Here is a 56,705-nt window from a genome sequence, read left to right as displayed (position 1 = left end):
CCCCAGGTTGAAACTTAATACGAGATCAAAGGGGTCAATTTTACTTTGCCATTTGTAAGGTAAAAGGGGTCAATTTTAGAATGCCGTTGACACTAGCATTGCTGAATTTAAAAGCTCTTCATTAGTGATGCTCTCATCTTGATCAACCAAATTACTATTAATCTTAGAAAATCCTTGTTGAATCATAGTTTTAAGAGGGTAGTCAATCCGATCCTCGTATTCTTGATAATATAATTCTGAGTTAAATGATTTAGGGCGTTCCAAGAAATCAAGCTCATACTCTTTATCAATATTAAATCCAGAAAAATTTTCCAAAAAAAGCAATTTAACCAAAAATTTTAAATGATAATAAAAACCATTTTTATCATTTTTCGATAAATAATTTAATAATGTTTTAAAGCTATTAAAATTGAATTTAAGTTTATTATTTTTAAAATATTTTAAAAAATATTTAAATGAGTTAAACTTATAATGAAGACCTGAAGGAGTATTCACCTGTATATAAAAAACCAAGAAAAATTTCAAAATTTTCTTCTCATATAAGTCAAAACAATCAAAATTTAAATGAATCTTATTTCCAGAATAAAAAAACTCCCAAATATCAGGTTTAGTACTAATAAATTTTGTATCAAATGTAGATGCAAGATCAAAATTTATTAGTGGGGGTATCCTTAATTTATCAATAGTATTTAAATCCTCAGATGAGAATAGCTTAAAAAGCTGTTCATCACCCAAAGAATTAAGTTCAATATCTATTTGTTTATTATGAACTTTTTCCAAATATCTCACTCGTTTCAATAATTCTCTGAAGATTTGAGATGTTGGCTCTTTCTACGATAAATCTCTTGCCGTAGTAGGAAGGCATTAAACTCGTAGGAGACCAACCTCCAAGCACACGTAAATCATCTTGTGCTTTATCCAAAGAATTTTGACCTATATTATTAATCGAATTCCCTAGTTTATCCATGTTTTCATATTTTTTATATGAATGATTTAACATTAAATACGCCCATGTATGCCTACAAACATGAGGTGTAATGCTATTTATTGAGTCAAATGCTTTATTATCAAAGTGATGCGGTATTCTATATTTAATATTTTTATCTATAATTTTAAAAATTTTATTAATACCAGAATAACTCAAAGAAGAGTAGGGTGGTTTTAATGAAGTAAACAAGATATCTGAATTAATATCACTGCGAATTTCTTTTATATAAATATTTATAAATCGATAATCTCTTTCTTGTAATGTTATTACTCGATATGAAAATTCATTTTTAATTTTAGGTTTTCTACGTCTGTCATCATGTTCATCATCAGTATTGGTAATAATTAAACTATAAGAGTCATTCAATACAGACTTTTTAATCGAATTTACGGTCAACAACATCAGCTCACCAACTCGAAGTCCATAATTGAGCATTAAGTGAATGATTAGGAAATTCCTAAATTGAGTTGGTCTATTTTTAAATGGATTAAAAGCATTAGTATTGTTAGAACTGCTAGGTGATATAGTTTCATAAAGAACTTTAACCATTTCATTTGTCATACTTTTAAACAGATACTTTTTTTCACCATGTATGGTTTTAGTGGATTTCTTAATAATCTTTTTCTTAATCTGGATATGTTTTTGAATATTTGATTTAATTTTTTCTATTTCTTTTCTATCTAGATGAGGGTGTTTCCTTACAGTCAGATAGTCATCCATAAGAAAAGTATAAAATTTCAAAAAAGAGCGGATTTTGTTGCTAATATTTATATAACTTACTTTACGATTTCCTCCTAAGTATGTGACATCGCTTAAGTCATTATTATTTTCGAGGTAAATGATAAAATTATCAATTTCTTCATAAGTAAGTTCAAAATTATAATTTGAAGAATAGAAAAATTCGCAGAAGGAAATAGAGTATTTTTTATACCAAAATATATACCAGTCTTTTAGTGCCATCAAATCAGAATATTGCGTAGATAAGCTTTGAAACCGTATCACTCTCAAGCTAAACAATAATGGGAATAAGCATGGGAATGTCGACTCAGTATTAAATAATAATTTGATTTCATTCTCATTAGATATCTTTTGTTCTAACTGGATACTTTTGACTTCAAACATAGTGAACTTCATGAACTAAAATTTAGGTCAACATATCATATTTTTGATTAGGAATTTTATTTCTATAAGTTATTGATATTAGGTAGAAGAAGTATAAATATGAAGTAAATGTTAGGTACTCATGATTTAACATAATATACATTATACGTAATATAAGTTATTTATAAAAAGCCACACTTGATTATGTGGCTTTTTATAAATAACTTAGATCACATCAAATTCAATTCGACGGTTTTTCTTACGGCCATCTGCAGTTGCATTATCAGCAACAGGTTTGTTCGAGCCCAAACCTTCGACACTTAAGCGTTCTGCTGCAATACTTTTATTGATCAAATAGTTTTTAACAGCTACAGCACGTTCTTTACTTAAAACAAGATTCTTTGCAGCATCACCTGAACTGTCTGTGTGTCCAATAATTTTGACCTTTTTCCCACCAACCTTATTTAGAGCCACCGCCATTTCATCTAAGATCTGAGTCCCACTCACAGCCAAAACTGCACTGCCAGATTCAAATTCTATAATTCTGTTTTTAAGCGCTTCATCTATGATTTGCTGTTCAGCCTGATTGACAGAAAGCTGCGCATTCAAGCGATATGGTGGCGTTACTAAACTTTGGAATAAACTTGTTGTTGGCTGAACTTCATTTGAACTCGATATTTTTCCATTAAGTTCCATTTGCGTACCACGTACAGAAAGTTTACCTTGGTGAACTTTTTTTAACTCTGGAACTACCATATTCGCAACAGATTCACTCCAACCATTTGGAGCATTAACCGCTTTAACCTTTATTTTATCGATCACTTGGTCAGCGCCATAAACACTATACATCTTGTTTAAAATGATTTGCTTACTGGCATCATTTGGAACAACACCTTCAACAATAATCGGTTCAGCCCAGACATTCCCACTCAGGGCTAGCGTTAAAGTCAGCAGCCATTTATTCGACTTAAATCTATGATTTATTTTCATATTTTACTAATCTATAAAAGTTTTTTTAAAAAGTTTCACAGCTTGTATTAAGCTCAATTGCCGCTCACACAAAGCTTGCTCCAGCGTTGCCAAACCGGCATTTTGCTCTAAATATGCATCAATCCAATTCGCTTGAACCAATGAAACCCAGTGATCTGAATCTAACTTTTGCGTGAAAATTTCACTTAAAGTCATAATATCTGCCCCTTGAAAGCCAAAAAGCAGTACCGGTTTTTCGCTATGCAAAATCCCTATCAGAAGCTCAGCATTTTGATTTTGAATAAAAAAACTAATTAGATTGACCCAAAAAGCTGCAATTTCATAGCAGTAGCTAGAGTTATTAATAGGTAAAATCAACACTTTAGTTAAGCGACTAGTACCATGTTGAATGACGGGCTGTAACAATAACCCGAGTCCAATCATGCTTTGTGCAAGCTCGTAACTGCTCATTCTTAGTAATTGAGCAAATGAATGTATCGTATGGTGTTCATAAAATGCCGAAACTTCGCTGTGATTAAAAACTTGTATCTCATTATTTAATTTAGATAATTTATCGAGCACGATATTAGGGTCACGTATCGAACGTACCACACGATTCTTTTGAAATAAGTCGATTAAAGTTTGCTTATAGCGATATGGCGCATAAATAATATTATCAAAACTATTTTCAACTTCTAATAAATGACTCAATACCATTGGAAATTGACGGCCAGAACTATCGTGACTGGCAATCAAATTTGCCACAAGAAAATTATTTTCTTGTGGATTGGCAATAAAAAAGTCTAATGAAGGTAGCTTTTCATACGCTTGACTAAATCCCTCTGATTGCATGGCATGTTTTAATGCTTCAGTAATCCACTGATCAATCAGTTGAATTAAGGCATACTGACCGCGTGTTTTTAAGAAATCACCACGTGCAGGACATTTTCCGTAATATAAAGCTAAAGTCCGCAGTTCATCCATCACAATACTCCTTACAACCTAGCCACTTTCGAGAAATCATAAACGAGACTCCTGTATCCCCGATGTTGGAGCTTTAGGACTTGCAACAGTTGCTGAAGGTGTGGTTTGCGCTGCCACCACACGTACGGATTTATTGGTGACAATTTGATCGACCAGTTGCATGCCATTGTAACTGCGCTGCCCGCCTACTCCACCATTTGCGTCTCCGCTGATTAAACGGAAATTGACTTTTACTGCAAGCTCTGGATTTTGCTGATTTCTCCAAATCATTTCATAGCTTCCGCCACGTTGCGTTCGCTCAGCACCGTCAATTAAACGATTAATGCCATATTCACCAGGCGCCTCAAAAATCGTATGCGTTTTCCCATCTAAATCAATGGCTGTAATACGCGCGCCTGGAATTGCTCCAGCATTGGGCCATACAAAATTCACCCATTGTTGAATGCCGTTTTCATAAAGCATTCTTTGTCCATCGATATCAATGGTATAAGATAAAAACTTAGGATTTTCAATTGGGTAAAATTGAAAATTGGATTGTGCTGTAGTGGCAGGTGCAGACGAAGCTTGATTTAACGCTCCTGTTGCCATGCCATTACTTGGCGCAACATAGCTTTGAAAACTCATTACAAATTGTGGATTTAAACTAATCCCTAAATCTTTCCATGTCTTAGAGGTCAAGGTATAACCACGACGAATAACCAGTGGATCAAGATACTCTTTGACATAACGCGCAATACTGCCATTTTCACCAAGAATCTGGCTAATTTCATTGCTGGTTGCTTGTAGTGTCGCTGAAGAGTTAAATGGATATTTTTTACTCAGATTCGTATTGAAAGGTTGATAGACTTGCATAACCCATAGCTTATTCATCTCATCTTGTGCGGGGAGAATTAAACTTTCAAATGATTGTGTCAGAGGCGACATCAACAGCTTTTGGAGCAGTTTCTGATCAACCTCAGACAAGCCCACAGACATTTTTTCATCGACCAGTTTCTGTGTTGTATTAAAGACAGAATTTTGCTCATTAATGGTCGACTTAACCAAACTCATCGCAGATGGTCCAATATCCCCTGAGCTTTTCAAGTCATTGAATTTACTTCGGACTTGAGCTAAAGATTGCATGTATTCATCAAGCAAAGACTTATTTTGTTGGTCGTCACGCTTACGCACCAACTGATAAAACATCTGGAATTCTTTAGAAATCGGGCCTTGCGCTTGATTCATGACTTTGGCATCAAGCTGAGTTTCATCTCGTCTTAATACTTTGCGTTTAAACCAAGCCACAAAACCTGTTTGTGGCGCTGCCAGCTCCACCATTACGGCTGGATTGTCCCAACTGGTTTCTTTCGCAACGCGATCAAAAACACTACGAATGGGTGAGTTTTCAGGCTCGCCTAAAACTTGGACAAAGCTCGCCTGTTGTCCGTAATCCTTAGCTTTTGCATAATGTATCGCACCTAAAAATTTTCGCCACTCTGCAATATATTCTTTTTTATAGAGTTCTGTGAGTTGTTTACGGATTTGATCGGGACTACCACTAAATGATAAGTCATCTGATTGTGTGCTGTTGAGTACCCAGTCTTTGGTATCCGTAGGACGTTTTGCAACTTCATCGATAGCTTGTTCAACATATTCTGACCATGCAGCATGTGTAAACATACCCGGTAAGGCATAACTGCCTAAGATTGCATTTTGATTGGCATCACCAAGCATTTGTTTTATGGTTAATGCTGGATAACGAACAGCCGCGCGCATTTTTAATTCATTATAAACACGGTCTCGTGCAGGCATCCCGCGAACAACAGACAGAAGAACTTGACGCGTTTGATCCACCACCAAGCTGTCTGAACTGAGTACTGGAAATTTAGGATCACCAGCTAAAGTCATGCTATACGACAAAATTTGCTCTGCCTTTTGGATCATTTCTCCGCGCGGCATTTGACCACGATTATTATCCAACCATGAACGCCAGAAACGTGTGACTTGATCACTTAAGTGGCTTGCATCCATATATTGAGTATTGCCCATCATTAAATAGGCTTTTAAAGCATTGTATGCATCTTGTGGATTTGCATCATTAGGCTCTAAATATTGCTGTGTTTTTGCAACAGGCGTCAGCTCTACATTTGCATGGTTTGTGCGCAATTTTTCTTCATTGCTTTTCACCCGCTGTAGATATTGGGCAATATTTTGTTGTGTTGGAGTCAATACAATTTGCTCAACACCCTTTAAATATTCAGTTTTTAGCTTCTCCCGCAACTCATCTCCCTGATAGAGACCAAAACCCAGTTTTAAAGGACGATCTTCTTCAAATTGGTCCAACTGCTGCATACGTTCCTGTAAAATCAAGAGTGCACTCAGTTGTGTAGACAACTCTTGACCCGATTGCTTTTCAAGTAAAACGACTTTGTCTAAATCGGCTTGTACGTCTGCAATCAATTGCTGATTATTCCGATAAGACCACACCCATAGACTTAGAATAATAGCTACACCAAATAAAGCAGCAACAAAGGCAATATAACGCTGACGCTTTCGGCTAGGGTTAATATGTTGTTTAACGAGGTTCTTGTCTTTCAGAATAATGTCAGAAAATAAACCTTTTAAAAAATAGCCATGGTTTTGCGAAACTGAGCGCGTTGGAATGCCATTTTCATTGTCTAAACCTTTTTGCAATAAAAAGTCTTGAGCAATTTGCTCGGTCATTGGACTTTCAATAATGCCTTCTTGCAGTGCACTGGTGAAATAAAATCCACGGAAAACAGGTTTAAATTGATAAGGGTTATCTTCAAACAGGGTGCCGATAAATGTCTTTAACGCAGGCTTTAAGCTCTTAAACTCTAAAGGAAATGTCATGACACTTGGAGAAATATTCTGCGAGTGTCGACGGCTGAGATGTGTCGTACTGACGCCTTTTAAACCGTCATATAAGATGGAATAATGTTTTTCAAACAATTCAACAGCATTATTGGCCCCATCGGTTGTATAAGGCAGTGTCGCCCCCCAAACCTGATCAAACTCACCGACTTCATAGCATTCAAAAAACTCAGTAAAGCCTGCTATCAGATCCATTTTAGAGAAGACCAAATAAACAGGTGAAAAAACCTCTAAGCGCTCAGTAAGATCTTGAATCCGTGCACGTAAATTCTTTGCCAATTTGATCGACTTTTCTGGGCTGTTACTGACCAACTCAGCAATACTAACAATCACGATCAAGCCATTGATTGGTGCTTTTGAGCGGTTTTTTTTCAAAATATTTAAAAAACCTAGCCACTCAAAATGATCTTCCGCATAAACGGAATAACGACCTGCAGTATCTAATAACACGCCTTCTGTTGAAAAAAACCAGTCGCAATGACGAGTTCCACTTAATCCAGCAGAAACTGATTTTTGATGGGTTTCTTCAAAAGGAAATTTTAAACCTGAGTTATAAATGGCCGAACTTTTACCCGCAGCAGGATTACCAATTACCATATACCATGGCAACTCGTAGAGTGCAGCATTGCCCTTTTTATCTCCCAGTTTTGATTTTCGAATCAACTGAATAGATTCTTTCATTTGTTGCTGAATCAAATGAAGTTCATCTTTGTTTTTTTGTTTGCCATATTCTGCATTGGTGTCATGTGCAATGGCATCGGCAAGAGCTTCACCTTGTGCTGCATGTCGACGACGTACAATGAGTAAATAAATCCCCCACAGCATCAACCCGAATACATAACAAATCATCAATGGCCAAAAGATTTTGGCTGGAATGACGTTATACATGGCCATTAGTGCGACAAAACCCGATATAGCCATAATGGCTTTAGGATTGCTCACATACTGCCAAACATAACCTAAGACGTTATAAAATAAAGAATTCACAGTACTCTCTTATTCTTTTTTAATTTAAATGGTTGGTTCTACAGGGATATTACTGTCTTCACACGCATGTAGAAAACAATGTGTAGACAATTGATCAGTGCTATAAATCATCGCCATCAACTCATCAGGCAAATGCATACTCAACATAAATCCAAATACTTTGGCCAAATGCTGCGTATGTCCAAAGCTTTGTTTGGTATGAATGAAGTGATGCGATTCAATCCCACTTCGATCGAAAATTTGGTTAAGTTTTTTCATGGTTTGAATGTCTGTAATATCATCGAGCATCAGTACAAAAGGTTGAATATCCTTAAATTGTTCTAATTGCTTCATCGCTGGGGATGCAAACTGATTGGCAAGATTGGCCTCGTTTAGCGCAATCTTGAGTTGTTTTAAGGGTTTGATATCAAGTAATGGTAAAGAAGATGATGCTAAGCACCAACTAGAGGCATATTCAGCAGGCAAGTAATGGTCGGTTAACCATGTTTTTTCATCGAGCAGTTCTTGGTCAATTTCAGAATCTACATTCAGGATGAACGTAATTTCCTCTGACTGCTGAGAAATTTGCTCCAATAACAGCATCCAATCTTTATAGGCTGTTTCTTGACTGAAATAATGGTGCTCAAGATGAATTTGCTGCGTAATCACGCCCAGTGAACTTAAATAATCCTGTACGACACCACTGCTTTGTTCTTCATTCCAAACATGTAACATCGATTCAGGCAGCAGCATATGTATATTGATACGGTTTAATTTAGCAACCTGCTGCACATCAGGTTGTTCCTCTGGTTCATTGCTATCATATTCACTCGTAGGATCAATCCATGCCGGATGCATACGATACTCATAGGCCAATTCACTGTCATAAAATAAGGCCGATTGCTTTAAATGCTGTGAGATTTGCCACAATGTTTCTGCATGTTGCTCTAGTTGATGCTCGATCAGGGCTTGAATTCGCAGATGGCGCGGATGATCAACGACTTCATCATCATCCTGATTTGTAATGACATGGTCTAGTGCATGTATGCGATAAGACAACATCGGTAAGCCATAGGCGTTTTGTAATTGCGTATCGAGCTCTGGGCTTTTAAATTTTTTAATTTCGTCAAGAATCTCGTCGTTTTCCCCAAAGGCACTATATGCAGAAGATGAATAAATATTCAGGTTCAACCACTGAATTTCAACAGGTTCAGCCTGTTGGTTGTCATCATCTAGATCTTGTTCTACTTGCGCTTGTTTTTGCTGCTCTTTGCGCTTTTGGTGAGCTTTAATGCCATGATAAATAAATACTGGAGACCATAAAATTACGCACAGAATCAGTGGAAATAGAAGTAAATAATTAAGCAGGTCTGCCCCAGTTGGGTCATACTGAATGTCACGCCAGTAAAAAATGACGATTCCTGCGACAAGCAACAATAAGCTGCTCAAAGTACCAATAAAGAGCTTAAGCATGCCCCATCCCCATCAATGTATAACAGGTTTCATGATTGTGTTCGGTCGGCATCGGCATTAAAAAAGCGCCTTGTGATAAACCAATGGTCATCGTTGAACTCAGCTGAATTGGTTGAATATCCTCTTTCCTCAGGATGATTCTTAAATCCACCCCAAGCGTTGGACTGAGCCAGCTTGCGAGTAATCGTTTGAGTTTTATACTCTCAGCTTGGTCGGGTAAAAATTTTAAATACTCGGTGTACGGTACGGGGCCAACTTCTATTTCAATTTTTCCATCTATTTGACGGATATTTTCTCCACAAAAGGTATTGATGCCCAATTGGTTGGTATTCCCCCCCAGTGTGCTTCTTTGTTCAGGAGATAAGTGAAAGATCTCTTCCACAAATTCTTTAATTTTAAACGGTTGCTTAAACACACAGCTCAGCATGGTTTTTAGCGCATGTGCTGTATTATTTTGCCCCTGCATTAATCCAGCGAATTCAGCAAAATAATCATCTAAGTCCTGTTGCTCATGTTGAGCACTCACATAGCCATTTAGTGCATGCAAAATATCAAGGTAATGGTTTTCTTGCTCAATCTCATAGCGAATCGGTAAATGGTAAGCTAAAGATGCATCCACATATTGCGCCGTGAGCTTGTGATTAAATAAACCTAAAAAATGAAGTGTTTCATTCCGTTGTATACGCGCACTTTGTTTAATCTTATTGGTATAGCTATACGGTAAGGTACCCTGAATCCCAGTTAAACCAATCATTAAGTTGGTTAAGTGAATTTTTTCTTCGTCAAGGGTCAAACTCTCAATTTCTGCATTCGGAAAATTGAGATTCAGTGAACTATGAAACTTAAACTGCTTTGCCCAATCCCCTTCTTTTTGAGTATGGGGAGCTTCAGCATGACGTAATAATCGCGTGGCCTGAATAAATTCAAAAGCGTTCGGTTGTTTAACCAGTACGTCAACTATAGAAGTGTTTTGCCACCAACGTTCTGCACGCATTGGTATAACTCCTGTTGAGATTGAGCATCTGAAATAACAACATCGACAAAACTGTTCATCTGGACTTTTAGATTAAAGACATGCGACAACAACTGACTAAAAATATATAAGCTATGTCCTCGAAACACTTTCGAATCAATACCTAGATTTACTTTCAGCCCTCGTATAAAGAGTGGAAATGGTCTTGCATACACCATCTTTTGCTTTAATTCAAAATTAACCGACTGAATCGCATTAATAATAAGGTGGTTTTCTTTGAGCTGAGGCAGGTTATACAGTTCAAGCAATTCCTGAATATGGCTTAAAGCATCTCCCTTGGTGAGAGATAAAGTATTTAATGATAAATGCGAAATGATCCGCCATTGCTCTTTTTTATTTTGTTCAAAGTAATAGGGTTTATTCGGTCTTTTTAAAACCACAGCTCGCCGTGCCAGACTACTATCATTCAAATTTAATATATTGTTGGCTTGGCTCAATGCCTCATGGGGTAAATCACGATTGGAGCATAATAATTGCGTACTGATAAAATCAGATTTGGTTGTTTCAGGCGATAAATGTTTTGAAATAATACTATAACCTGTTTCAACATATTTATTTTGTAGCTGAGCCGAATTCAAACTATAAAAAAACTGAGTCTCATCCTTTTGATAATGACTCATCGCAAAGAATGGATAAATGTCAAAAGTAGTTTGATCTTTATTCGACTTTTCACGAATCATTTGCATTTTAGTAATCGAATAAGTTTGATAAAACTCAGGATGATGAGCATCGGTAATTAAAGGATATTCGAGTTGTTGATGATTAATTTTTTGAGGTTCAGCCTGTTTTTTAAATAAATTGATAACTGGTACTACATATAATTTAAAGTTTGCGATATTCAACTCGGAATAATTTCGAATATTCACCTGATCATTTAAATTTAATTTAAGATGAATCAAAATTTCAAACTGATTTTGCTCTTTTTCTAAATATTTTAACAAACCTAAGTTCATATTGAGAAAGTTAAATTTTTCAGAAAAACAGAAATATTCCATCAACAGCCGATATGCATGATGTGTATGTTGATCCAAGGGCAACAAACTTTCATTTTCAGTAAAACCCATGATACTAAACGGATTTGAGATGTCGATGACGCGATGACCAACCTTTAATGAAAATCCTGTGCTGGACTGGAACACCGCATCCAAAACTTGTAGTGGAAAATTGGATATCGCATCCAAATAAATAGGCAAGTTTTCTTTTTCTAAAGTTCGATGTGTCTGATTAAAAATATTAAATCCTAAGCTAAGCGTTGCATTTTGATTTAAATGCATATGTGCACTAGGATTGGTTTTAAAATTGAGGTGACTAAGTTCAATGGGTAATAGCTTTAGTTCTTGTGTGGTGCTAAATTCACACTGTACACCTTTAAAACTTCTTGATTTTATTGCAGTATTTTTAGGAATGAGATGAGCTTCAGTTAATTGTTTACACTTATTTAAGTCTTCAAAACTGACCACAGTACATGCAGGAAAAGGTTTGAGATATTGAGGAAACATCACCTCAAACAAAGACCGAGTAAAAATGTCGTAACTGTCCGCCAGTTTCTTATCAATTCTTGCTGCAATTAAAGAAAAGGACTGAATTAAGCGTTCAATATGCGGATCATCTACTTGCTCTTGGTTTAAGGATAAACGCTGAGCGATTTTTGGGTATTTTTGCGAAAACTCACGGGACTGCTGCCCAAATTCTTGTAATTGTTTTTCGTAGTACGGTAATAATTCTTCAATCACAAATCAGCCCCATTAAGCTCTTGCAGAAATAACATATTGTTGTGTTGTCGGTTTGAGCAAAGCATCAAAAATGACGGGTTCATATAAAGGATGAATATTTAAATAGGCTTGAATACTTAAACACAACGCCCCCATATTCTGTCCATCGAGCAACATTTCGACTTTGATTTGTTTTAGTCTCGGCTCATGCGCTGTAATAGACGCTGCAATCGATTGGCAAATTTTATCGCGATCGGTCGGATTCGCAGTCGATAATCCAACAAAATCAATGATTCCAAACTGAACAATGGACTTTTTTACCAACGGAAAAGCATCAATTGAATCATTAAAATTGGCCATACGACTGTTCAACAAATCTTCTAAGTCGATCGCGACGGATTCACGTAGCTCCTGAAGAGACATCCCCAATCGGTCCTGTTCAGTGGTCGGTAGTAATCGGTCAAATAGCGTTTTTCTAAACCCATAGGGATAAAGCTGATCTAGATTCATGTTGATTAAAATCATCTCGCATAAATAAAGGCCAACGATGGTTAGCCTTTATTTTTTCAGTTATTTTTATGCAGCGTATGATGCAGTATTGTTTGATAGAGACCATTTCTTGGTCACAGCACCTTTTTGTGTGCCATTAATATCTTGCTGGTTATACGTCCATTCCACAGCAGCATATTTCAAACCAAATCCTTCAAGTGGAACACCTTCTTCACTTACTGTTGGCGTAACACTTGAAACCAAAACATGCTTCAATTTAATTTGTAGATACTTGATGCGCTTATCGCCATTTGCACGATAAAAATCAATTTGTACTTCATCAAAGGTATAACCCGCTGAACATGCTTCCCAAAGTTTTGGACTGGTTGCATCCAAATCTTTAACAAACAGCATATCAGAATGTTCAACACGTTCCGCCGTATGGCCACCAACACTTGATGATGTTGCAGACTTTGGCTGACGAATATTATGTGACCAAGAGTTCACCTCTAACCAACCTTGGTGCTCTGTATCACGTGACTCGCCATCGACCTTATATTTACCTCTGAACTGTACGTATATGTCTTTCATTTGTAATCTTTTCCTATTCTAAAGTTATTATGTGTTGGCACTCAAATTAGTTTGAGGACTGAGGTAACTCAGTAACAAGTCGCAGTGATACTGACAACTCATCCAACTGGAAATGTGGTCTTAAGAAAACCACAGATTTGTAGTGCCCCGGTTGTGCTGGGTTCTCTACAACTTTGACAGATGCTTCACGCAGCGGATATTGCGCTTTCGCCTCTTGTGAAGCCCCGTCATCAAGCAAAATATATTGAGCCAACCACTCATTTAAAAATGTTTCAATGTTTCCAGCCGAAGCAAAGCTTCCGACTTTATCGCGCATCATGGCTTTTAAATAATGTGCAATACGTGAAACGGCCATAATGTACTGAATTTGGCTAGATAAAGCCGAGTTTGCATTGGCAGAATCGCTATTATACTTTTTAGGTTTCTGCGTCGATTGCGCACCAAAAAATGCTGCATAATCCGTGTTTTTACAATGTACTAAAGGAATAAAGCCAAGATCACTGAGTTCTTTTTCACGACGGTCGGTGATCGCAATTTCAGTTGGACATTTGAAGACCACTTCACCATCACTGGTTTTAAAGGTATGAACGGGCAACCCCTCTACCAAACCACCACCTTCAACACCACGAATGGCAGCACACCAACCATGCATATCAAAAGCATTGGTCAAACGCGTACCAAAAGCATAGGCTGCATTCATCCATAAATATTCATCATGATTTTGCCCAGAGACTTCTTCCACAAAATTAAAGCCTTCAGTCGCCGTACCTTCCTTAGGATGATAAGGCAGACGACCCAATACACGTGGCATTGTTAATGCAACATAGCGTGCATCATCACTTTCTCGGAAAGAACGCCACTGGACATATTCAGCGGTTTCAAAAATTTTGGATACTTCACGTGGACGGTCAATATCCGTAAAAGATTCCAACCCAAGAATGTTGGCATCTGCGGCAGAAATAAAGGGTGCATGTGCAGCTGCGGCAACATGTGAAATTTGTTCAAGCAAATACATGTCTGAAGGTGTACGATCAAACTCGAAATCGCCAATTAATGTGGCATATGGTGCACCACCAAATGACCCATATTCTTCTTCATAGATCTTTTTAAACAATGTACTTTGATCAAAGTCCGTTGCGCCTTGAAAATCCTTGATTAATTCTTTCTTCGTTGTATTCAACATACGAATCTTAATCAATGGATTAGATGGCGTTTCTTGGCAAAAGTAATATAAACCGCGCCATGTCGATTCAATTTTTTGAAATTGTTCGTCATGGATAATTTTACTGAGCTGCGTTGAAATGAGCGCATCAATTTCAGCAATACGCTTATCAATCGATAATGTCATATTTTCTGAAACAGTAATCGTCCCCGCCATCACTTCTTTAGCAAGTTCGCCAATTAAACTTTTCGCTCTATCATGCTCTTCTTCATTTCGAGCAATTCGACTACGTTCAACAATTGAATCTAATAGCGTAAATTCTTCAGTAGTATCTTGAGCAACTGCAGCGGATTGGGCATTATTCATTTTCAGCCTCCACACTCATTTTGCGTATTTGATCTGTATTTTGCAGAACTTGATCAAGTAGATCTTCTAAGCGCTCATTATTCGAAATTTTGTTACGCAAATCAGTCAAACGTTCACGAGCTTCCACTAATTTTCTCAATGGATCTACTTGCTGAACCACATTTTCAGGACGAAAATCTTCCATTGACTTAAAGGTCAAATCAACAGACATACGTCCACCATCTTCAGTCAATGTATTTTCAACTTGATAGGCAGCACGTGGTGCTAAGGACTCCATGACTTCATCAATGTTTTCTAAATCAACATTAATAAATTTTTTGTCTTTGAGTTTGGTTTTTTCTATTTCAGATGCCGCGGAAAAATCACCTAAAACGCCAACAACAAATGGTAATTCTTTGATTTCTTTAGCATCACCAACTTCAACATCATAAGTCAGTTGTACCCGAGGTGGTCGAATACGCTGTAACTTTTTTTGGACGCTTTCACGTTTAGCCATATGAAAATCCTGTTTTTTATTATTTCAAAAATGAAAGTTTTTAAAGTGAATTGAAGGGATTTGTATTCGGTTTGCTCGACACTTCAGTTGATTGTGCTTTCTCAACTTTTTTGGGTTTTGCCACCTGTACCGTTGTTTTCTTTGTGGTTTGTTTGGTTGAACTTGCGATTTTACGCGTGGATTTCTTAGGGGCTTTAATCACCACGGCCTTTGCATCACTCGTATCTGGTGCAGGCAATGAGTTACGAATAATATCAGACAAATCTTTGGCAGGTGGATAGGTTAAGTCTGCAGATAAATAGCGCATTTCTTCTTGACGCATATGGTTTAACGCTGTATTTGCAATTGAAACACCAGCTAAAAACCGAGTATCTGTTAATGATGTATGATTAATATTTCGCGCATTTAATTCTTCAACCAGTTGAAGTGCTTTATAACTTTTCCCGAGTTCTTGATATCGACTTGCAGCTTGAACCAATAATTTATTTTTTAGCTCATCATTTTTTTTATTTTTACTATCGCAAATCTGTACATATAAACTTAGTAAATCGTGATCAAATTCACCATTTACCAATGGGTAATCTTTAATACACTTATTTTTTAAACTAATACCCTCTTCTGCCGCTGCAAAAGCAAATGGTGTCACCGTTAACAAAACGAATGCAGGTAAAATTAAATAATATTTTTTCAAAACTTGCCTCAAATCTTTATGAATAAAAAATTAAAATTATTATCAGTAACTTCGATTTAAAATATACACACCCTAGGTAAATATTTCTGGTTATATAATGCGCTTGGATTTAACAAAAATATGGCACCCAAAGTCAAGGAAAGAAATGTTAATAAAAAGTAACTGTGTTTGCTTTTTGTAATATATCTTCTCTTTTATCTAAATTTCATTTGTGTATTATGATGGCATATATATAAAATACCCGCCAAATAGCATTTATAATGACTTGTAAAATGCTAATTTATAAATAATTTTATATTTACACTAAAAACACAGATAGCCATTGGCATATTTGTCTTGTAAAAACTTTGCTATAAAGCATGACTGAGTTACATATGAATAACCTTAAAATATTAATTAAGAAGCTATCTAATCATGCGCGTGTTGCTCTAGAGAAGTCTGCAAATAGTTGTATTAATCAACAAAATTATGAAATCGAAATTGAGCATTTTTTTCTTGAATTATTAGAACAACAAGAGCCAAATGATCTCCACTTATTAGTTGAAAAATATAAAATTTCCCATGATTTCTTAGTTAAGGATTTACAACTCAGTCTTTCCCAGTTGCCTAAAGGAAATACTCGCACCCCGATATTTGCTCAATCCATTATTCGTTTATTGGAGCAAGCGTGGTTACTTGCTTCAGCCGAACAAAATCCTATCATTCGAACAGGTCATATTTTGGTAGCACTTTTAACAGCACCAGATTTGCATCAAATGGCATTACGCGCTTCGAGCCAATTTGAACTGTTCCCGATCGATACAATGAAGCATAAATTTTTAGACCTATGCTCAAACAGTATCGAACAAGACGTTTTACAGGAAACAGCGCCAAGCGAAAGCACTGAGCCTGCACAGCATTTGGCTAAAAACAAAACGCCAGCACTTGATCAATATACAATTAACCTGACCCAAAAGGCACAAAGTGGCCTTATCGACCCTGTTATTGGTCGTGAGTTTGAAATACGTTTAATGCTCGATATCCTGATGCGTCGACGCCAAAATAATCCCATCTTAACTGGTGAGCCTGGTGTAGGAAAAACGGCTGTCGTTGAAGGTTTGGCTTTAAAAATCGTGAACAACCAAGTGCCTGATGCTTTAAAAAATGTTCAGCTGCATACGCTTGATATGGGGCTATTACAAGCAGGTGCCAGTGTAAAAGGTGAATTTGAAAATCGCTTGAAACAAGTGATTCAAGAGGTTCAGTCTGCCACTCATCCTATAATTTTATTTATTGATGAAGCTCACACTTTGATTGGCGCAGGAGGTCAGGCAGGCCAAAATGATGCTGCCAATCTATTAAAACCTGCACTGGCTCGTGGTGAGTTACGTACCATTGCAGCAACCACATGGGCTGAATATAAACAATATTTTGAAAAAGATGCGGCTCTCAGTCGACGCTTTCAAGTCGTTAAAGTTGAAGAACCGACCGAAGAGGTCGCCATCGATATGTTACGTGCCATGCTGCCAGTCATGGCCAATCATTTTAATTTAAATATTGATGATGAAGCCATCATCACAGCCGTACACTCTTCGCATCGTTATATTAGTGGCCGTCAACTCCCAGACAAAGCAATTAGCGTACTCGATACAGCTGCAGCGCGTGTAGCACTCACTCAGAATGCACAACCTGTAAAGTTAGATCAGATACTTGCTCAACAACATAATCTCAAACTTGAATATGAAATTTTAGAAAATGAGCATAAAAACTTGCCGATTCATCATGAGCGATTGCACGATCTGAAGCAAAAACTAGCGCAGCTTGAGTGTGAAATTGAGCACACTCAAACGCAGTGGCAAAAAGAAAGAGCACTAGTTGAACAGATAAAACAACGCCAACAAGATACAACTGCTCACAACGCTCAAGAAGAGATTGCTGCGCTTCGTGAAGAATTAAGCAATGTACAAGGTCAAAATCCCTTAGTGTTTGAGCGCGTTAATGCACAAATCATTAATGAAATTATTTCAGACTGGACCGGTATTCCTGTTGGCAATATGGTGAACGATGAAATAAAACAGATTCTCAGCCTAGAAAGCAAACTGGCCGAGCGTGTTATGGGGCAAGACTCTGCCCTACATCAACTGGTTCAGGGAATTAAAACATCTAAAGCAAAATTGGATGATCCCAATAAACCGCAAGGCGTATTCATGTTGGTAGGGCCAAGTGGCGTCGGTAAAACCGAAACCGCACTTGCGCTGGCGAGTGAGCTTTATGGTGGAGAATCCCACCTGATCACCATTAATATGTCTGAATATCAAGAAGCACATACCGTTTCTTCTTTAAAAGGTGCTCCACCTGGATATGTGGGATATGGTCAAGGTGGTGTGCTGACTGAAGCAGTTCGTCGCAATCCTTATAGTGTGGTTTTATTAGATGAAATTGAAAAAGCACACAACGATGTTCAAGAACTCTTTTACCAAGTTTTTGACAAAGGTACGCTTGAGGATGGTGAAGGCCGAATCATCGACTTTAAGAATACCACCATTATTTTGACCTCGAATGTAGGTTCGAATGCCATTATGCAGGCGTGTTTGAATCAACCGATTGATACATGGCCAACCGCGGAAAGCTTAGCAGAGCAGTTCAAACCAAGTTTATATAAACAATTTAAACCTGCTTTTTTAGGGCGCATGCGTATCGTTCCCTATTTCCCACTGCATGATGATTTACTGATTCAAATTATCCATCATAAAATCAAGAAAATAACCTCTCGCCTTGAGAAGCAGTACCAAACCAAAGTTCAATATTCAGAGGAATTGGTAGAACTGTTATTAAGTCGCTGCACGGAAGTCGATAGCGGTGCACGAAATGTTGATCACATTTTAAATGCCAGTATATTGCCTGCTTTAGCCACAGAAATATTGATGGCCTTGGCAGCAGATCATTTGCCTAAAGTCATTCAGATTGATGTCAAAGATGATGAAATTACGTATGTTTTAGACCCTGTCGAAAAGACCACGGCTAAAAAGAAACGACATCCTGCTAAAAATAAAGCGAATCAAGTTTAATAGAATATAGAGTGTAAAATTATGAGCTTAGAAATCGAGCCTTTATTGTCTCCTATCTCAAGCGATCAACCATGTGGACAAGACTTGTCTTTTTCCAATGAATTCCACGCTATCAAAATTGCAAAAACTCAGGATGATCCACTACTCGATCAAGGCGACTGGGTCGCTGAACCTAAGCAAGCAGACTGGCATTTCGTTGAACAAAAATCTATCGAGCTTCTCACGGGAAAATCAAAAGATTTACGCTTAATGGGCTGGTTACTTGAAGCGTGGTCAAATTTATACGGATTCGAAGGCACCGCAAAAGCCTTAGAGCTTATGCATCGAACGCTAAATGAGTATTGGACACAACTTCATCCTGAAATTGAAGAAGAAGATTTAGATCAACGTCTAGGTTTATTGCAAGGTTCCATTAATCATTTGATTCCACTGATTAAACAAGTCGCTATCGTGAATGTTCCTGCATTTTCACTCAGCGATTATGAAGCCTTACTGAGACAAAAAAATCATTTGTTGAAACAAGTAGAAAGTTATACGGAGGATGCCAATAGCTCTCAAATTTTGGAACAGTTTGAGCTGAGCTTGTTCAACACATCAAAATCATTTCAATATCAGAACTATCAACATTTTTCGGCGATTCTGGCTGAATGGTCAATTTTGAAAAGTGTGTTAGATACCTTAATGGGCTTAGATGCACCAAGCTTTGCTGCTATTGATACTCAGCTTGAAAACATCCACACCAGTTTAAAAAAGCTCTATAAAACCGATGTTTTTACCCAACCTGTAATGGCGACACAAACGTCTGAGTCTTCTGCTGCCACAACGATAACAACACAGGCACTTTCATTTACCCAGCACAAAGAACAAGAGATTGACATGAACACCGTCCATCCATCCAAAGGCTTTCAGGTTCAACCGCAAAATCACTTAGCAAACCGTGAACAAGCCATGCGGGTATTACAAGAAATTTCTGACTATTTCCAAGCCAATGAACCGCATAGTCCCGTAAGCTATATGTTACAGAAAACCATCAAGTGGAGTCAGATGCCACTACATGAATGGTTAAATCAAGTCATTAAAAACGAAAATCCACTGCATAACGTCCAAGAACTACTTGGCGTACAACAAGCAAATGAATCAAGCGACTGGTAATCTAAATGTTTAAAGCTGAAAAAATACTTTGGGGTGAAGGTCTATTTTTACGTCCTCAACATTTTCAATTACAAGATGCGTATCATGAACAACGTCTGAATCATACCATTCGTTCCACGATTCCATTTGCCTATGGCATTCAAAATATTCAATTTGATGAAGCCCAGTTACACACACATATCTTGGCACTCGAAAGTATTAGTATGATTTGGCAAGATGGTGAAATCTATCAAGCGCCGACACGTGATTTACTGCCAGAGCCAGTGTTATTAGATGAACTGAATTTACGTGGCGAAATCTTGGTTTATTTGGCTTTACCTATTGTACAAGTCAATAAGAAAAATGTGAGCGCTGAAAATAGTGCGCAGTTCGGTCGCTACCACTCTTATCTAACTTCAACCCACGATTTATTTACAGATGCTACTGCGGCAGATATCACCTTATTGCGCCGCCGTGCAGAGTTTCGCTTGTTAGAGGTCAACGCAGAACCGAATCAAGAGCTTGATGGCTTTTTGTATTTAGCTTTAGCAAAAATTAAACGTCAAAGCTCAGGCCAATTTGAATTTGATCGTCATTTTATTCCGCCTATCTTGCATATCGAATCTTCTGAAAATCTTATCTCGAGTTTGAAACGCAGCTTAAATGTCATCAAAGCGAAAATTAAGACCATTCAAAGCAATAATCGAGAAAATGAGCAAAAACTTATTGAGTTTCGCTCTGGCGACATTGTGTCATTTTGGTTGGTCAATGCACTCAACACAGCACACGCGACGTTGAATCATTTAATGCAATATCCGCATATCCATCCAGAGCGACTGTTTTTTGAATTATTACGCTTAACAGGCTCATTACTGACCTTTTCAACGGCTCATGAGGTTGATCATTTACCTCGCTATCAACACCATAATTTACAAGAAAGTTTTAGTCAGCTCGATGTCATTCTACGTGAGTTATTAGACACGATTATTTCAAACCGATATATCAGTATTCAATTGAAAGAAACGCGACCATCTTATTGGTTAGGCAGTTTAGAGTCAGATAAAATTACCCGAGATTCAAGACTTTACTTGGCTGTTTCTAGCAGTATGATGCAAAGCCACGAACTAATTCAATTGGTTCCGTTACGATTTAAAGTCGGTAATACCGTAGATGTTGAACAACGCGTCATTGCAGCACTTCCTGCAGTTCCTTTGCATCATTTAATGCAGGTTCCAACCGCTATTCCAGTGCGATCTGGTGTGAGTTACTTTGAAATTGAACCAAATAATGACTTATACCAACGCATGTTGGATGCCGAGTCGATTTGTATTTATATTCCGGCAGGTTTCCAAGATATTGCTGTTGAATTGATTGCCGTGATGAATGGCTAAGGAAATGAATCATGAATAATGCCCCTTCACTTTTTGATGATGGACAAATTGGAACTGGTTCAATTTCTCAGCCCATGACCGCCAAAGCCACCAGTACAACCAATTTGGTCGACTTACTCCATGACGGGTTTTATATTGTATTTTTATTGAAAAACAAATATATACCGAGTAGTTCGACTGAATTTCGCGAAAAAATCATTGCCCTACTCAACCGTTTTGAAAACCAAGCCCGAAAATTACAATTTTCATCCGATGACATTCAAGATGCTAAATATGCTTACTGTGCATTATTAGATGAAACCATTGTGACTCAGCAAGATGCAAAATTTTTCGAGCTCCAAAATAGTTGGTTAATCAGTCCCTTACAGCTTAGTTTATTTGGCTCACAACTTGCGGGTTATCGTTTTTTCGAAATTTTAGAAGAGTTACGCCGTAAAGGAAATAGTCGATTAGCCGCACTTGAAGTTTATCATTACTGCATGCTTCTGGGTTTTCATGGTAGATATCGTATTGAATCTATAGAAAATTTAAACCATTTGGTGGCACGTGTGGGCGATGAAATTGATTATTTGAAAGGGAAAAAGGCGGCCTTTTCCCCTTTTGCATCGCTCCCAGATCAAATTAAACACATGATTCACCGTGAGCTTCCTTTTTACTGGATTTTACTTTTTCTAATCGTATTCGCGCTCTTATCCTTTGCAGGCTTGCGTTATATGTTATCAAAGCAAAGTACGAATTCTTTGGCCACATATGAAAATGTCATTTCTACGCCAACAGAACAGGCACATATTACTATTCATTTACCCTAAGAACTAACTCCATGGCTCATGAAAAACGGACTTCAGTCAAAATTTTGACGTCTACAAAAAAGAAAAATATTTCACCTATGCTCTATGCATTTGGTGGTTTTTTGAGTGGTGTCTTATTAATGGCTACTCTTGGTTTTACTTACTTTTTTACACAACAAAAAAATGATTTAATACAGGTTAGTCAAAGTTCTAGCGTCGATGTCACTGAACCCTCAGTCGATAATGAAGCCCCGACGCGGGAACCCGAAGCTATTTTTGAAACGACTAAAGTCATCCCTTCTAAAAGTGTTCAACCTTCAAATGTAACTGAGCCGCCTTCTGATTTTCCTCAACCCAAAGAAGATGAATTAAGCAAAGCATTTCTTCGTCCAGCTGAAACAGTTGCTGCACCATCGATGAAGGGTGCTAGTCCGCAGCCCTTACCAAAAGAAAATAAGAAACAAAACTCGTCAGCGCAAAGTTCGGCCGCACCGAAAGATAAAAATCACAACAAAGTAGCCAAAGCAGAACAGGCAGTGGAAAAATCCGAAGAATCTCCCACAGGTAGTGTACAAACCAAGATTACAACTCGTACCGTCGATGCCCCAATGCCAGCTACTATCAGACTATGATTTATGCTCTTTTTTCGCTTTTTCTAATTCTGGCACTAGGGCTAGGTTTAGCACTCTCCTATGAACTTAGAGCAAAATTAGCAGGCTTTTTAGTTGGGTTAATTCCTCAAGGAAAACAAAGATTTCAATCCGCTCGTCATTTTGCACAGCATATAAATCATGCTGCTGCGCCCGAGCAATTGCAATCGCATTGGCATATTCAACAGTGGTGGATATTGGCTGCGGGTCTATTTCTATTTGCAAGCATCTTAATGTTTGCTTTTACCAGTCCAATCACACCCACTAAAATCGAAGCGGATTATTTAAGACAATCGGATCCACAAATTTATGCCTTACTTGATGGGCAAATTTTGTCCCCGCCACCAGAAATCGAAGAATCCTTAGTTGCTGAGGCCATAGTTGAAGCAAGTATGCTTGAACAAGCGGATCTTAATAATAATTCTATTCAAGCCAGTGCTTTGAATTACGACCCAAGTATTCAGGATGTACATTCAACTCATTCACATGACAATTTAGCAACGGCTGATCGTAAGTGGCACAAAATGAACCCACGCTATAAACAACGTTTACTGATGGTATTTAAAATAATGCGTGAGCAGCATGGATATGAACTCGTTTTACTGGAAGGCTATCGTAGCCCGCAGCGTCAGAATTCTTTAGCCAGCAATAAAAATACGACTTTGGCACGGGGTTATCAGAGTTATCACCAATTTGGATTGGCGGCGGATGTCGCATTTAAGCGGGATGGAAAAGTCATTATTTCTGAACGAGATCCATGGGCGATGCGTGGCTATCAGCTCTATGGTGAAGTTGCAGAATCTGTAGGTTTAACTTGGGGCGGGCGTTGGAAGTCGATCCAAGACTATGGCCATACTGAATATCGAATGCCGAATTTAAAGAAAACTGCGGAAATGGCTGAAAAGCTGACCTCTGAAGGACAACTTTCAGCTGCAAATTTGAGTTAATCAGGTTGAAGGCTGACTCAAATATTGAGTAATGATTTGCAGAACTTGCGCAGTTTTCTCTGCATGTAACCAGTGTCCAGCATCTGCAACCGTCTGAATCTGGGCTTGAGAAAACTGCGATTGGATAGCTTCTAGATATTCTGGCTTTTTTACATATGGTGAGTTTCCACCACGTATAAATAATGCAGGCTTATGCCATGTTTCTATATTTTCCCATGACAGAATTTGGGCATAGTTCTGATACAGTGCATCTACATTAAACAACCACTTCCCTTTGCTAAAAGATTTCAAGAGAAACTGAATCACCATTTCTTCTTTGATATATTCACGCATGATTTCTATGGCTTGTTGACGTGTTTCAATATCTGCTTTTTGTACTGCAATGAGCGCTTTAAAAATTTGCTCATGATGATTTTCTTTATAAGCAATAGGCGTAATATCCAATACCACCAGTTGATCTAGTCGATCTCCTGCGAGTTCGGTCACTTTCATCACCAGCTTCCCCCCCATCGAATGCCCGATCAAAGAAAAGTGCTCGATATTGAGTTCATTTAAAGTTTCAATTAGATCAGCTGCCGTGACTTTATAATTCATCACATTGGAATGTGCAGATAGTCCATGATTACGTACATCTACCTGTAATACATGGTGGCTTGAATAAAACTCCCGAGCCAACATCCCTAAATTACTTAAACTGCCAAATAAACCGTGAACAAAGACCAGTGTTTTTGCAGCTGACTGCTCATTTTGATGAAATTGATGATTTAGGATCATATGAAACTTACTTTATTTGATTTCTATAGATATTGAATTTTTAATGGGAATAAATCAAATGACTTTTTAGATTAAGTTCAATTATGCTTAGGCTATTTTGAGTGAAATACTTACTTAGGCTAAATTTAAAGGCATGATGTACATGCCTGTTTAAGATCAGATTTTAAGCAAGTGAAAAGATGCCGAATGCTTTAAGTCTTGCTACTTTTCTGTTTTAAAAATAATTCAGCGGAATTTTTAAGTAAGAAATACCATTGTCTTCTGGTTGAGGGAACTTGCCTGCAAACATATTGATTTGAATTGCGGGTAATATCAATTTTGGCATGCTTAACGTTGCATCACGGCGGTTTCGCATCTCGACAAAATCAACTTTTTCCGTTGTAGTATTGATATGAATGTTTTCATGCTTTTGCGAATAAACCGACGTTTCATATTGGTATTGATCACGACTTTCGGGTAAGTAGTCATGGCATAAAAACATCCTCGTTTGATCTGGCAATGTATACAAAGTCTTCACCGAGTCAAATAAAACCGCCGCACTCCCCTTTGGAAAATCACAACGTGCCGTCCCATAGTCAGGCATAAACAACGTGTCCCCCACGAAAACAGTATCACCAATGACATAACTGAGACACGCTGGTGTATGCCCTGGTGTCGGAATATTATAAGCTTCTATGTTGCCTATCAAAAATATCTCATGATCTGCAAAAAGATAATCAAATGACTGGGTGGCATTTAAACTCTTAATATCTAAATGATAAATCTCACCAAAAGTTTGTTGTACGATCTCAATTTTATGACTAATCGCAATTTTTCCACCTAGCTTTTGCTTTAAGTACTGTGCAGCACTTAAATGATCTGCATGAACATGTGTTTCTAAAATCCAGTCTATGCTTAGGCTATTTTCCTGAATATAAGCAATGATTAAATCAGCTTGCTCTGTTTTGGTCGTTGCCGATGCTGCATCATAATCCAACACACTATCAATCACGGCGCAGCGCTGAGTTTCTGGATCGCTCACTACATAACTAAACGTATTGGTCTGTGTATCAAAAAATGCTTTTACTTGCGCGGTTTGCTTCATGGCATTTTCTCCATTACTTTACGATGTAGCAGTACACCGACAAACATCGCAATTATAAAATAGATCGCTTGATAATAACCCAACCCAATCAAAGTAAAACTCGGCGCAGGACAAATTCCCGCAATTCCCCAGCCTATACCAAATAGCAGACTCCCCAAGATCAGTTTTCTGTCAATTTTCGTATTTTTAGGAAGTTGCATGGTTTCACCATAAAAGGTTTGTGGATGTGGCTGACGTACAGCTTTTTGAAAAGGAATAAATGCAACTGCAATCGCACCCATCATCACAAAAGCTAAACTGGCATCCCACTGCCCAAAAATATCTAAAAAGCCAATCACTTTCGCAGGATTCGACATTCCTGAAAGCATGAGACCGATTGAAAATAATCCACCCCAAATGAACGCCCAAACATTTCTCATTTTAGATTGCTCCAAGCATATGACGGACGACATACACAGTGATAAAGCCTGCGAAAATAAAACTAATCGTAGCGATGATTGAACGTTTGGATAAGCGACTGATACCACAAATACCATGCCCACTGGTACAACCAGATCCTAAGCGAGTTCCAAAGCCGACCAATACGCCCGCAATAATTAACATGAAAGGTGTAGCTTCAATATAGATCTCTGGCTGAACAAAAGCGGCATATATAAACGGAACAATGAACAGGCCCAATAAAAACCACAGTGCAGGCGTATTTATAATCCCTTTTAAGTTTAAAACTTGTGAGACCAGACCACTAATTCCCGCAATCCGCCCATTGGTATATAAATATCCAACGACGGAGATGCCGAGTAATATTCCACCTATAAAAGACCACGCAAAATCATGCATTGGTAAGCACCTTAAGACAATATACGTTTTTATAATATATTTAATTAAAAAATAATCAAGCCCCCTTTGTATCTATCGATGCTATGCACGTCTATGACCACTGTCTACGGGGTCTTTCATCTAGCTTTAGATATTTGAATGGCACTACCCGTCCGTTCTCGAAGCTTTTAGTCTTTTAGATAACACCTTAAAGCATTTCTTTTACATAGTTATTCTTCACAATAACGTAAAAAGCTTGAGTATATCCCCGAGAGATTTTGTATTCAGCTCTTTTTTAGATTAGAAATACTTAACTTATCTCGTTTTATTTCATAATAGTTTTCATTTAAAGAAACTGAATAGAGTTAGAGGTACATCTCTACATCATGATCATTATTCTCAGTTTATGAAACACATTTACGACTTTTGAATATTTTTTTATGCGGGCAGACACATGAAAAAGGATAAAATAATCTGCTCTTTTTCTGAGCAGTTTATTGGAATTCTGATAATACGCGCTCTGCAAACCATATTGGGAGCTTAGACACGGCGGCATTCATTTTTAAGGTTTCAGCTGCTTCTATTTCTGCAAGAAAAGACGCTTGTATACCGTCAGAAGAGTTATCAAACAAGTAGGCTCGATCACAGCACTCTATGGCTTGCATGAGCAGATCCATACTACGGTAGTAACGTTCAATAATTTTCTGCTCAGGAACAGGATGACCACCCACACTGACACGATACTTGACTCGGGCAATATTGATTTGTGGGTCTACTGTTGAAACATAATATAGATAGGTTTTATAGCCCTGACGTTTCGCTTCTCGGAGAAACTCAACTTTAGAGATATGTGACATGACCGTCTCAAAAGTAAAACTGACTTTTAAGCGCAGAAACTCAAGCCGGATATAGTCAATAATGCGTGCACATAGATAAGAATCAATTTCTTCGGTTTTAAACTCGATCTTCCATTCATCTAGCACAATTGGTTCATGCGCAAGTAAGGCCACGAACTGTCCCGCTTGAGGACGCTTCTTACTTTTTAGAAAAGTGACCAACTCTGAAGCTTTTAAGGAAGGATGATAATGCAATAAATCAATGCGTTGACTCTGTCTTAAGTTTTGTTCCAGTTCATCTGCATTTAAATATGCCCCAATATGTTGGGGCAAGAGGTAATCTTTAACAGTGCTTTTACCAGAACCATTCGGCCCTGCAAACATTCTTATTCTAGGTTGTCGAGGTGGCATATCAATCTATACGGTTGCGTGTTTCTTTTTACGTGTCAGTGTCGGTAAAACGCCTACATCGACATAAGCATGACTTAAGTCTTGTAAAACAGTTTCATTGCCATGAATATCGCGTTCAACCAACTGCTCTGCTTTTGCATAAACTACAGATGAACGAGTGGTTGCTTTTTGAAAAGCATCATGAAAAGCATGAATGGCAAGTTTAGGAATCATATCATCCTCATATTTGCCTACTTTAATGTCGGTATAAGCTGCCATACACCAACTCCTACTCAAACGATGGTTGATTTTTATTTATCTTAACACAATCGAGGACATTGTCTATTTATACAGCATCCTGAAACAATAAATTAGATCTTAATATCTACACTAATTTCATACTGTTTTATTGGGTTACTTTACTTTTTAATCGTTTCGTATCTTCAACTTTTAAAGTTTTAGCCGTTGGGCAGAAGGCACTTTCATTCATCCCTGCATCGGTCAGGCTTTTTTCTTGCTGATCAAGATAACGGTTGGCTACCATCAGCATCACTGAAGCGGTACTTAACTCAATATTGGCTTTAGATAGCGCAGCAATTTGATGATATGCATCCATACGCTGACAAAATGCGGTTTTCATCTCTGTTGCTGTCGCTGGATTATCTTTTGCATCTAAAACAGTTTTAGTTGAATTCACAGTTGCTGTATATTCAGCCATCTTCTGATCATACTGCGCCTGAGTTAGCTTCGTTGTTTCTGCATAACTAAGGGTTGATAGAAATGATGATAAAAATAACGAAAGGCTAAGCAACGTCCATGTTTGTTTTTTCATGTATTAAGACTCATCGCCTTCTTTCCATACGTCTTCATAGTCATCGCCATCAATCATAAAACGATAACCTTCACTTAAAGCCAAATATGGAAGTACATCAGGCAAGATATCTTGTAATTCACGTACAGTCATGGTTGTAAAAAAGTCTTGGCCCTCACCCAATTCACCACCATAAATAAACCAAGCGACATTCTCTTCAGTTTCTGGCTTTTTACGTAAACCAACAATGGGCTCTTGATTTAAAGTCTGCACAGCAACAGCAACGACATCATCACCTTTTACTTCAACATAAGCCGAGTCAAATTCTTCACACAGTAGTTTTTGTTCTGCAATCAATTCATTCAATGCAGATTGTTGTGACTTTTGTGCCATGCGATGCTGCCCCTTTTGAGCGTCAATCTATCGATAGCGCATTTTAAAACATATTTAGGTCAAAGGCTGTTTTTATTTAAACAAATAGCACACAGGTGAACACTCAATATCACTACAAATTTGGCATTTATTTTGCTTAACAGTATTACGTTTTATAAAAAAAGTAATATCGGGGCTAAGCAACTATGGGTTATGTCGCACGAGAACTCAGTCCTCAAAGCAAAGTATTGCTGGGCTTTGGATCATTTCTAATACCAATCCTCATTTGGTGTGCTGTGAGTTATTTGCCCTTTATTTGGCACCCTCAGGTACAAATCACCAACTCTGGCAGTGTCTCTTTTTTACAAATCGGTAGCCGTGTAGACAAAAGTGTGTTCTATACCGAAGCGCAAAATGCCGTCAATACAGGCACTGAACCGCCACAAGGTAATTTGGTCAATCCCATTTATTTACCAGCACCTCATCAAGTTGCGACAGCCTTAGTGACGGCATTTACCACACCACCAGCTCAAGCCGATGCACCATGGTTTCATCAAAGTCTTTGGCACAGTATCAAAATTGTATTCAGTGCTTTCTTTATTGCATCACTCGTTGGTATTCCATTGGGGATTTTATGTGGTTTTTCCAACAAAATTTCCCAGCTCACGGAACCTTTTGTTGAATTCTTTCGCTACCTACCTGCGCCTGCCTTTGGTGCACTGGCTGTTGCCATATTAGGCATTAATGATGCACCAAAGATTGCCATCATCGTAATTGGGACGCTGTTTCAGCAAATTCTGATTATTGCCAATACTACGCGTATGGTGGACCGCGGGCTGATTGAAGCGGGTTATACCCTAGGGACGAATACAGCAAAAAGTCTGTTTCACGTGGTCATTCCAGCGGCGTTACCCGATATTTACCGTGATTTACGTGTTTTGCTGGGCTGGGCTTGGACCTACTTGATTGTCTCTGAATTGATTGGCACCACCACAGGGATCACTTGGTTTATTACCCAACAAGCACGCTACCAGAACTTTGACAATGTCTATGCTGCGATTTTGATTATTGGCGTGATCGGCTTGGTCTGTGATGTGATTTTAATGAAACTCGGACAACATCTGTTTAAATGGAAAGCGGGAGCAAAATAATGATAACTACAGATATAAAAGCAACGGAGTTCAATTCTCGTCAATATTTTGATCACATTTATCAACGTCCTGTCATTTTAGAGGCCAAACAACTTAGTCAAGTTTTTCAGCATGGTAAAAACTCACGCACGATTTTAAATCAGCTCGATTTGAAAATTCATAAGCGGGAGTTTATTTGTGTGATTGGCCCATCTGGTTGTGGAAAATCGACCTTTAGTCGTGTTGTTGCGGGTCTAGACCCTTATAGCAGTGGTGAGTTGCTAGTAGATGGACAACCCATTTTAGGCCCTAGTCCAGAGCGAGGCATGGTGTTTCAAGGCTATACCTTATTTCCTTGGAAATCGGTTAAAGAAAATGTGATGTTTGGTCCACTGATGAAAGGTGCAAGTCATGCCTCAGCCGAAGCGGCTGCACGAGAGTGGATCAATATTATTGGCTTAGAGAAGTATGAAAACCAATATCCACATCAACTGTCTGGCGGGATGAAGCAACGTGTTGCGATTGCTCGTGCTTTAGTCAATGAACCGAAAATTTTACTGATGGATGAACCTTTCGGTGCGCTTGACCCGCATACCCGTCAGAAAATGCAAAAACACCTAATGGACCTATGGCAAAACATTGATATCACCATCATCTTTGTAACCCATGATATGGATGAGGCTATTTTACTGGCTGATCGTATCGTCGCGCTTAAAGCCAATCCTGGGGAAATTAAAGAAATCATTGAAGTGAATTTACCCCGTCCACGAAACACTGAACTGATGTCCAGCCCTGCCTTTAAGCAACTTCGAGAGCGAGTCGATTTCTTAGTACATACACAAGAAGAAGAACTTGATCCAGCACTGGAAGATTTACCCAAAATTCCACGTATGACCCAAGTTAGTACGCATAAATAATTCATTGATCTAGCCTGAGGGACGACCCTTAGGCTTTATGCACTGTTGGACGGCCAACACGAGGATTTTACCATGCAAGATAAATATGTCCTTCCACTGGTGGATATCAGCCTTTTAAATAGCCCAAATCTAGATGATCGTATGCAAGTTGCTCAAGCGCTTGATCAGGCTTGTAAAGAAGTTGGTTTTCTCTACCTCAAAGGTGATCAATTTCAACCTGCATTATTTGCACAGTTATGTGACATCGCAGAACACTATTTTGCCCAAGATGACGCACTCAAAATGCAAAACTATATTGGCAAATCGGTCAACCATAGTGGCTATGTACCGATAGGTGAAGAAAGGCTTTCAAGTAACAGCTACGATTTAAAAGAATCTTATGATGTAAATTATGACTATCAAGGTTCTACATTAAATTATCCCTTACTAGGCCCGACGCAATGGCCAGATGATCCTGCATTTAAACGCCATATCTCACAGTACTATCAGCACTTAAAAGCAATTGGTCATCAACTGTTTCGTTGTTTTGCGCTGGCTTTAGAGCAAAAAGAAGACTTTTTTGATGTGCATATTCAACATGCACCTAGCCAGTTACGCCTCATTCACTATCCATATAACCCTCAAGCGACAGATGCAGAAGGCATCGGGGCGCATACCGACTATGAGTGCTTTACTTTATTACTGCCGACAGCACCCGGTTTACAAGTCCTCACTAAGCAAGGTGAGTGGATTGATATTCCCTTACTTGAAAATACCTTGGTGATGAATATTGGTGACATGATGGAAATATTGTCCAATGGCAAATATTTAGCCACCAAACATCGGGTCAAAAAAGTCCAACAAGAACGCTACTCCTTCCCTTTATTTTTTTCTTGTGACTATGACTATGTCATCCAACCGATTAATACAAATGAACCACCTAAATATGCGCCACTGGCAGGTGGAGAACATTTGTTTAATCAAACGGCTCAAACCTTTCATTATTTAAAACAACGTGTAGCCAGTGGTGAGTTGGTCTTAAAGAATGCCGTTCCGCTTTATTCTTTTGGTCTGACTGAGTCAAACATGGAGTACACCCCATGAATTTATTTGAAACTTTAAGTCAATTAAAACCTATCACAGCTGCTTCAGGCAATGTACCAACCTATTTAATGGGCGCATTTCGGCGTAAGAGTATTAGCTTTTACAATGGTCTGACAGATGAAAATACGATTGTGTATTGGTTTCAGTCCAAGAGTTTCACCATTGACCTACGTCTTAAATCAGTAACAGATACACCTATCGTAGAGCGTCAAGCATGGGTCGGTTATACGCATTGGGATGCACAAAATGCATCACTGTCATGGGAGCTAAGTAGTAATTATCAGAACCATACCCAATGGCCTGAGCCTGCAACCCTGCATACCATTGGTAATTGTATTTTGGAGTTTTCACCAAGTAATGCGTATGTTGAAGACTGGCGTCAACAAGCCAGTATGGGTTTATTTTTAGGACTACGCTTAGTCAAAGCCGTACATGTTGCCACGCAGCAAGAAATTTCGCTCGATGGCGCTCTCATCATCTGCGGTGAGCATATGGCATATGCACAGTCACGTTTACCCCATATTCAACAGAATGTAGATTCATTAGGGGTTCTTTCTTATGTGGAGCAAAGTCCTTCTGACTTAAATCAAATTGAAAGCTATGAAGTATCGGTTTCAACTCAGGATCAGCTCATTCAATATTCAAGCTGCACTCAAGCGACTCAACGACAACTCATTCTAGATGGTTTTGAAGTCGTTGATGCTGAAACCCTTATACAGCGTAAATTGATCGGTGGAGAAGCGTATCAGTTGGTGTTTGTCGTGGATGTGTATGAACCTGAATACACTTTTCAAAATGTAACACCTACTACGGCGGACAGTCAGTATTGGCTGAAACAAGAACAACATCACCTCATGCATCATGCAACTGTGGTTGCGTAAGGGAGCTTTAATAAGCTATGGATTTTCTCTATTTATTGATCGCCGTGATTGCAGAAGTCCTCGCGACTTCTGCATTAAAAGCGACCAATGGTTTCACTGCACCTTTACCTGTCGTTTTAACTATTATTGGTTATGCAATTGCGCTGTTTTTCTTAGGTCTAACGTTTAGATCCATCCCTATGGGGCTAGCTTACGCACTGTGGTCAGGTGCAGGCATTATTCTTATTTCTACAGTCGGTTGGATTTACTTTAAACAGCAGCTCGACTTTGCGGCGGTTGTTGGTTTAAGTTTTATGATTATCGGCATCGTGATTATTCATATGTTTTCTAAAAGTACGCATTTATAAATACACACCTTAAAACATGCTCTTTATTTAACATTAGACCTTTCTTTGTTTTTAAACACACTCATACAAAAAAGCCCAAGTTAACTTGGGCTTTTAGTTTCTACGAAGTCCTATTTTAACTCTTCAACCAAAGCTGGATAAATTGCACCATCAACATCCATTTCTGTTTTATAAATGCCATTTTCAACGTTGAATTTGTTTACGTGGTAGCTTGAGCCATAAATCGAGTCAAAACCTGAACCTTTCTTAAAGACGGTTTTATTGGCTGCCAAATCGAGTAAGTGCGTCCCGCCAATAAATTGTTCATATTGTTTCGGATCGACGCCAACACGGTTAGACATAATTTTCACGGCGTCTTCATGTGTTGCAGGGTCATTAATATATTTGACTGTTTTATCCCACACTTGGATCATCTTTTTCCAATCTTCTTTATTGGCAGAAAGATGGCTCATATTCACGGTCAGCGTGTCATAAATTAAACCAGGCTTATCTTTAGAACTATAAATAATTTTAGACCCTGCAACAGACTTCAACGCTTGATTGGCTACAGGTTGCCAGACCGCAATTGCAGCAATATCTGGACTGGCAAAAACTTGTGGAAGCTCATTGGTCATAGAATTGACCAATTTAATGTCACTGGTCTTAATTTTTGCATCTGTCAGTGCTGTACTTAGCAATAGATGGTCAACCAAGCCTTTTTCAGTAGCAATACTTTTGCCTTTTAAATCAGCAATGCTGTTAATTCCATCTTTTGCGATAATCACGTCATTACCTGCGGAATAGTCTGTCGCCATAATCATGACACCTTGAGTGCCCCCAGAGGCTGTGACTAGATTATCTCCATTGGTCACCAGTACTGCATCTAGCTGATTGGCTGCAAAAGCAGAAAGTGATGATGAATAATCAAACCATTTAAATTCAACATTCAACCCTGCTTCTTTGAGCCAACCTTTTTCAATTGCCACTTGCCATGCAACAAAACCCGGCCAATCACTATAGCCAATCGTGATGGTTTTGGTGTCTGTGCTCTCAGATGCACTGTCTTTTGTTTCAGGAATTTTGGCAGTGTTATCACAACCTGCCAATAAAATAGTCGAAACAATAGATGCTGATAAGAACGCTTTTTTAATCATGATGCAATTTTCCCGATGCTGTAAATGTTTAAACTTGCTATGTATGGAGTGAGTCATTGAGGGCGGTGAACATGGTCACGATTTCAACGCTCTCTGTTTTTCATTTTGTGGAATCGGCGGCATCACCGCATCCATCAGCTCCAAATGCCCTTTGATCACACCTTTCAAAGCAATGAATTGCTGGCTCAGCGCTTTTAACTCTGTAGTTAAGCCTTGCAAAATCATCACTTCTAGAATTTTTTGCTCATCTAACTGAATATGCAGTGAACTGACCACTTGCTCTAAAAATTGTTGCTGTAAGTCCAGCAATTGGACCCTAAGTGGCGTGACACTGGCATCATAGAGCAAGGTAAATGTCCCCACCATCACGGCGTTACGTTGCTCCTGATCCGCAATCAAATGTTTATTGATCATGTCGACAATCGCTTGAGAACGGCTTTCATAGTGCTGATCAACAATTTTCTGATCCAATGCATCGACAGTTAATTCAGGCACAGTGATGCTGATCCGTGCCAATTTATGTTTCGGCACGTGCTTATCCTTTTTCGGATGGATCTTGCTTGATATAAATGCCCGCTCTAGCACTTAAGATGGCAACCACAAACTGTTTAAATACGGTGAAGAATGCATTTAAGTCATCTTTGAATTGTTTAGACATTTGCTGCTCCTTTCGGTATTACCAAAAAAGGTTTTTGTAATACCTAGAACTAAGCAGAATACATGCCAATTTTTTTGATTAGACTGACAGCAATAGCGCATTAAAAAGTTTATTTTTTGTGCAAAAAATATTTATATTTTTAAAATTGATACATCAAAGTGCATTTCGGGCCTATTCAGCTGGACTTTTCATCCGCCAAAAGCCGAACGTTCACATCCCTATAGGTAAAACACCTTATGGACATGAGCTCTTATGTCCTCGCAATTTTTAGTTTTCTCTGACTTATACGCAAAAAAAATCGCCAGATGGCGATTTTTTCTTTTATTGATAAACTTTTTGGAACTCACCCAAAATTGGAGCTGAGGCGCCATCTTTATACACATATCGAGAGATAATACCTTGATCTGTATAAATATTCATTTTGATCGAATTTGTACCTTTTAAGCTACTCATCAAATTTACAGGCGCTAAAATATAATTGGTCGAACGGTTAGTGCCTAAAACATGATCATGCTCGGTTGGCCCAGTGACAGCAAAAGTTTGGCTTTTTTGTCCATTGGTAAACACGACCTTTTGAATATCGTATTTATTGTAAGTACTGCTCAAATGCATTTTTAACTTAAGCAGCTCTTTGTTGGATTCATTCCAGCTCACAGTGACCACTGGACAAAGCTCATTCTGCGCACAAATGAGTAAACCTGTGGTCCCCACATTTTGACGACTCGGGTCTGTAGAGGTTGTTGCACAACCTGAAAGCAACATCGCCCCCAAACTCATGAGTAGCCATTTTTTTGGCGATACGTTCGTTATCATTATATTTACTCCCAGAAACTTAAAAGGCTTTGAAATTCTAAAATGAAGCTTTGATTTTTCCCAGTCCCTATTTTGACGAATCTGCACCTAAATCAAGCTTTTTCGTTCATTCAGGATATAAATTTTGAAATTTGTATCTCTTTATACAAATATGAAAGAAAAGAACCTGCTGAAAAGCTCGCTACTAACCAAGCACATGTATTCTTTCTAATATGCTCTCAATGAATACTCAACTTTGCAAGCCTATCAAAACAGATGACAGAACATGACGAAGGGAACCGACATCCTTTATACTGGTTCTAAAAGCTCACCAAAGACACAGCCGCCGATGAAATTCTTTAGTTGCGCATCCTGTCAAAACCAAGTCTTTTTTGCCAACTCACAATGTGTGAGCTGCCAAACTACACTCGGTTATATTGCATCGGAAAAAGATATGGGGAGCTTTGAACAGCATAGCCCTGTTCTTTGGTTAGCGCTAAATGAAAAATACCAGACGAAGCGCTATAAGCCTTGTTATAACTATCAGCATCATCAAGTCTGTAATTGGGTTATTCCCGCAGAGAGCAACGACATCTACTGTGAGTCTTGTGTACTCACATATACCATTCCTACTCTCGACAACCCTGATCATATCGTCTATTGGTCACGGCTCGAACATGCTAAACGGCGTTTTCTGTATTTAATGCAACGCCTGAATATTATGCCAAGGCCCAAATATAACGATGATGATCGCTACGGACTCCGTTTTAATTTTCTCATGCCTGAACCAGAGCACCCTGTGCTGACAGGACATGCTAATGGTGTCATTACACTCAATGCTAGTGAAGCAGATGTCATCTATAGAGAAACGACCCGTATTAAAATGGGTGAAAACTACCGTACGCTTTTGGGGCATTTCCGTCATGAAAGTGGTCATTATTATTTTGACCTCATTAAATCGCTACATCCTGAGCTGGTCGACGAGTTTCGTCAGTATTTTGGAGATGAGCGTCAAGATTATAACGCAGCACTACAACGCCACTATGAAGATGGCGCACCGCAAAACTGGGACAAGTTTTATGTCAGCCCTTATGCCAGCACACACCCTTGGGAAGACTGGGCAGAAACGTGGGCACACTATTTACACATGATGGACACATTGGAAACCGCTTACTATGCAGGTTTAATCGTGCGCAATAATCGAAAAGATACGCATGACTTAAGCTTTTATGAAAATCCAATCGGCGCTCAAAATTTTGATTTACTCCTCAAACAATGGATGACACTGACTTTTAACTTAAATGCGTTAAATCGCAGTATGGGTTTAGAAGATGCTTATCCATTTACGCTATCAGGGCCAGTTCTCGATAAATTACGATTTATACATAAACATGTTTTGGGCAAAGCCTTTGCTCGCCAAATTGCTTGAGCTGAATATAAGCGTTGTTAAGTTATGTCTAGGGACACAAAAGATCGGACCGAATTTGGATGTAACTCGTTAGAAATTATCTTAAAATGAAAGACATCTTTAGCCTATATAGATAACGTCCGTGCTAAAAACTATGCTTTTAACGAGACATCATACTTTCACGCGACCAATCATTTTAGGGCTAACGATTGTTTTACTGCCGGCCTGCCAGTTGGTCAAAGTTAAAGAAAAAAATATCCATCAGGCTATTCGTAGCAAGTCCGAAAATATCTTAACCCACGACCAATTGAGTGCGGAAACCACCAGCTTACTCAAATTACTCAGCCTGACGCCACAGCAATGCACCGCTGAATTTGAAACATGTTTGCAACGCTTAAACACACAAACGGATATTGCAGTAGATGAGCGTTATGCCGCTTTAAGTGAACTGTATTTGGCTCAAGCTTTAGAGCTCTCAAAACAACGCAACTGTACCCACGCACAGCCACATAGTGAAAATAATCACTGCTTAGAACAGAGCCTTAATGCCTTCGACCAAAGTTTACGCTATAGCTATGTGTATTTATTTAAAATGCAAGAAAGCCCAAGTACCCGTGTTTTTGATCAAAGACAAATGCATGTCCGCACTTTTTACAATGTCGCTTTGTCGCGTTTAATTACCACGGCGTACCATATACAGCCTTTTCATCAAGTTCCCGCGCAACTCAACGTCCAACAACGTCAATATATTGTAAATTTAGAACACTATCCTGAACTGAAAAGTAAAACCATTGACCGAATTCAATCCAGTTATAATTTAAACTTCTCGGGTTTTTATCAAGTCAACCGTCAAGATGGTCTGGGCGCAGAGTTCGTGGTTGTGGCTGAAGCGGATCCTATTCATAAAAATGATTTTATCCTTGACCCGATATCGTTTTATCAAAATCAAACCAATCCCAATATCCATCCTGCACGCTATTTGTCCGTAACCGCAGCGGCACAGCCATTAAACCCTGAAAGCAGCATTGAAGATGTGCTTAATGGCAAAGCCATTTTTGAGATTGAGCTATTTAATCCTTATACGCAAAAGTATGTAGACATACATCAACAAAAATACATTCTCACGGCGAATTATTCTGTGCCTTTTGCCTACTGGCTGGCAGAAAATAAACTGGGCTCTACAGGCTACTTAACCTTGCTCGATAAAACTGAGCGATTGCGTATGCCACATGTCTATATGCTTGAACCCTACCAACCGAATAAAAAAGTGATTGTACTTATTCATGGTCTCGCCAGCAGCCCTGAAACTTGGGTCAATCTGACCAATAACATTTTGGGGGATAAAGTTTTACGAGAAAACTTTCAGGTATGGCAAGTGTTTTATTCAACCAATATGCCGATTGTTGAAAGCCGCTATCAGATTCATGCACTACTTAAACAAGCCTTTGCACAAGTTCAACCTAACTCTCGCTCAGCCAGTAACGCCGTGCTGATTGGACATAGTATGGGCGGCGTTATTAGTCGCTTACTGATTAGTGAGCACGATATTTCTGAGCAAGTGATTCCACTGTTAAACTATGAGCAATACAACCGATTACAACAATACCCCGTAATCAAAGAACGTTTTCAATTTCACTCTGATTTACCCATTGGACATGCAATTTTTATTGCCGCGCCTCACCGTGGCAGTGAACTGGCTGATCGCTGGTACATGGAATTGGTGAAGAAAATGGTGAAGTTGCCGATCACTTTCTTTAACCAAGTGGATATACAGCTCAATGGTAGCTCTAGCACCAAAGGCATGGTGCAATCAGGCCCAGATGACTTAAGTCCAAAGTCGCGCTTTATGGCTTTGACCAGTAACATCATGCCGGTATCCACAGTTCCTTATCATTCTATTATTGGCAATCACCGCCAGACCCATGACATACATGATATGAGCGATGGTATTGTGCCCTATTCCAGTTCACATTTAGAACAAGCAGTCTCTGAAAAAATTATTAAAGGCAACCATTCGGTGCATGAGGAAGCAGAAACATTATTAGAGTTGCGCCGTATTTTGAGGCTACATCTTGAGCAAACTCAGGCTCAATGATCAACAGTACTAAAAATGTTTACTACTTGGAGATTTTTATCCGAATACTCTAACCCAGCTAAATGAGCATCGAAAACTTGAAAAGCAGCAGTTTTAAGACCTAGTGCATGGAAAGGTTTTGATATACTTGCTTTATCTAAAAAATACATGCATTTATCTGCTCGGAAACATCATGCACATTAAAAATCAAGTTGTACTGGTCACAGGTGGCGCACGTGGTTTAGGTCTTGCGATTACACACGCCTTAATCAATGAGGGTGCTCGTGTAGTCGTGAACTATTTGAACAGCCAAGTAGCAGCGCAAACCTTAGTTCAGCAGTATCCAAAGCAGGTTTTTATCTACCAAGCTGATGTTACAGACAGTGCACAAGTCAAAAGTATGTTTGATGCAAGCTTTCAGCATTTTGGACAGCATATCAACGCCGTAGTTAATAATGCGCTGATTCAGTTCGAGTTTAATGGTGAGGCCCGCCCAAAAGTTCATGAGCTACGCTGGGAAACCATGCAACAACAATTTGAAGGTGCAGTTAAAGCTGCTTTGAATACTACCCAAGCGGCACTTGAAGGTATGAAACAAGGTCAGTTTGGGCGCATTGTAAACATCGGAACCAATCTGGTACAGAACCCTGTGGTGCCTTATCATGACTACACCACGGCGAAGGCAGCACTGTTGGCATTTACGCGTACCTCTGCACATGAACTTGGCCAATATGGCATTAATATCAATATGCTTTCTGGCGGTTTACTGCAAACCACTGATGCTAGCAAAAGTACACCCAATGAAGTTTTTGATTACATCGCGAGTGCAACACCACTGCGTCGTGTAGTTACACCTGAGGAATTTGCTTCAGCCATTTTAATGTTCTTATCGCCATATTCTTGTGCTGTGACAGGTCAAAACTTGATTGTGGATGGTGGTTTAGTCAAAGGCTAATGAGCTTTAATCCCTGAACTCTGAATAAGCATGATTTAAACAATCTATGTTTAAAATTCTCGAAGCTTCATCGACTTGAAGCTTTGTTTTAGGTTCAAGTCTTTTTAAGAATCTGCCCACCCAACCAAGGAACACAGTACGATGCTTTCTTTCCCCATTCGGCACCGACTGGCTGGTTTTTACTTTTTCTATTATTCCATTGTGGGCACCTTCATGCCGTTTTGGAGCCTGTATCTCGAAGATCAAGGCTTTAACTACAGTGAAATCGGTATCCTGTCATCAATTGCGATCATTACCCGTTTTTTTGCTCCTTTTATTTGGGGCTGGATTGCAGATAAATCAGGGAAACGGATGCTCTTGGTCAGAGTCGCAACGTGGATGGAAGCCTGTATTTGGTTCATGATTTTTATCATTCCAAACTCCTTTCAGGCGATCGCCCTGCTCATGCTGATCTTTAGCTTCTTCCAAAACGCCATTCTGGCTCAGTTTGAAGGCGTTACGCTATTTTGGCTCGCGGAACAACGCAGTGCGTTGTATGGAAAGGTTCGAAAATGGGGCTCTGTCGGTTTTATTGTCGGGGTTTTTGGTATCGGAGCCTTATTAGAAATTTTACCCATCTCTATGCTGCCAGTTTTATTGCTGTGTATTTCTTTTTTGGCCTTTATTTGGTCATTTAGCATCAAAGAACCGACCACTGCCCCCAATTCACAAGGGCAGCTCGAGCCATTGTTACCTATTTTAAAAAAACCCGTTGTAGCCGCATTTTTCAGTATCGAGTTTATTCTGCTTTTTTCACATGCGCCCTTTTATAGTTTTTATAGCAACTTCTTAAAACAAGCCGGTTACTCAACCACAGAAATTGGTTTTTTGTGGGCTGTCGGTGTCATGTCAGAAATCATTATGTTTGCCATTGCTCACATTTTTTTCAAACGTTTTTCATGGCGACTCATGGTGTCTATTTGTCTGATCCTCACGGCGCTACGCTGGTTTATGGTGGGTTCTTTTCCACAAATTTTCGCGATCCAGTTCTTCTCACAAACCATCCATGCCTTTAGCTTTGGCCTATTTCATCTCATCGCCATGCGTATCATTTTCCAAAACTTTAGTTTAGGACAACAAGGACGTGGTCAAGCCTTATATAGCACTATGTGGGGACTGGGTGTAGCGTCTGGAAGTATTCTTGCAGGACATTATTGGCACAGCCTGTCAGGCGAACATATTTTTATTCTGGCAGGTTGTGCTGTGCTACTGGGCTTAGGTTTTGTTAGGTACTTACCCAAAGAGGTTCAAGCTTAAAAAGCCCTCTTCTGATCTGTACGCATAAACTACAACAATTTAATTAATCAGCTTTCTAAACCTTGATTTCACTATATTTATGACACCATGGCTGGGCTTGTTCAAGCTGACTAGCCAACTGTAATAACAGATCTTCACGGGCAAAAGGTGCAATAAACTGTGAACCAAGCGGAAGATTATCAGCATTCCAATACAAAGGTACAGACATCGCGGGTAAGCCTGTGATATTGGCTAACTGGGTAAAAGGCACCCAACGCAAATTATCTTTCACAATTTTATCGACCAGTTTTCCTTGTGCCAGCAAATGTGCTTTGCCGACTTTTAGTAAGCTTTTTAAAATTGGTTTTTGCCATGATGGGGTAGAAATTTGCCCATTTTTGGGCGCGACTGAAGCTGTAGCAGGAGTCAGATAAAGATCATAATGATAAAAGAATTGGTTCATTTTGGTGACATACACTCCCCAATTATTCAGATTATGAATATATTCTAACGCAGTCGTTTTGGCACCAAAGGCAGCCAAAGCTAAAGAATCCAGCTCAAAGTCTCCTGCTTTGGTCGGAACGTGTTGCTTGATCTGCTCTAGCATATAAGAAAACTGACTAAACCACGTCGTGATAAAGTCTCTGGCCAAAGACATACCATCTATCTCAGGTTGTGCTTCGACCACTGTATGCCCTAAAGACTCCAACAAACGTGCGGTATGGTGTACAGCATCAATTGCATCTTTAGACACTGGGGTTCCAATAGGCGATTGAGTACTAAATGCAATTTTAAGTTTTTTTACAGGCTGCTGTAGACAGGCCAAATAGCTTTGGCTGGGTAGTTCAATTTTAAACAATGAGCTATGCTCTGCACCCTGCGTTGCATCTAACATGGCTGCACTGTCTCTTACACTTTTACTCAATACATGCTGTATCGCGGCGCCGTGCATTGCTTCACTCATGTCTGGGCCCCACGGCGTACGTCCACGACTTGGTTTTAAACCAAATAAACCGCAATACGATGCAGGAATTCGAATCGACCCGCCGCCATCGCCCGCACCCGCAATCGGAACAATTCCTGCGGCCACCGCAGAAGCGGAACCACCCGATGAACCACCACTGTTATGTTTTAAATTCCAAGGATTATGACAGGCTCCCCAAGCATCTGATTCTGTAATGCCCTTGATTCCAAACTCAGGAGTATTGGTACGGCCAAAAGTTAAAATGCCTGTGTTTTCCCAACGGTTTACAATTTCTGCATTATGTTCTGCAATATGGCTCGTACGTTTAAATGCTTGGCATCCATAAGAGGTTGGATAACCTGCATATTCTTGAAATAAATCTTTTACTAAAAATGGCACTCCAGCAAATGGGCCAGACAATGCATTTTGCGCTCTGTTCTTGGCATAATCATGCATCGGAATAATAATCGCATTTAAAGCAGGATTGGTTTGCTGACTACGCTCAATTGCAATTTGTAATAATTCAGCAGGATGGATTTGTTTTTGTGCAACCAACTCAGCCAAACCCAGCCCATCATAACGAAGGTATTCAGAAAAATTCATTTTTATCCAAGTATCTATAGTTTTTATTGTTTTATACTTTTACTAAATTTTAACCTATGAGGCAAGTTGTACTTGGTTGCGTCCTAAAGTTTTGGCTTGATATAACGCCCGATCAGCACGATTTAACAAGCTCTGTAGACTATTGTGAGTTGGTAAAACTTGATGCACCATACCAAGACTCACCGTCATACTCAAAACCGCATGCGCCACTTGGGTTTTTGAAGTAGCGACAGCACGACAGATACGTTCTGCGATGATTTGCGATTCAATTTCAGTGGTATTATTTAATACCACCACAAATTCTTCACCGCCCATACGCGCAAATAGATCCTGTTCACGCAAATTACTTTTAACCGTCGTGGCAAAGCTTTGTAGTAATACATCACCAATATAATGACCATATTGATCGTTCATTTTCTTGAAATGATCAATATCTAGCACAATGATACTCATCGATTTAACCAAATTTTCCTTCAATAAATTTTCAGTTTGAGTGAAGAAAAAACGGCGATTTCCCACATGAGTTAAGGGATCGTGGTTGGCCAGATAAAGTACTTCTTTATATAGATCATGACGATTACGACTCACAATACATAAAAGCAAAGGTGCAATCATCAACATGCACAGCCCTATACGCACCGAAATAGAAGTGGCCAAGAAGTTATCTGCTGTACGTGAAATATAATAAGTCGTTAAACTATGATACGTCACAAAACAAACCAAACTGTTAATGATACTCACATAAAATAAGTTGTAACTTAAAGCCGCCCAAATGAGCCCTGCTAGAGGGAAAAGTAAGGCACCAGGACCAAAGAACAGATGAGTACATGCCACAGAAATTAAAACTGAGAGTAAGGGTAAAACATCGACAAACTGGGTTTCACACTGTCTACGGTTATTCCAAAGATACTTTAATTTCTTCGCTGCAGGAAAGGTCAACATGAGGGGTAAAAGTGAAATACAATTGAGAACTTCCCCCGTCCACCAAATATAAAACTCAGCCCAAAGGTCTTGCGTGCTCATAAAGGTGTGTGGCATATACGGAACGACCGCAACGGCAAATATCGCGCTGGAAAAGCACCCAAGAAAAACACAAACCAAGAAAAGATAAAGAAAATTTAAGCCTTTGTTATATGCACGATAGTCAATTTGTAAATAATGGATAAAGAATAAAGACACGCCTACCGTCATAAAATTGGCGATTGTTAAAGCCAAAGTCAGCTCAAGATGATTCCCAGTGACTAAGTCTGCCGACATATAACCAATAAATGCGCCCAACCAGCCACCAACATTTCTGAGTCGCTTAAACCTTAAAAATAAGCCGATCAGTACGGCATTAGCTGGCCAAAAATAAGCGAAATATGCAATCGGTCGAGTGAATATCCCAAGCAAACAGCAGACAAAAATCACCGTAGCAACAATCAAAAATGCTCGGCCATGCTGTTTAAAATTCAACGAGACTTTTGTGAGCTTAACTGCGTACAAAATATTTCCTTATTTTTACATGAGTTATGATTAAACATCATGTTTTCTACTGTCTATTTGCTTGCGAAGGATGCATTAATGAAAAGTATTACAGATTGACAATATTTACTAAATAAACTCTATCGATTGTTCGTTATGGTTTCAATATAATTTTTTGATTTATATCCTGAATCTAGATATTTACGATTAAATGCTGATATCACTCTCACCCATTAAAAAAAGCCTCCACATCGGAAGGCTTTTTTTATCTCTGGACTTATTTTGCTTCAGACGCTGCCGCTGGTGCTGATGCATCTGCTTCTTCAGACTCTAAAGGTGCAGCATCAATCATCTCTGGACTAACTTCAATATTGGTCACTGGTGTCTCAGTTGCTGAACTTTCCACTGGTGTTTGTTCAGTCTCTTGTTTTTTGTCACTACACGCAGCAAGCGACAGCATTGTTGCAGAAGCTAAAACCACCAAAGCCATTTTCATGTTAATCATTATGCACCTTCACATTAGTCATCAATTGCTTGAAACAATACTACTTATTTTTGCTCAAGTTTAAAGTATTCGTTTGTGAGCAATCTTTTGAAATTAAGGCAGAATTATAACATCATTGCACAAAAATGATAAAAACAAGCTCAAAGCAAGCTTGTTTTTATCTATCCAAGAATGCACTCGAATTAAACAGGATACGCTGTCGCGACTTCCTGACTAATCATTGCTGCGGTTGCCGCAGATAGCGTCCAACCTAAGTGCCCATGTCCTGTATTAAAGAACACACGCTCTAACTTTCCACGGCGTACTACAGGCATCATATTCGGCATCATAGGACGAAGACCTGCCCAAGGGACCGCATGCTCTGTCGAAACTTTAAAGTTACGATTGGTCCAGTCAACCAGAGGTTGAATGCGGTCAGCACGGATATCACGGTTATAGCCATTAAACTCAGCAGTTCCAGCGACACGGAAACGATCTTTACCTAAACGTGAAGTTACAATTTTCGCACTTTCATCCAGCAAACTCACCCACGGCGCATTTTGCTGGCTTTCTTCGTCATTTAACATCACCGTAATCGAATATCCCTTTACAGGATAAACATTGACGCGTTCTTGGACCAATTCAGCCAATTGATAGCTACCCACCCCTGCACACACCACAACAGCATCGGCAGCCAACATTTCCACTTCATTTGGAAGCAGTTCAACATTCTCTGAACTTGGCTGTAACTTTACTTCAACACCTGAAGTTAAATGTTCGATATCTGTCACATCCATACCAAAACGATACTTCACACCTAACTTTTTGGTGACTTCCGCCAAACCTGTGGTGTACTTATGAATATCACCCGTCGCATCACCTTCACAATAGAATCCAGCATAATAGTCGCCGGTCAATGTCGGCTCAATTTGCTTAATTTCTTCGTTGGACACGCCAGAACGTTCAAGGCCACCTTTATTGAGTAAATCATTGACTCGAATGGCAACGTCATAATCTTGTTTATTATGATAAAAATGCAAAATACCACGTTTTTCTAAATTGAAATCGATTAACTCTTTATCCGCAATTTCGAACAAGCGTTGACGAGCCAATAAAGCCAAACGTACTGTTTCGTGGGTATTGGCCTCATAATGTTTAATATTGCCCAGAAATTCCATTAGCCATGCATATTTATGCACACTAAATGCAGGATTGAGCAATAAAGGGGCAGATTTTTGAGACATCCATTTCATGCCTTTCAGCACTGTCGATTTTTGGTTCCAAACTTCCGCATTACATGCAGACAGTTGTCCACCATTTGCAAAAGAAGTTTCCATCGCAGGAAATAAATGACGATCAACAACGGTCACTTGATAACCAAGTAAGCTTAATTCATATGCAGTTGTGACGCCTGTAATTCCAGCACCAATGACAACGACATGACACATAGACACCTCCTTTTTATTGTTTGATGTCAACCCCATCTGTCATGTGTACCTGAGAGCTTCGATCTAAAACATCCAATGACGTTTTAAACCATCCCCTTCGGTGAGTGATTGAACACTTCTCTCCAGAGTTTTTTCATTATTACAGTCCTTTTGCCTGAGAGTTTCCGGGGTCGTTGCTCCTTCGGCGAATGCAGAACATTTCTCTCCTGCAATAATGCTTATTATTCTATGAGCAATTTATATACCATGTAATCATCCGGTTGGAAACTGCTCTTAAAGTATTATCTTTCGTTTATTTTTATAACGCACAACCTCAGCTTAAGACAAACTTTGCACTATACTGGCTTACATGACTATCTTTTTGCTTCAAAAGAGGACACGTGCTGTCGGACATTAGCGCTATCCTAAGGTCATCTAAACATCTTTGAGCATGGGTACGGTCTATACTCTTCGGATGTCTCATTTTATTTTTTCTCAACCTTAAAAGAATGAATGAGTTGTTCTGCATTTTGATAAATTTCTTGCCAATGCGGTAGTAACTCACTGTGAAAGCTTATAGTGATATAACTCGTATTAAACCCATAATTGGGTTGATGTGTATTAAATTCACAACTTGTTGCACCAGTCTTAAAATAAAGACACTTAATGGTTAGGCTTACCCCTTTACCTTTACGCTCCTGCCAATACACCTTTTTTCCAACACCATCATCACTTTTTACCTCTATTTCGTAGAGTCCCAAATCTGAATTAAATGTTTTTGTTTCATCTATCCATACTTCACTCACCTCTTCTCCACCAGAAGACATTCCTTTCCTTAAGTATTGTTTTAAAATCAAAAACTCATTAAAAAAGTCTTTACTTCCCCACTCCTCTTTCCAAACTGAGCGTTGGCTTAATGCTATTTTGATATCATTTTTATACTCAGAACCTAGTCTAAATCCTTCACTCGACGTTGTCATTTCAGGCCATTTCACTTTCAAAGCAATACTTTGAATTTGATCATCACAGCCTTTAGCCTCGTGTTCTTTTTTAATATTTTTCCCCCAATAATTGACGCCTTGATAAGTCACTCTTCCATAATGTAAATACTGCTTATCAATGAGCATGTGCTGATCACCAAATTTTCCACAAGCATATAAGCGAGCTTTGACTTTTTCAGGGTCATGCATACTGTCGTAGCCATATATCAACAATGAAATAACCAAAACGGTGAGTAGTGATAAAAATATAATGGTGCCTCGTCTGACTGTGCTAATTTTTTTATTCATATGCCCCTTCTTTTTTCTTTTAAAAATTAACTCTCTAAATTTTCTTACTCAGTAAGACCAAATGAAGATTCATCAACGTTTGGCCTACTTTGGCACTTAATAGGTAAGATGCCGTTTTCTGAGTATCGTGATAACCATAACGTGCATAATATGCCAACAGCTCTTTTCTTACATTTAAGATTAGCTTTCATACGCAAATAAAAAAGTCAGACCGAAGTCTGACTTTAATGTGTACTCTCTTAAATATAAAGAGAATTTTCTAGTATTCAATCGGTGCAAATGGTGCAACGACGTCTGCATTTTGAGCACGATGACGCATAAAGTGATCCATTAAAACAATCGCAAGCATTGCTTCTGCAATCGGAGCCGCACGCACACCCACACAAGGGTCATGACGACCTTTGGTTAATACGTCAGTATCTTTACGATTAATATTGATCGTTTTACCTGGTGTGGTAATAGATGCTGTTGGTTTCAACGCAATTGCAACACGAATAGTTTGACCACTCGAAATACCGCCTAAGATACCCCCTGCATGGTTCGCAAGGAAGCCATCAGTGGTTAACTCATCACGGCTTTCATGTCCAAACTGACCCGCAACGGCAAAACCATCCCCAATCTCAATCCCTTTGACCGCGTTAATAGACATCATGGCATGGGCAATGTCAGCATCTAGACGGTCAAAAACAGGCTCACCCCAACCTACAGGCACTTTTTCAGCCAAAATTTCAAGCTTTGCACCGCAACTGGTACCTTGTTCACGCAATGAAGTCACAAGTGCTTCAAAACGCGGTACGGCATCGACATCGCCACAGAAAAATGGATTATTAGGTACTTCATTCCAATCCAATTTTTCCGCAACTTCAGTTCCAATTTGGGTCACATGACCACGAATTAAAATACCAAACTTTTCAGCCAAGTATTTTTTCGCAATTGCACCCGCAGCCACACGCATAGCCGTTTCACGCGCACTTGAACGACCACCGCCACGATAATCGCGAAAACCGTACTTTTGTGTATAAGTATAGTCTGCATGCCCTGGGCGAAAAGTCTGTGCAATATTGCCGTAGTCTTTCGATTTTTGGTCGGTATTACGAATGAGTAAACCAATTGAAGTTCCAGTCGTTTTACCTTCAAACACACCTGAAATGATTTCAACTTCATCAGGTTCTTTGCGCTGTGTCGCAAATTTAGATGTGCCTGGCTTACGACGGTCTAAATCTTTTTGTAAATCGTCTGCTGTAAGCTCGAGGCCCGGTGGAACACCATCCACAATCGCCATTAAGCCTACACCATGAGATTCACCACAAGTCGTTACACGGAAGAGTTGCCCTATACTATTACCTGCCATGTCTAACGACTCCTTTTATGCTTGAACAGATTGAATGAATAAATCACGGAATTGACGGCATTGAGCCGCAGTCAATGCAAAGATTCCTGTACCGCCTTTTTGGAACTGTAACCAGTAAAAATCAACAGTATTAAAGTTTTGGCGCATTGCCCATTCAGAATTACCCACTTCAATCACGATGAGACCATCTTCAGTTAAGTAATCCGGCGCTTGAGCTAACATTTTACGAACCAAATCTAAGCCATCTTGACCTGCCGCCAGTGCCAATTCTGGCTCATGGTGGAATTCTTCAGGTAAATCTGCCATATCTTCAGCATCCACATAAGGTGGATTTGACACAATGAGATCGTATTGGTTTTCAGCAGGAATTTTGGAAAACAAGTCAGACTCAAGTAAAGCCACTTGATACTGTTTGTCGTGGTGTTCTGAGTTAATTTGGGCCACTTCTAAAGCTTCTTTAGAAATATCCGTTGCATCTACTTCGGCATCTGGGTACGCATAAGCCAAAGCAATCGCGATACAACCTGAACCCGTGCACATATCTAAAATACGTTGTGGCGTTTTCGGATTTGAGTTTTCTGGCAAGTTATTGACTGCCTCACCCATTTGGCCATTTTCACCTAAGCAATAAGGTGCAAAACGGTTTTGAATCAATTCTGCAATCGGTGAACGTGGAATCAGTACACGTTCGTCGACATAATATGGTTTGCCATCAAAATATGCCAAATTAAGCAAATATGAAGTCGGTACTTTTTCATTAATACGACGTTCTAATAAGCTTAAAACTTCTGCTTTTTCACTTGGTAGTAGCTTCGACTCTAAGATTTCAGCATCCGCATTCCAATCTAAAGATAAAGTTTGTAAAACCAAAGCTGAGCTTTCAGCAAAATAGTCTTCTGTACCTTGACCTAAATGTGCATCGTATTGACGTAATGCTGTCACTCCAAAACGGATAAAATCACGAATTGTGCTTAAGTTTTCAGCGGCTTCCTGTATATGTTCAGGGCTAATAGTCGGGCGATCCACTAAAGGCGTCTCCAAGGTCATAATAAAAACGCCTTATGATACCCTGTTTTTCTATGATTTATAATGTTTTGATGCACAGCAAACACATTTTCATACGCTTTGCTCTTATTTGCTTATACGGCCTGTACGTGCTTCGTACATATCTGCACGCGTTTGCGTCATTTGCATCAGACAAGAAATACGCTGTAATTCAGTCTTTTCATTTTTCACGATAGGTTTGTTATTACAAATCTGATCACGCTGCGCCAGCCATTGCTGATGAGACTGTTTAACCAGTCCTTGCTCTTCTGCAGGAGCCTTGGCTAAATACGGCTTAAATACTTTCTTTAAGCGTTTCTTTTGTGCTTTATATTCTTTACTCATGCATGCATCAATTTCACTCAACACATTGCCAGTTTGCTTCATGCATGCTTCATATTTTTTAGTTGGGCCCATTGCATAGGCTGAACCACTGAACAATCCCACAACAAGCAACGCACTAAATATTTGTTTCAATTCCTTTCCCCAAAGCAAATTTTCTTCATTCATTTTTTAATCTAGTCATTCACAACATCTACGTGCTGTAGCGCTTTAATATAACATCCTATTTTGTATGAACATACTAGCCCTCTATAAAATTTCCACTGCACAGCTTTTTACATGAACTCACAGGCTTTGCATTGAAACCTGATCAAACAGCCTTATTATAAAGTGAGTTCTTCTGCCAATATTCCCCAAACTTATGAGTTATAAACACAACAATTTAATGGCGATGCGTGAACGCTATTGGAATGACACCGAAAACAATCATGTCGACACTGAAAAAGCCTATTTCCAGAAGCTGTTGCAACAGCAAGGGATCTATGAATGTGCAACCCTTGAAGATGCTCGATACTTCTTTTTTAGCCTACCGAGCATCATCATTGTTAAAGGTTATGCACATGGATTTATGCACCAACCAGTACAAGAAATGATCCTCCAACACATACAAACGCATAAAGATGAATTGATTCAGAAAAATACGCTTAAAGTAAAATTTCGCATGTAACAATCCCGATTAGGCTTTATTTAGATGGTTGCTTAACACTTATGGCCTTTTTTAACTCGAGATTCAGCAAGTTGAACTTTTTTAATACGTGAATACACGATATTATCCGTTACAATCTAAAATGCTGCCCTTGCTGATGAAAGGATTTTACTGAATTATGTCAGATCACAACGATAAGCTTAAACAACTGAAAACCTCCTCTATGGATCGTCGTTTATCGATTGCCAAAGCTTCGTTGCTTGCTGGAACACGTTGGGCTGCTTCTAATGCGACAACTATGTTTTCTAGCGAAGAAGAAAAAGAAAAGAAACGCAAAAAAGCAATTAAAGAACAGGCCGATTATCTTGTTTCTGAAATAGGCAAACTTAAAGGTTCTATCGTCAAAATTGGCCAAATGATGGCACTTTATGGTGAACACTTTCTACCTGAAGAAATCACGCAAGCCTTAAATACTTTAAATAATCAAACAGTCGCTTTAGCGTGGCCTGCGATAAAACAGCAACTGCACAGCCAGTTGGGTTCTAAACTAGATGATTTGACCATCGATCATGAGCCACTGGGCACTGCATCACTGGCACAGGTCCACCGTGCAACGCGTAAGTCTGATGGTTTAGAGATGGTATTGAAAATTCAATATCCAGGCGTTGCTGAAGCCATTGACTCAGACATGAGCCTGTTTAAAAACATGCTTAAACTGACACGTATGGTGCCGCAAACACGCGAGTTCGACCAATGGTTCGATGAAGTTCGTGAGATGATGCACCGTGAAGTCAATTATAAAATTGAGGCTGCAACCACACGCCGCTTTGCTACTCGCTTAAAAGAAGACCCACGCTACATCGTGCCACAAATTATAGATGGCTACTGTACAGACCAAGTATTGTGTATGACATTTGAACGTGGCGTGCCGATTAACAGTCCTGTCATGCTGTCTCTGCCACAAGAACGTCGCAACAAACTTGGTGAAGCATCACTTGAAATTGCGGTACGCGAGATTTTTGAATGGGGTGAAATGCAGACCGACCCGAACTTTGGTAATTACCTCGTTCGCTTAGGTAATGGCAATGACATCTTGGACAAAATCGTTCTGCTTGATTTTGGCGCAATCCGACAGTTTGATGAACACTTACTCGGTGTAGCACGTAAGCTCATTCATGCTGGGTTTAATCATAGTAGTGAAGAAATGGTTCAAGCGATGACAGGCTATGAGTTTTTCGACTCTATCCCTCAAAGCATTAAACCCGATATGGCTAAGGTCTTCTTACTTGCAACTGAAGCATTCAGCAACCCAAGCAACAACCCAGACTTACCTGCTGGTGTTATGGATGAACACTTTGCTTATGACTGGAAAGCCAGTCAGCTTCATAGCCGTGTAATGCAACAAGCCTCAAAGTCGATGGCGTCTCGCTATTTCAGTGTGCCACCCAAAGAGTTTATGTTTATCAGCCGTAAATTCATCGGTGCTTATACCTTTATGACTGTGATTGAAGCAAAAACCAATGTTCGTGCAATGGTGAAAAAATTTATCTAAAAGTACATTGACCAAAATGACGCAATGTCATTTTGGTCAATTGATCAATCAATTCAATTTCCAACAATTCCATAAAAAACTTTAAAAACAAATTATTAGAACAATTTAAAATACACCACCTACCGTTTATCTTTGACAATACATCATGTCAGTCATGACATAGTTATTCGTATGCCGCTATGTCAGCATAAAACCACAGAATAATTCTGCTGGATGAAAATAATGACAAATATGGTAAATAAGGCGCAGGGATTTGGCTTATCACTGATCACAAAAATGGCAAGTAGCGACGTACTTGACCAATTAAAACTTAGAAAATTTATGGAGAAATCGCTTTATCAAGGCTCAAAAGCTGGCTATAAGACTCTATCAAAAACACAAAAAGCCTTTAAAGCCAATAAAGATCTACATAAACAACGGCTCAACAATCAAGAAAAATCATTATTTGATCTGAGCTATTCAGAAGATCAGCAAATGACCATCGACACCATGTCACAGTTTGCCGCCCATATACTTTACCCATTAGCCGCAAGTGCCGATCAAAATGAAACTTTTCCAACAGAACTTTGGCAATATATCGAAGAGCTAGGTCTGAACTTTTATGCTTTGCCTGAGGCACTCGGTGGTGTCGCTGCTGAGAAAAATATTCTGAGTAATGTGCTTATTGCGGAGCATCTGGCCAAAGGTGATTTTAGTTTAGCCGCTGGTATGCTCTCTACCTTTAGTGTAATTAATGCCGTTACACAATGGGGTTCTGAGCAAGTACAAGCTTTATATTTGAACAGTTTTGCGCAAGACAGTAGCATTCGCGCTAGCTTTGCAATTCAAGAAGCTACGCCTGCTTTTAACCCTTACCAGTTAAAAACCAAAGCCATTTCACGTGCTGGCCAGTATTTTATTCAAGGCGAAAAGACACTGGTAATATTGGCTGAAAATGCAGATATTTTCCTTGTCAGTGCTGAACTTAATGGCCAAGCTGAAGTTTTTATTCTCAGACGCGATGAAAGTATCGAGTTTAAAAAATCACCCGCTATGGGGCTCAAAGCAACCGAAACAGCAACTTTAATTTTTAATCAAACCCCTGCTTTACGCTTAGGTGATGAAGATTTCAACTACACGGCATTTTTAGACCTCGGCAATTTAATGTGGTGTGCAATGGCGGTTGGCACATGTGAAGCGGTCAAAAAATACTGTATTGAATATGCCAATGAACGCACCGCCTTTGGTGAACCCATTTCACATCGTCAAAGTGTTGCTTTTATGATTGCCGATATGGCCATCGAAATTGATGCCATGCGTATGCTCATTCTAAATGCCGCAAGTCTAGCTGAATCTGGGCAGATATTTCACCGTGAAGCCTATTTAGCACGTTTACTTTGTGCCGAAAAAGCCATGAAAATTGGCACCGATGGTGTACAGATTTTAGGTGGGCACGGATTCACCAAAGAACATCCTGTTGAGCGTTGGTATCGTGATTTACGTGCAACAGCGATTGTTCACTCTGGTCTACATGCATAATAAAAAGGAAAACTGGCATGAATTTACAAAACCCTAAAAAATTTAAATTACTGATTGATCAAGCCCACCAAGTGGCCATCAATGTACTTCGTCCTATCTCTAGAAAATACGATAAAGCTGAACACAGCTATCCGAAAGAACTGGATATGTTGGCATCTTTGGTCGATGGTATGAATGAGGGTGGTGAAGGTATGAACGCGGGTGCTGCTGTCGGTAAGCGGGGCACCAATGAACAAGGCAATAAAAATGGAGTGAATCTCTCTACCGCTTTAAGTGTAATTGAAATGTGTTATGGAGATACCGCTTTACTCCTATCGATGCCTCGTCAAGGGCTGGGGAACTCAGCGATAGCAGCTGTGGCCAATGAAGAGCAGTTAGAGCGATTCAAAAATACATGGGCAGCTATGGCAATCACTGAACCAAACTGTGGCTCGGACTCTGCTGCTATTCGTACTACGGCAACAAAAGTTGGTGATGATTACATCTTAAACGGTGAAAAGATTTTCGTGACTTCAGGAGAGCGTGCCGACGCTATCGTCGTTTGGGCAACTCTGGATAAAAAATTAGGTCGTTCAGCGATCAAATCTTTTGTGATTCCTAAAGGAACTGCTGGTATGACAGTAGAACGTTTAGAATATAAGCTAGGAATCAAAGCCTCTGATACCGCAGTTATTCGTTTAGTCGACTGCCGAGTACCAGCCAACAACCTACTGGGAAATGCCGAAATTGATATTGCTAAAGGCTTTGCTGGCGTGATGGAAACTTTTGATAATACCCGTCCGCTTGTTGCAGCCATGGCTATAGGCTGTGCCAAGGCCTCACTAGAACGAATTAAAGATATCTTCAGCGATTACTTAGATCCTCAATATATAACGCCATACTTACAAACGACTCATATTGCGAGTCAAATTTATCGTATGAAAGCCGAATGGGAAGCAGCACGTTTACTCACCTTAAAAGCCGCATGGATGGCAGATAACAAGAAACCGAACTCAAAAGAAGCTTCCATCTCCAAAGCTAAAGCTGGTCGAATTTGTAATGAAATTACCCTTAAGTGCGTCGAACTTGCTTCAACTGTCGGCTACAACGAAGATGAGCTTTTGGAAAAATGGGCAAGAGATTCTAAAATTCTAGATATTTTTGAAGGTACGCAACAAATTCAGCAGCTCATTATCGCACGCCGTGAATTAGGAAAGTCATCGAGCGAATTGAAATAATAAAGACGTCCCATTCGGACATGTTGAAGCCATGGTTTCTCTAAATAAAGGATCATGGCTTCACATTAAAAGTAATGTAAAATAAGAAATCGTTGGAACTAAATTCATGCTATCTAACAACGGCTGAACTTATTTGTTGGGCTTCAAAAAACGTATCGCTATCACAGAACTTAGATTTATTGAGAAAATTTAATATTAGATAAAAGCCTTTAATTTTCTATATATGCCTATTCTATTTTTTTATATATGACAAAACTCTCTCTGCAAGTGGCTCTATTCAAAGCATAAAATCTAGACTTTCGATTAATCGCCTCTATTTCGTTTAAATAAAGTACGGATTTAACAAAACCATAAAATAGTACCTTCTGTCTCAACTTGACTGTAATTGCGCAGCTCAATATGATCTTCTCAGACATTATACCAATGGATATACAGTTTGCTGAATTATCAACGATACTTGCCAACATCTCATATTAAAGCTAAATCTGTTTTAATTTTAACAACAACTTTAATATTTACTGGTTGTGCATCACTTGGTGGCGGTTCCGTAGAAAAGCGTTCAGCAAAATTAGCCAACGGCATTCAAAAGGCATACGCTGTTGAACCAACTACAGCACTACGCATTGCACCTATGATTGTACAAAGTGCCGATCGTTATAATGTCGATCCATTACTAGTTGCAGCAGTCATAAGACAAGAGTCTAGCTATAGAAATTATGCTGTTTCCCCTGCTGGTGCTATTGGACTTACTCAAGTTATCCCACGCTATTGGCAACAAACCTGCCCTGGCGATTTATTTGAAGAAATTAATAATATTAATTGTGGTACCTATATTCTTGCCAACTACAACCAAAAAGCAGAAAGTTGGCCCAAAGCTTTAGCTTATTATAATGTCGGTCCAACAGGCTACCATTCAAGCTGGAAAATGAAGCGTCAAGGAAAGAAATATGCCAAACAGGTTAAAGTACATCAAGAAAACTTAAAAGATGCTCTATAACCTCTTGTAAATAAGACATAAAAGCCAGCAAATGCTGGCTTTTTACTATTTAGGCCCTTATAGATAGCTCATTCTCTTCTTTCCCTCTTAATATTTCGCTTTTCGTTTATTATTTAATATTTTCAGCTATAAAAAAATCCCCCTCAGCGATTAGCGGAGGGGGATTTGAATTAATGAGCTGGCGATGACTTACTCTCACATGGATAACTCCACACTACCATC

The 56,705-nt window shown here is 39.1% G+C and carries 53 protein-coding genes and 1 riboswitch; of the genes, 20 read left to right on the top strand and 33 right to left on the bottom strand.

What is annotated here, in order from left to right:
* Nucleotides 1-75: 75 nt before the first annotated feature.
* The 13 genes from AXW61_RS14810 to AXW61_RS14750 all read right to left on the bottom strand — a co-directional run bounded on the left by AXW61_RS14810 (nucleotide 76) and on the right by AXW61_RS14750 (nucleotide 15,895).
* A complete protein-coding gene (locus tag AXW61_RS14810) occupies nucleotides 76-780 on the bottom strand; it encodes a hypothetical protein (protein ID WP_155858682.1) in 705 nt (234 codons plus the stop codon).
* Complete coding sequence (locus AXW61_RS14805; protein WP_062034913.1) at nucleotides 764-2,110, bottom strand: site-specific integrase; 1,347 nt, start codon at nucleotides 2,108-2,110, stop codon at nucleotides 764-766. The genes AXW61_RS14810 and AXW61_RS14805 overlap by 17 nt, the downstream gene beginning before the upstream one ends.
* A gap of 204 nt (nucleotides 2,111-2,314) precedes the next feature.
* Nucleotides 2,315-3,079, bottom strand: a complete 765-nt coding sequence (locus AXW61_RS14800) for an OmpA family protein (protein WP_062034912.1) — start codon at nucleotides 3,077-3,079, stop codon at nucleotides 2,315-2,317.
* Nucleotides 3,080-3,085: 6 nt separating this feature from the next.
* A complete protein-coding gene (gene tagF / locus AXW61_RS14795) occupies nucleotides 3,086-4,042 on the bottom strand; it encodes a type VI secretion system-associated protein TagF (RefSeq protein ID WP_062034911.1) in 957 nt (318 codons plus the stop codon).
* A gap of 36 nt (nucleotides 4,043-4,078) precedes the next feature.
* Nucleotides 4,079-7,903: a type VI secretion system membrane subunit TssM gene (gene tssM, locus AXW61_RS14790; RefSeq protein WP_062034910.1), complete on the bottom strand. Its 3,825-nt coding sequence runs from the start codon at nucleotides 7,901-7,903 to the stop codon at nucleotides 4,079-4,081.
* Nucleotides 7,904-7,927: 24 nt separating this feature from the next.
* Nucleotides 7,928-9,355, bottom strand: coding sequence for a hypothetical protein (locus AXW61_RS14785; protein WP_062034909.1), 1,428 nt, complete (start codon nucleotides 9,353-9,355; stop codon nucleotides 7,928-7,930).
* Complete coding sequence (gene tssG, locus AXW61_RS14780; RefSeq protein ID WP_058951977.1) at nucleotides 9,348-10,349, bottom strand: type VI secretion system baseplate subunit TssG; 1,002 nt, start codon at nucleotides 10,347-10,349, stop codon at nucleotides 9,348-9,350. The genes AXW61_RS14785 and tssG overlap by 8 nt, the downstream gene beginning before the upstream one ends.
* A complete protein-coding gene (gene tssF / locus AXW61_RS14775) occupies nucleotides 10,313-12,121 on the bottom strand; it encodes a type VI secretion system baseplate subunit TssF (protein ID WP_062034908.1) in 1,809 nt (602 codons plus the stop codon). Before tssF ends, tssG begins: the two co-directional genes overlap by 37 nt.
* A 12-nt stretch (nucleotides 12,122-12,133) precedes the next feature.
* A complete protein-coding gene (gene tssE / locus AXW61_RS14770) occupies nucleotides 12,134-12,610 on the bottom strand; it encodes a type VI secretion system baseplate subunit TssE (RefSeq protein ID WP_062034907.1) in 477 nt (158 codons plus the stop codon).
* A gap of 66 nt (nucleotides 12,611-12,676) precedes the next feature.
* Nucleotides 12,677-13,180, bottom strand: coding sequence for a type VI secretion system tube protein Hcp (locus tag AXW61_RS14765; RefSeq protein ID WP_004693082.1), 504 nt, complete (start codon nucleotides 13,178-13,180; stop codon nucleotides 12,677-12,679).
* 46 nt (nucleotides 13,181-13,226) lie between these two features.
* Nucleotides 13,227-14,708 carry a type VI secretion system contractile sheath large subunit gene (tssC, locus tag AXW61_RS14760; protein ID WP_004693079.1) on the bottom strand — a complete coding sequence of 494 codons (1,482 nt, stop codon included), beginning with the start codon at nucleotides 14,706-14,708 and terminating at the stop codon, nucleotides 13,227-13,229.
* On the bottom strand, nucleotides 14,701-15,204 hold the full coding sequence (gene tssB, locus AXW61_RS14755; RefSeq protein ID WP_062034906.1) for a type VI secretion system contractile sheath small subunit: 504 nt from the start codon (nucleotides 15,202-15,204) through the stop codon (nucleotides 14,701-14,703). Before tssB ends, tssC begins: the two co-directional genes overlap by 8 nt.
* A 40-nt stretch (nucleotides 15,205-15,244) precedes the next feature.
* Nucleotides 15,245-15,895, bottom strand: coding sequence for a hypothetical protein (locus AXW61_RS14750; protein WP_062034905.1), 651 nt, complete (start codon nucleotides 15,893-15,895; stop codon nucleotides 15,245-15,247).
* Between the two features lie 374 nt (nucleotides 15,896-16,269).
* Here AXW61_RS14750 and tssH point away from each other — a divergent pair, with 374 nt between their 5' ends.
* From tssH to AXW61_RS14720, 6 genes are read left to right on the top strand one after another with little or no spacing between them, the layout of a single operon-like run.
* Nucleotides 16,270-18,942, top strand: a complete 2,673-nt coding sequence (gene tssH, locus AXW61_RS14745) for a type VI secretion system ATPase TssH (protein WP_062034918.1) — start codon at nucleotides 16,270-16,272, stop codon at nucleotides 18,940-18,942.
* A 21-nt stretch (nucleotides 18,943-18,963) separates the two neighbouring features.
* Nucleotides 18,964-20,094 (top strand): type VI secretion system protein TssA, encoded by a 1,131-nt coding sequence (gene tssA, locus AXW61_RS14740; protein ID WP_062034904.1) that lies wholly within the window; start codon nucleotides 18,964-18,966, stop codon nucleotides 20,092-20,094.
* Nucleotides 20,095-20,099: 5 nt separating this feature from the next.
* The gene (gene tssK, locus AXW61_RS14735) at nucleotides 20,100-21,464 is read left to right on the top strand and encodes a type VI secretion system baseplate subunit TssK (protein WP_062034903.1); all 1,365 of its coding nucleotides are present in this window, start codon (nucleotides 20,100-20,102) and stop codon (nucleotides 21,462-21,464) included.
* A gap of 11 nt (nucleotides 21,465-21,475) precedes the next feature.
* Nucleotides 21,476-22,273, top strand: a complete 798-nt coding sequence (gene icmH / locus AXW61_RS14730) for a type IVB secretion system protein IcmH/DotU (RefSeq protein ID WP_062034902.1) — start codon at nucleotides 21,476-21,478, stop codon at nucleotides 22,271-22,273.
* A gap of 11 nt (nucleotides 22,274-22,284) precedes the next feature.
* A complete protein-coding gene (locus tag AXW61_RS14725; protein ID WP_062034901.1) occupies nucleotides 22,285-22,884 on the top strand; it encodes a hypothetical protein in 600 nt (199 codons plus the stop codon).
* Nucleotides 22,881-23,849: a M15 family metallopeptidase gene (locus tag AXW61_RS14720; RefSeq protein WP_062034900.1), complete on the top strand. Its 969-nt coding sequence runs from the start codon at nucleotides 22,881-22,883 to the stop codon at nucleotides 23,847-23,849. Before AXW61_RS14725 ends, AXW61_RS14720 begins: the two co-directional genes overlap by 4 nt.
* On the opposite strand, the gene AXW61_RS14715 is transcribed toward AXW61_RS14720, so the two are convergent.
* The 8 genes from AXW61_RS14715 to AXW61_RS14680 form a co-directional block, all read right to left on the bottom strand.
* Nucleotides 23,850-24,623, bottom strand: coding sequence for an alpha/beta fold hydrolase (locus AXW61_RS14715; RefSeq protein ID WP_062034899.1), 774 nt, complete (start codon nucleotides 24,621-24,623; stop codon nucleotides 23,850-23,852). It abuts the gene before it with no gap.
* 214 nt (nucleotides 24,624-24,837) lie between these two features.
* Nucleotides 24,838-25,707, bottom strand: a complete 870-nt coding sequence (locus AXW61_RS14710) for an MBL fold metallo-hydrolase (RefSeq protein ID WP_062034898.1) — start codon at nucleotides 25,705-25,707, stop codon at nucleotides 24,838-24,840.
* Nucleotides 25,704-26,126 (bottom strand): YeeE/YedE family protein, encoded by a 423-nt coding sequence (locus AXW61_RS14705; protein WP_062034897.1) that lies wholly within the window; start codon nucleotides 26,124-26,126, stop codon nucleotides 25,704-25,706. Before AXW61_RS14705 ends, AXW61_RS14710 begins: the two co-directional genes overlap by 4 nt.
* 1 nt (nucleotide 26,127) lies before the next feature.
* A complete protein-coding gene (locus AXW61_RS14700; protein ID WP_058951967.1) occupies nucleotides 26,128-26,544 on the bottom strand; it encodes a YeeE/YedE thiosulfate transporter family protein in 417 nt (138 codons plus the stop codon).
* 473 nt (nucleotides 26,545-27,017) lie between these two features.
* Nucleotides 27,018-27,743 (bottom strand): zeta toxin, encoded by a 726-nt coding sequence (locus AXW61_RS14695; RefSeq protein WP_081316824.1) that lies wholly within the window; start codon nucleotides 27,741-27,743, stop codon nucleotides 27,018-27,020.
* Between the two features lie 33 nt (nucleotides 27,744-27,776).
* On the bottom strand, nucleotides 27,777-28,028 hold the full coding sequence (locus tag AXW61_RS14690; RefSeq protein ID WP_004693049.1) for a hypothetical protein: 252 nt from the start codon (nucleotides 28,026-28,028) through the stop codon (nucleotides 27,777-27,779).
* Between the two features lie 127 nt (nucleotides 28,029-28,155).
* Nucleotides 28,156-28,581 carry a hypothetical protein gene (locus AXW61_RS14685; RefSeq protein WP_062034896.1) on the bottom strand — a complete coding sequence of 142 codons (426 nt, stop codon included), beginning with the start codon at nucleotides 28,579-28,581 and terminating at the stop codon, nucleotides 28,156-28,158.
* 3 nt (nucleotides 28,582-28,584) lie between these two features.
* Nucleotides 28,585-28,953, bottom strand: a complete 369-nt coding sequence (locus AXW61_RS14680) for a hypothetical protein (RefSeq protein ID WP_004979554.1) — start codon at nucleotides 28,951-28,953, stop codon at nucleotides 28,585-28,587.
* Nucleotides 28,954-29,138: 185 nt separating this feature from the next.
* On the opposite strand from AXW61_RS14680, the gene AXW61_RS14675 reads away from it, so the two are divergent.
* The 5 genes from AXW61_RS14675 to AXW61_RS14655 all read left to right on the top strand — a co-directional run bounded on the left by AXW61_RS14675 (nucleotide 29,139) and on the right by AXW61_RS14655 (nucleotide 33,290).
* A complete protein-coding gene (locus AXW61_RS14675; protein ID WP_062034895.1) occupies nucleotides 29,139-30,083 on the top strand; it encodes an ABC transporter permease in 945 nt (314 codons plus the stop codon).
* Between the two features lie 14 nt (nucleotides 30,084-30,097).
* Complete coding sequence (locus AXW61_RS14670; protein ID WP_155858683.1) at nucleotides 30,098-30,979, top strand: ABC transporter ATP-binding protein; 882 nt, start codon at nucleotides 30,098-30,100, stop codon at nucleotides 30,977-30,979.
* Between the two features lie 72 nt (nucleotides 30,980-31,051).
* Nucleotides 31,052-32,062: a 2OG-Fe(II) oxygenase family protein gene (locus tag AXW61_RS14665; RefSeq protein ID WP_062034893.1), complete on the top strand. Its 1,011-nt coding sequence runs from the start codon at nucleotides 31,052-31,054 to the stop codon at nucleotides 32,060-32,062.
* The gene (locus AXW61_RS14660; RefSeq protein ID WP_062034892.1) at nucleotides 32,059-32,943 is read left to right on the top strand and encodes a hypothetical protein; all 885 of its coding nucleotides are present in this window, start codon (nucleotides 32,059-32,061) and stop codon (nucleotides 32,941-32,943) included. The genes AXW61_RS14665 and AXW61_RS14660 overlap by 4 nt, the downstream gene beginning before the upstream one ends.
* A gap of 17 nt (nucleotides 32,944-32,960) precedes the next feature.
* Nucleotides 32,961-33,290, top strand: a complete 330-nt coding sequence (locus AXW61_RS14655) for a multidrug efflux SMR transporter (RefSeq protein WP_062034891.1) — start codon at nucleotides 32,961-32,963, stop codon at nucleotides 33,288-33,290.
* 110 nt (nucleotides 33,291-33,400) lie between these two features.
* Here the strand turns inward: AXW61_RS14655 and AXW61_RS14650 are convergent, their stop codons facing one another.
* From AXW61_RS14650 to AXW61_RS14640, 4 genes are all read right to left on the bottom strand, one after another.
* Nucleotides 33,401-34,423: an ABC transporter substrate-binding protein gene (locus AXW61_RS14650; protein ID WP_062034890.1), complete on the bottom strand. Its 1,023-nt coding sequence runs from the start codon at nucleotides 34,421-34,423 to the stop codon at nucleotides 33,401-33,403.
* Nucleotides 34,424-34,498: 75 nt separating this feature from the next.
* Nucleotides 34,499-34,954: a transcriptional regulator gene (locus AXW61_RS14645; protein WP_062034889.1), complete on the bottom strand. Its 456-nt coding sequence runs from the start codon at nucleotides 34,952-34,954 to the stop codon at nucleotides 34,499-34,501.
* A 4-nt stretch (nucleotides 34,955-34,958) separates the two neighbouring features.
* Entirely contained in the window at nucleotides 34,959-35,081 is a 123-nt protein-coding gene (locus AXW61_RS17895) for a hypothetical protein (RefSeq protein WP_256350806.1), read from the bottom strand.
* Nucleotides 35,082-35,402: 321 nt separating this feature from the next.
* The gene (locus AXW61_RS14640) at nucleotides 35,403-35,894 is read right to left on the bottom strand and encodes a hypothetical protein (RefSeq protein ID WP_062034888.1); all 492 of its coding nucleotides are present in this window, start codon (nucleotides 35,892-35,894) and stop codon (nucleotides 35,403-35,405) included.
* Nucleotides 35,895-36,222: 328 nt separating this feature from the next.
* Between AXW61_RS14640 and AXW61_RS14635 the strand changes: the two genes are divergently transcribed.
* From AXW61_RS14635 to AXW61_RS14620, 4 genes are all read left to right on the top strand, one after another.
* The gene (locus tag AXW61_RS14635) at nucleotides 36,223-37,302 is read left to right on the top strand and encodes a putative zinc-binding metallopeptidase (RefSeq protein ID WP_062034917.1); all 1,080 of its coding nucleotides are present in this window, start codon (nucleotides 36,223-36,225) and stop codon (nucleotides 37,300-37,302) included.
* Nucleotides 37,303-37,435: 133 nt separating this feature from the next.
* Nucleotides 37,436-39,376 carry an alpha/beta hydrolase gene (locus AXW61_RS14630; RefSeq protein ID WP_062034887.1) on the top strand — a complete coding sequence of 647 codons (1,941 nt, stop codon included), beginning with the start codon at nucleotides 37,436-37,438 and terminating at the stop codon, nucleotides 39,374-39,376.
* A gap of 172 nt (nucleotides 39,377-39,548) precedes the next feature.
* Nucleotides 39,549-40,310, top strand: coding sequence for a 3-oxoacyl-ACP reductase (locus AXW61_RS14625; protein WP_062034886.1), 762 nt, complete (start codon nucleotides 39,549-39,551; stop codon nucleotides 40,308-40,310).
* 141 nt (nucleotides 40,311-40,451) lie between these two features.
* Nucleotides 40,452-41,606 (top strand): MFS transporter, encoded by a 1,155-nt coding sequence (locus AXW61_RS14620; RefSeq protein WP_062034885.1) that lies wholly within the window; start codon nucleotides 40,452-40,454, stop codon nucleotides 41,604-41,606.
* A 55-nt stretch (nucleotides 41,607-41,661) separates the two neighbouring features.
* Here AXW61_RS14620 and AXW61_RS14615 read toward each other — a convergent pair whose 3' ends face one another.
* The 8 genes from AXW61_RS14615 to AXW61_RS14580 all read right to left on the bottom strand — a co-directional run bounded on the left by AXW61_RS14615 (nucleotide 41,662) and on the right by AXW61_RS14580 (nucleotide 50,688).
* A complete protein-coding gene (locus tag AXW61_RS14615) occupies nucleotides 41,662-43,152 on the bottom strand; it encodes an amidase family protein (RefSeq protein WP_062034884.1) in 1,491 nt (496 codons plus the stop codon).
* A gap of 54 nt (nucleotides 43,153-43,206) precedes the next feature.
* Nucleotides 43,207-44,637: a diguanylate cyclase gene (locus AXW61_RS14610; protein WP_062034883.1), complete on the bottom strand. Its 1,431-nt coding sequence runs from the start codon at nucleotides 44,635-44,637 to the stop codon at nucleotides 43,207-43,209.
* Nucleotides 44,638-44,893: 256 nt separating this feature from the next.
* Nucleotides 44,894-45,121: a hypothetical protein gene (locus AXW61_RS14605; protein ID WP_062034882.1), complete on the bottom strand. Its 228-nt coding sequence runs from the start codon at nucleotides 45,119-45,121 to the stop codon at nucleotides 44,894-44,896.
* 182 nt (nucleotides 45,122-45,303) lie between these two features.
* Nucleotides 45,304-46,548 (bottom strand): D-amino acid dehydrogenase, encoded by a 1,245-nt coding sequence (locus AXW61_RS14600; RefSeq protein WP_062034881.1) that lies wholly within the window; start codon nucleotides 46,546-46,548, stop codon nucleotides 45,304-45,306.
* A 132-nt stretch (nucleotides 46,549-46,680) separates the two neighbouring features.
* Nucleotides 46,681-46,767, bottom strand: a riboswitch (glycine riboswitch).
* A gap of 245 nt (nucleotides 46,768-47,012) precedes the next feature.
* Nucleotides 47,013-47,816, bottom strand: coding sequence for a hypothetical protein (locus AXW61_RS14595; RefSeq protein WP_240487478.1), 804 nt, complete (start codon nucleotides 47,814-47,816; stop codon nucleotides 47,013-47,015).
* Between the two features lie 259 nt (nucleotides 47,817-48,075).
* Nucleotides 48,076-49,167: a chorismate synthase gene (gene aroC / locus AXW61_RS14590; protein ID WP_062034880.1), complete on the bottom strand. Its 1,092-nt coding sequence runs from the start codon at nucleotides 49,165-49,167 to the stop codon at nucleotides 48,076-48,078.
* Between the two features lie 15 nt (nucleotides 49,168-49,182).
* Complete coding sequence (gene prmB / locus AXW61_RS14585; protein ID WP_062034915.1) at nucleotides 49,183-50,193, bottom strand: 50S ribosomal protein L3 N(5)-glutamine methyltransferase; 1,011 nt, start codon at nucleotides 50,191-50,193, stop codon at nucleotides 49,183-49,185.
* A gap of 105 nt (nucleotides 50,194-50,298) precedes the next feature.
* Entirely contained in the window at nucleotides 50,299-50,688 is a 390-nt protein-coding gene (locus tag AXW61_RS14580) for a lysozyme inhibitor LprI family protein (RefSeq protein ID WP_240487477.1), read from the bottom strand.
* 226 nt (nucleotides 50,689-50,914) lie between these two features.
* Here AXW61_RS14580 and AXW61_RS14575 point away from each other — a divergent pair, with 226 nt between their 5' ends.
* The 5 genes from AXW61_RS14575 (at nucleotide 50,915) to AXW61_RS14555 (ending at nucleotide 56,483) form a co-directional block, all read left to right on the top strand.
* Nucleotides 50,915-51,220: a hypothetical protein gene (locus AXW61_RS14575; protein WP_062034879.1), complete on the top strand. Its 306-nt coding sequence runs from the start codon at nucleotides 50,915-50,917 to the stop codon at nucleotides 51,218-51,220.
* Nucleotides 51,221-51,377: 157 nt separating this feature from the next.
* The gene (locus tag AXW61_RS14570) at nucleotides 51,378-52,751 is read left to right on the top strand and encodes an AarF/ABC1/UbiB kinase family protein (RefSeq protein ID WP_062034878.1); all 1,374 of its coding nucleotides are present in this window, start codon (nucleotides 51,378-51,380) and stop codon (nucleotides 52,749-52,751) included.
* Between the two features lie 231 nt (nucleotides 52,752-52,982).
* Complete coding sequence (locus AXW61_RS14565; protein ID WP_171254091.1) at nucleotides 52,983-54,269, top strand: acyl-CoA dehydrogenase family protein; 1,287 nt, start codon at nucleotides 52,983-52,985, stop codon at nucleotides 54,267-54,269.
* A gap of 17 nt (nucleotides 54,270-54,286) precedes the next feature.
* The gene (locus tag AXW61_RS14560; protein WP_062034876.1) at nucleotides 54,287-55,486 is read left to right on the top strand and encodes an acyl-CoA dehydrogenase family protein; all 1,200 of its coding nucleotides are present in this window, start codon (nucleotides 54,287-54,289) and stop codon (nucleotides 55,484-55,486) included.
* Nucleotides 55,487-55,922: 436 nt separating this feature from the next.
* Nucleotides 55,923-56,483, top strand: a complete 561-nt coding sequence (locus AXW61_RS14555; protein WP_062034875.1) for a transglycosylase SLT domain-containing protein — start codon at nucleotides 55,923-55,925, stop codon at nucleotides 56,481-56,483.
* Nucleotides 56,484-56,705: the final 222 nt, after the last annotated feature.

It is taken from the genome of Acinetobacter sp. BMW17 (assembly GCF_001592855.1).
GTDB classification, from domain to species: Bacteria; Pseudomonadota; Gammaproteobacteria; order Pseudomonadales; family Moraxellaceae; genus Acinetobacter; species Acinetobacter johnsonii.
This window is presented reverse-complemented; position numbering and strand designations above follow the sequence as displayed.

Excerpts from the sequence above, each read along its gene's own strand:
- AXW61_RS14700 (WP_058951967.1), bottom strand. The coding sequence starts at position 26,544 with ATGCATGATTTTGCGTGGTCTTTTATAGGTGGAATATTACTCGGCATC.
- tssA (WP_062034904.1), top strand. The coding sequence starts at position 18,964 with ATGAGCTTAGAAATCGAGCCTTTATTGTCTCCTATCTCAAGCGATCAA.
- tssE (WP_062034907.1), bottom strand. The coding sequence starts at position 12,610 with ATGAATCTAGATCAGCTTTATCCCTATGGGTTTAGAAAAACGCTATTT.
- AXW61_RS14655 (WP_062034891.1), top strand. The coding sequence starts at position 32,961 with ATGGATTTTCTCTATTTATTGATCGCCGTGATTGCAGAAGTCCTCGCG.
- AXW61_RS14600 (WP_062034881.1), bottom strand. The coding sequence starts at position 46,548 with ATGTGTCATGTCGTTGTCATTGGTGCTGGAATTACAGGCGTCACAACT.
- AXW61_RS14595 (WP_240487478.1), bottom strand. The coding sequence starts at position 47,816 with ATGAATAAAAAAATTAGCACAGTCAGACGAGGCACCATTATATTTTTA.
- tagF (WP_062034911.1), bottom strand. The coding sequence starts at position 4,042 with ATGGATGAACTGCGGACTTTAGCTTTATATTACGGAAAATGTCCTGCA.
- AXW61_RS14640 (WP_062034888.1), bottom strand. The coding sequence starts at position 35,894 with ATGATAACGAACGTATCGCCAAAAAAATGGCTACTCATGAGTTTGGGG.
- AXW61_RS14710 (WP_062034898.1), bottom strand. The coding sequence starts at position 25,707 with ATGAAGCAAACCGCGCAAGTAAAAGCATTTTTTGATACACAGACCAAT.
- AXW61_RS14605 (WP_062034882.1), bottom strand. The coding sequence starts at position 45,121 with ATGATTAACATGAAAATGGCTTTGGTGGTTTTAGCTTCTGCAACAATG.
- tssG (WP_058951977.1), bottom strand. The coding sequence starts at position 10,349 with ATGCGTGCAGAACGTTGGTGGCAAAACACTTCTATAGTTGACGTACTG.
- AXW61_RS14635 (WP_062034917.1), top strand. The coding sequence starts at position 36,223 with ATGAAATTCTTTAGTTGCGCATCCTGTCAAAACCAAGTCTTTTTTGCC.
- AXW61_RS14680 (WP_004979554.1), bottom strand. The coding sequence starts at position 28,953 with ATGGCACAAAAGTCACAACAATCTGCATTGAATGAATTGATTGCAGAA.
- AXW61_RS17895 (WP_256350806.1), bottom strand. The coding sequence starts at position 35,081 with ATGTCTAAACAATTCAAAGATGACTTAAATGCATTCTTCACCGTATTT.
- AXW61_RS14650 (WP_062034890.1), bottom strand. The coding sequence starts at position 34,423 with ATGATTAAAAAAGCGTTCTTATCAGCATCTATTGTTTCGACTATTTTA.
- tssH (WP_062034918.1), top strand. The coding sequence starts at position 16,270 with ATGAATAACCTTAAAATATTAATTAAGAAGCTATCTAATCATGCGCGT.
- AXW61_RS14625 (WP_062034886.1), top strand. The coding sequence starts at position 39,549 with ATGCACATTAAAAATCAAGTTGTACTGGTCACAGGTGGCGCACGTGGT.
- AXW61_RS14720 (WP_062034900.1), top strand. The coding sequence starts at position 22,881 with ATGATTTATGCTCTTTTTTCGCTTTTTCTAATTCTGGCACTAGGGCTA.
- AXW61_RS14620 (WP_062034885.1), top strand. The coding sequence starts at position 40,452 with ATGCTTTCTTTCCCCATTCGGCACCGACTGGCTGGTTTTTACTTTTTC.
- AXW61_RS14665 (WP_062034893.1), top strand. The coding sequence starts at position 31,052 with ATGCAAGATAAATATGTCCTTCCACTGGTGGATATCAGCCTTTTAAAT.
- tssC (WP_004693079.1), bottom strand. The coding sequence starts at position 14,708 with ATGAATAATGCCCAATCCGCTGCAGTTGCTCAAGATACTACTGAAGAA.
- AXW61_RS14575 (WP_062034879.1), top strand. The coding sequence starts at position 50,915 with ATGAGTTATAAACACAACAATTTAATGGCGATGCGTGAACGCTATTGG.
- AXW61_RS14565 (WP_171254091.1), top strand. The coding sequence starts at position 52,983 with ATGGTAAATAAGGCGCAGGGATTTGGCTTATCACTGATCACAAAAATG.
- AXW61_RS14695 (WP_081316824.1), bottom strand. The coding sequence starts at position 27,743 with ATGTTTGCAGGGCCGAATGGTTCTGGTAAAAGCACTGTTAAAGATTAC.
- AXW61_RS14765 (WP_004693082.1), bottom strand. The coding sequence starts at position 13,180 with ATGAAAGACATATACGTACAGTTCAGAGGTAAATATAAGGTCGATGGC.
- AXW61_RS14800 (WP_062034912.1), bottom strand. The coding sequence starts at position 3,079 with ATGAAAATAAATCATAGATTTAAGTCGAATAAATGGCTGCTGACTTTA.
- AXW61_RS14560 (WP_062034876.1), top strand. The coding sequence starts at position 54,287 with ATGAATTTACAAAACCCTAAAAAATTTAAATTACTGATTGATCAAGCC.
- aroC (WP_062034880.1), bottom strand. The coding sequence starts at position 49,167 with ATGGCAGGTAATAGTATAGGGCAACTCTTCCGTGTAACGACTTGTGGT.
- AXW61_RS14725 (WP_062034901.1), top strand. The coding sequence starts at position 22,285 with ATGGCTCATGAAAAACGGACTTCAGTCAAAATTTTGACGTCTACAAAA.
- AXW61_RS14570 (WP_062034878.1), top strand. The coding sequence starts at position 51,378 with ATGTCAGATCACAACGATAAGCTTAAACAACTGAAAACCTCCTCTATG.
- AXW61_RS14805 (WP_062034913.1), bottom strand. The coding sequence starts at position 2,110 with ATGTTTGAAGTCAAAAGTATCCAGTTAGAACAAAAGATATCTAATGAG.
- AXW61_RS14715 (WP_062034899.1), bottom strand. The coding sequence starts at position 24,623 with ATGATCCTAAATCATCAATTTCATCAAAATGAGCAGTCAGCTGCAAAA.
- AXW61_RS14705 (WP_062034897.1), bottom strand. The coding sequence starts at position 26,126 with ATGAGAAATGTTTGGGCGTTCATTTGGGGTGGATTATTTTCAATCGGT.
- AXW61_RS14785 (WP_062034909.1), bottom strand. The coding sequence starts at position 9,355 with ATGCTTAAGCTCTTTATTGGTACTTTGAGCAGCTTATTGTTGCTTGTC.
- icmH (WP_062034902.1), top strand. The coding sequence starts at position 21,476 with ATGAATAATGCCCCTTCACTTTTTGATGATGGACAAATTGGAACTGGT.
- AXW61_RS14630 (WP_062034887.1), top strand. The coding sequence starts at position 37,436 with ATGCTTTTAACGAGACATCATACTTTCACGCGACCAATCATTTTAGGG.
- AXW61_RS14685 (WP_062034896.1), bottom strand. The coding sequence starts at position 28,581 with ATGAAAAAACAAACATGGACGTTGCTTAGCCTTTCGTTATTTTTATCA.
- AXW61_RS14660 (WP_062034892.1), top strand. The coding sequence starts at position 32,059 with ATGAATTTATTTGAAACTTTAAGTCAATTAAAACCTATCACAGCTGCT.
- tssB (WP_062034906.1), bottom strand. The coding sequence starts at position 15,204 with ATGGCTAAACGTGAAAGCGTCCAAAAAAAGTTACAGCGTATTCGACCA.
- AXW61_RS14690 (WP_004693049.1), bottom strand. The coding sequence starts at position 28,028 with ATGGCAGCTTATACCGACATTAAAGTAGGCAAATATGAGGATGATATG.
- AXW61_RS14615 (WP_062034884.1), bottom strand. The coding sequence starts at position 43,152 with ATGAATTTTTCTGAATACCTTCGTTATGATGGGCTGGGTTTGGCTGAG.
- tssK (WP_062034903.1), top strand. The coding sequence starts at position 20,100 with ATGTTTAAAGCTGAAAAAATACTTTGGGGTGAAGGTCTATTTTTACGT.
- AXW61_RS14675 (WP_062034895.1), top strand. The coding sequence starts at position 29,139 with ATGGGTTATGTCGCACGAGAACTCAGTCCTCAAAGCAAAGTATTGCTG.